The organism is Microbulbifer variabilis (assembly GCF_020524905.1).
GTDB lineage: Bacteria > Pseudomonadota > Gammaproteobacteria > Pseudomonadales > Cellvibrionaceae > Microbulbifer > Microbulbifer variabilis_A.
This window is the reverse complement of sequence record NZ_JAIVKI010000003.1, coordinates 1-57,671: the sequence shown is the minus strand read 5'-3', so window position 1 is coordinate 57,671 and position 57,671 is coordinate 1. Positions and strand designations below refer to the sequence as shown.

The following is a 57,671-nucleotide window of genomic DNA, read 5'->3' as shown; positions in this document are numbered from 1 at the left end:
AACCGATATCGTAGAGAAGGATATACGACGGCTTCGCTACGTAAAAGCCACAGATAAAACCACCTTTTCCTCTTTAGCACGGCATATGGAGATTGGTGAATACGCTGAGGAACAGTTACGACTTCTCAACGGTTATTATCCTCGTGGCGAACCTGAACCCGGCGAATGGATCAAAATAGTACAATAAAAAAATAGGGCTTAAGTTTTACTATTGTCCTTAATATTTATAATGATATTCTGCATTTCTAACACAAATTACCCAGAGAGTTAAAAAAAAGCGGCGGTATTTAAAGTAGAGTAATAACCCTTTCATTAGAGCTACTTAACAACAAGGATAAGTAAAGAATATACTGCCCCTGGAGCCTTTGTGTAAGGGATATCATTAATGTGTAGAAAAAGGTATGTTTATAGCCAGCCTCCAGGACAGCACATTATTTGCTTAAAACCAGAAAATAATTGATAGTCCTGTGAATATCACTTTTCATACTCTGATGGATAAAGCACCGAAAGTGATCATAACCATAATAATAGGAGCTATAAATGAACGGCATGATGATGCAGTCTCAACTTACCCTCACTGGTATTATGCAGCACGCCTTAAGCAATTCACCCAATAGTGAAATTGTTTCAGTTACTGAGGATAATCCTCGGTTCCGCTACACCTATAAAGAGGCTTTTAAACGCTCTGCCCAGCTTGCCCAGGCTCTATCCAGACTGGGGGCCAAACACGGTGATCGTATCGGAACCCTGGCCTGGAATGATCATCGCCACTTTGAACTCTACTACGCAACATCATGTAGCGGACTTGTTTGTCACACCATCAATCCACGTTTATTCCCTGAACAAGTTCACTATATTGTCGAACACGCCGAGGACCGTTGGCTGTTTATTGATCCTATTTTTGTTCCGCTAATTGAGAAACTAGCCGATAGGCTCGCCAGCGTAGAGGGCTTTATCGTTTTGACTGATAAAGCACATATGCCCCAAAGCACTCTGAAAAACTACTTTTGCTATGAGGAGCTCCTCAGTAATCATCCCGGCGATTTCCAGTGGCCGGAACTAGATGAGCAGAGTGCCGCCGCTCTTTGCTATACCTCAGGTACCACAGGCAACCCTAAGGGCGTGCTCTATTCTCACCGCGCGATGACATTACACACCTACGGGGTGCTCATGCCGGATGCCTTTGCCATCCGCCATAATGAAGCCATCCTTCCCGTTGTACCCATGTTTCATGTTAATGCTTGGTCTATTCCCTATGCGGCACCAGCCGTTGGCGCCAAGCTGGTGCTGCCCGGCCCTAAAATGGGTTGCGGCGAGACACTCAGCCGCCTTATGCAACAGGAGTCTGTCACTATTGCCGCAGGCGTGCCTACCGTTTGGTTGGCACTACTCAAATACCTGCGCGAAACCGGGGAAACCATCCCCAGCCTAAACCGTGTGGTCGTCGGCGGTTCTGCCTGCCCCTGGAGTATCATGGAAGAGTTTGAGGAAAAGCATGGTGTCTACACACATCATGCCTGGGGTATGACAGAGATGAGCCCTCTGGGTACCTACAATGCTCGAGTGGACGACAAATTGCCGGCAGATGAATCCAAAGCTCTGCGCCTAAAACAGGGGCGCGCAGGATTTGGAGTGGAAATGCGTATTATCGATCCCCTGGGTAGTCCCCTGCCTCACGATGGTATTGCATTTGGGGCCCTACAGGTACGAGGCCCTTGGGTTTGCGAGCGCTACTATAAAGCTGAAGAGTCTGCGCTTACTACTGATGGTTGGTTTGATACCGGAGACGTAGCCACTATAGATCCTTTTGGATACCTGACCATTACTGACCGCACCAAGGACGTGATCAAATCCGGGGGAGAATGGATTTCTTCCATAGAGCTGGAAAATTTTGCCATGACCCTTGATGGTGTTGCCGAGGCAGCAGTCATTGGCATACCTCATGAAAAATGGGCTGAGCGGCCATTATTGATAGTTGTACCAGAGACCGGCAAGAAACTCGAAACCAAGAAAATTCTGGCAACCTATCAAGGACGTTTTGCAAAATGGTGGATTCCCGATGACTGCATCATCATCTCAGATATCCCCCATACCGCTACAGGAAAAATCAGCAAGAAAGACTTGCGAAAACAATTTTCGCAACATTTATGGTCCCAAGAGGTATCAGTATAAAGTACCTGCATAAAGCCAAGTATTTTCGATAACTATACTAACCGGGCAATCAGCCCGGTTAAATTCTTAAAAAACTGTGATGATAGTTAAATGCTCGATGGTTCACACTCTTTAAAGCTTCCTTAATACTGATATATCTTTGTCATATTCTTTTGCTAGAAAGCTTCCCACACTTATCTGGGATCTCTTGCAAATGTTCAAAAGAATTCTGTCTACATTACTGATTATCGGTTCCGCCACTGCGAACATCACTTGTGCCGAAAGCAACGTGGATGTTGCCAAGCACACCATGGTAATCGCACATAGAGGTGCATCGGCTTATTTACCAGAGCACACCCTCGAAGCAAAGGCCATGGCCTATGCTATGCGACCGGATTATATCGAGCAGGATTTGGTACTTAGTAAAGATGACCACCTAATCGTAATGCATGATATCTATCTCGATAGCACAACCAATGTTGCGAAAGTATTTCCAGCACGCTCCCGTGAAGATGGGCACTACTACACTATCGATTTTACTTTGGAAGAACTAAAAAAACTCCAGGTCACTGAAACCTTTTCCATGGGAGAAGATGGACCTCAAGCAAAGTATCCAAATCGTTTCCCTTTATGGAAGTCCAGTTTCCAACTATCCACGTTCGAAGAAGAATTAGAATTAATTCAGGGATTAAATAAATCCCTTGGATATGAAATCGGCATTTATCCTGAAATTAAAAAGCCCTATTTTCACCACTGGGAGGGCAAAGATATCGCTTCAATCGTCTTACTAAAACTCAAGGAATATGGTTATAGCGATAAACAGCAAAAAATTTTCCTACAGTGCTTCGATGCTGAGGAATTACAGCGCATCAAGTTTGAATTAATGCCGGCAATGGGTATAGATCTTCCCCTAGTTCAGCTTATTGCAGCAACAAGCTGGGGAGAAAAGCTAATTGACGTTGACGGTACAATAAAAAATTATGATTACGATTGGATGCTGGAGCGCGGCGGCTTGCGTAAAATTGCCAGCTATGCCGATGGCATCGGCCCCTGGTACCCCATGTTAATGGAAGTTGAGGATGGCCGGCCAAGGGCTAATAATGTAGTTCGTCGGGCCCATCGCAGAAATCTTCAGGTTCACCCCTACACTTTCCGCGCCGAACCTGAAAATCTGCCAGAGGAATTCGAAAATTTTAACCAATTCCTCCACTTTGCCGCCTACCAACTGCAAGTCGATGGAATTTTCACTGACCAGCCCGATCAAGCTGTCAATTACCTTTCCCGCCCTCACCATGGAAAACGTGGATACTGAGTAACAAAAAAATGGCCGCTTAAGCGGCCATTTTTTTAATCGAACTTGGAGAAGTCTGCAGGACGCTTCTCCATAAAGGCAGTCGCCGCTTCTTTGAATTCCTCAGAAGTAAGACGGTCCTGGAAGTGACGTCCCTCCTCCTGAATAAACTCCAAACCCTTTTCCTGAGTTGCACGGCGCAGTAGCTGCTTAGATAACCGAACAGCGGCAGGTGCCTTAGCCGCTAGTTCAGCAGCCACCTCTCGGGCACGTACAATTGCCTGTTCAGGCTCCACTGCCGCATTGCAGATCCCAATATCTACCGCTTCTTGAGCACTAAATTTTTTGCCCAACAGCAATAGCTCCGATGCTTTTGCGTGGCCGGCAATACGTGGTAGCAGATAACTGGAACCGTACTCTGGACAGAGGCCCAGGTTGACAAACGGCATCTGGAACATAGCATCGTGCCCAGCAAATGAAAGATCACAGTGCAACAGCATGGTGGTGCCGATACCTACTGCCGGGCCATTAACAGCTGCCACTACCGGTTTGGGAAAGTTGTAGAGCGCACTCATAAACTGAAATACCGGGGACTCCTCTCCCTCTGCAGCGCCGCCGAGAAAATCTGCCAAATCGTTACCACTGGTAAAAATACCTTCAGCGCCAGTGAGGATAACTACGCGGATTTCACTATTATTGACAGCACTATTGAGCAGCTCCGCCATGGCGGTGTACATAGCCATGGTCAGTGCATTTTTGCGCTCAGGGCGATTGATGGATATTTCCAGGATACGCTCGTTGACCTGGGCCTGAATTTCCGCGCATGCGCTTTGCATAATGTTCTCCGGGTTCGAATCATTTGAGACTGATAGACAGGCGTTAGTGGCTAAAAAAACAGAGCTGCGAATAAGCACAGCACTCTTGATAGTAGTTCCTGGATACTAATAAGATCGATGCCTAAGGGTGCAACCCCCAAGAGAGCTGATCACAGTCGATAGGCGCACAATTGCACTGCAACCCCCCGAAGGGAAGCAACTTATATCTTATTAGTTAGCACAAAAGGCTTGATATCCGGATTAATAGCCGCGAGCCGCCTTTGACAGGCGATTCATATTAACCGCTGCACTCACAGAGGCGAGTTCATAAACAACCACATTCGTTGACGGGAATAGCCCGGTAGACCACTGGTCATCGGGCTATCCTTGCAGATTGCCTACTAAGGCTTTAGTGCGGAATCTCTGCGCAGAGGCTGGCACATACAGTGAACACCACCTCCCCCGGGAGTAATCATGGAAATATCCGGATCAATTACCTCCAGTCCATGGGCCCGGCACTTCTCTGCAAGGCCGGTATTGGCTTTGGGTAGCATCACTCGATCATTCCCCAGGGCCACCACATTGACTCCCAGCTCCAGCACTTGTGGGAAGGGAATATCAATAATCTCGATATTGCGACTCTTAAACCACTGCACCAACTCTGGCTCCACCGCATCGACACAGATAGCCGCAAGCTTTTCCGCCAACATCGCCACCATAACATCGATATGCAGGAAGAAAGGATCAAACTGGTAGCCTTTCACTTCCCAGCCCTCTTTCTCTACCCAGCTCTTCATCTGTGCAAAGCCCTGGGGACTGGTGCGCTCACCGGAATAGCCGCACAAAATAACGCCCGGCTCCAGCACCATAAAATCCCCACCTTCCAATGAGCCGGCAGTAATGACATCGTAGATAGGGATTTCCAGTTCAGCATACTTCTTGACGATGGGAGCCCACTCCCCCCGGCGCCAGGGGCTAAACATTTGCGTAACAATTGGCCCCCAGGGAGTCATTACTGAAGAATCACGCCCGTAGATTTGATAAGGCAGGCTGCTGTCCGCCGGGATCAGATGGGTAGTAACTCCCGCATGGCGGTAGGCATCCAGCATTTCTTTGTGTTGCGTTTCAGCCACTTTGTGGTCGAACTGCATTCCCAAACGCTCGGCGCGGCGGGCGCTGGCATTTCCTGTACGCCAGCTGAAATTATCCACCGGACCGATTAGTACATCGCGCAATACGCCGTACTCAGAGTCCATTCCCCAGTTAGTCAGTGGAACAGTACCGCCGTTGTCCTTACGGTACTTCAAGGTAAATTCACTCATGATCAATCCAAATCTGTTTATAGAACTACGGCTAGTCCTGCGGACTCGCCAGGTATTCTCGTTTCATATTGATTAGCAGGAATCATCAGCCCATTTCGGCGCTATTTAACATGGCGTGTAACAACACATTACAGCCGGCCTCGAGGTGTCCCGGTTCAGCCGACTCCGCCTCATTGTGTGAAAGCCCCCCGGCACAGGGCACGAAAATCATTGACACGGGTGCAACCCGGGAAACATAAACCGAGTCGTGCCCAGCCCCAGAAACCATCTTGCGATGACTGTAACCCAAATTTTGCACTGCACTATCTACCGCCTCGATACAGCCTTTATCGAAAGCCACCGGCGGTGAGTACCACTCTTCGCGCACATCAATGGCGACACCACTGGCTTCCTGAACCTGCTCAGCCACCCGATAGAGGGTGCGGTGCAAGTGCTCCAATCCTTCCGGTGTCGGATGACGCAAATCCAGTGCAAGTACAACTTTTTCCGGCACCGTGTTGCGGCTGCCTGGTGCTGCGCGTAAATCGCCACAAGTAATTCGGGCATCTACGGAGTAAGCCCTCACTTCCCCATAAAGCTTTTCACACAGCGATGCCATAGCCTGGACGGGGTCGCGGCGATCCTCCATCGGAGTGGGCCCCGCGTGGCAGGGGGTTCCAAAAAAGGTCACATCGTACCAACGAATCCCTTGTACTCCAGTAACAACACCAATCACCTGATCTTGCTTTTCTAAAATAGGCCCCTGCTCAATATGTGTCTCAAAGGCAGCCTTAATCGGTGCGGGTTGGACAGGTTCAGGGCCTAAATATCCGATGCGCTCCAGCTCCTGGCCAATCGTAACCCCGGATTTATCCATACGACTGTGGCCATAATCGAGGCTGAACTCTCCAGCCCAAACTCCAGATCCCACCATAGCAGGGGAGAAGCGAGCCCCTTCTTCGTTAGTCCACACCACGACTTCCAGGGGTGCCTTGGTTCGAATCCCACGTTCCTCAAGGGTACGCAACACCTCGAGACCAGCCAATACACCGTAAACCCCATCAAACTTTCCGCCGGTGGGCTGGGTGTCCAGGTGTGATCCTGTAATCACTGCGGGCAGATCATTGTCGATACCAGGGCGACGGGCGAAGATATTCCCCATGCGATCTACACGAATTTCACAGCCGATTTCTCGACACCAGCGAACAAACAGATCACGCCCTTTGCGATCCTCATCGGTTAGTGCCTGCCGGTTACAACCACCAGCTGGGGTTGCTCCTATTTCAGCCATTTTCATAAGGCTTTGCCAGAGACGCGCGCCGTCGATACGCATTTTTTGTGCGGGGTTTTCCATTCAAAGAACTCCGGGCCTAATATTGAAGATCATACTAATCGCTTTACCAAAACTTATGCTTTGATCCGGGCAGATTAAAGAGAGCATTATTTCGCCATTGATCAAAACTCGACCAGGAATACGTTTAAATGACTCTCACCTATAGCTCATACTTAAAAATTGACGAGCTGCTTGAGTGCCAGAAACCCCTTTCAGATGGCCCTGAGCACGATGAATTACTATTTATTGTGATACACCAGAGCTATGAGCTGTGGTTTAAGCAAATGTTACATGAACTGGATTTTCTGGTGCGGCTCTTCAATAACGGAGAACGTAACCGCGCCCTACATACCCTAAAACGGGTAGATGCGATCTATCGAACTCTGATTCAACAAGTCGATATCCTCGAGACCCTGACACCATTGGAGTTCTTATCATTCCGGGATCGCCTATCAAGCGCCAGTGGTTTTCAATCGTTTCAGTTCCGTGAATTGGAGTTCCTCTACGGGGCCAAAGATCCAAAAAAACTGGAGAACTATGAGCCCGATTCCCGCCACTACCAGTGCCTACTGAAGCGGTTGGAAGCTCCAACCTTATGGGATGCATTCTTGAGATTCCTGGTTCATGAAGGTTACCCGGTACCTGCGCAAGAGTTAAATAGGGACTTTCGTCAAATTGCCTTACCTTCCACCGCGATACAAAAAGTTCTGATCGATATCTATCGCAATGACCCCCTGCTGAGTGAGATCTGCGAAGCTCTGGTCGATATCGATTCTTCTTTACAACAATGGCGCTACCGGCATGTAAAAATGGTAGAACGGACGATTGGCAGCAAGGTGGGTACCGGTGGCTCCAGCGGTGTTGGATACCTGAAGAACACTCTATTCAAAGCAGTATTTCCTGATCTCTGGGCCATCCGCGCTGAGCTCTAACACTCCAAGACCCACATCCCCTGTAAAGAGGTTCCGTTTTTGACTTTCGGCAGATTGGAACAAACATAAAAAAAGCCAGCATATTGCTGGCTTTTGATTTTCCTGCAGAAGCAAGTTTACTTCGCGCTGGCTTACTTCTCGAAAGGCACCAAAGATACCTGGATAGCAGGGCTCACTTCCCTGGCGGCATCTGCGATCTGTACATAGGTGTCGGCACTGGACTTGTTGTGCGCACGTACAATCACCATGGCCTGAGGATTCTCGGCATACAGCTGTGCGATTCGAGCGCGAACAGCGCGGCTATCGATACGGTTGCCGGCCAGGGTGATCTCATCGTTAGCATTTACGACCAGCAGGATATTTTGCTTGTCCGGATCAGGCTCATTCTGTTTTGTTTGATTCGGATCAGGCACATTTACGTCCAACGCTTTTTCTTTTACAAAGGACGCCGTTACGATAAAGAAGATCAGCATGATGAACACTACGTCCAGCATGGGCGTCAGGTCGATATCCGCCTTTTCTTCTTCTACGGCCTTTCCGCGTCGTCTACTCATAAAACACCGTGCTGTTATCAAATACCAAGGGTGCCGGTTTAACCGGTCTCATCTGGTGGGCAAGATTGCCGCGAATCGCCAGGCATTGCAAGCACAACCTATAACCTAAGGAAATATCCCATATAAATCAATGAGTTACACTAAAACCCCCAGACAATCAGATCAATTTTTGATCGAAAAGTCCGACTAACGCTGTTCCAAATAACGCTGGTAATCGGGTACTTCCCGGTCAAATTCGCACTCCATTAGGGTCGACTGGATGATCATATCGGCACTACTCGAGTTACAGGCCACGGGAATATTCCAGGCCGCCGCAATCCGCAGCAGCGCCTTTACATCTGGGTCATGTGGCATAGGCTCAAAGGGATCCCAGAAGAAGACTAGTAGGTCTACCACCCCCTCACTAATACGGGCTCCCAATTGCTGATCCCCACCCAAGGGGCCGCTCAGAAGCTTCTCTACTTTGAGACCAGTGGCCTCCTCTATCTTTCCGCCGGTTGTGCCTGTAGCCAAGAGGCTGTGTTTTTCCAGTAGAGAACGGTGTCGAAGGCACCACTGAATCATAGCCCCCTTGCGATTGTCGTGGGCAACCAGAGCGATACGTTTACTCGCAGGTAGCGCCTTAGAGATAAATTCCATAAGGACCTCAATAAAATGTGATTCTTCTATATTATCCCAATCATACAGGAGCAGTTCTCTTTCTATCCGCTTCAACTGAGTATTAAGGAATTGCTTCCGACAGAAATAGGTTCACCCCGGTATAATATTGAAAACCTCGTACCTAAAATAAGGAGAGAATATGAGCGTAGGAGCCTGGGAGCCACAGGTGAGTGGCCAGCAAGAAGAAAACCATTGGGAATTCGACCGGGATCAATTGCAGAGGCTTATCAGTGTCGCCGTCTCTGATAGCAGCCTTAGCGACAAACTAAGTGAGGAAGATCTGAGAGCATCACAGCTTATTCGCCTGCCTGCTCAACAATGGTTAGAAGAAAGCCAACATTGGAATGACGAGCAGCTGTGGCAGCTCATACGCTTCTTTACTCTCGCAGAAATGGAATTGACCGGTTGGGATGCTGGAGCAGAGTCCGCAGTTATTCCCCTGGCAAAAGAGTTACGCCAGCGCAAAGCTCCACTACAAAGAGAGCAACTGCTCTGGATTCGCGAACACTCCAATAACCGCTATCTTCCCTACGGGCCGCTATAATCGATCTACATCGACAGCCATCAATTTAGTAACACGGTGGTAGAGCCACGGGACCACCCTCTATCACCAAGTTCTCACTTAATGGCCATCAACGTCTTAAAAAGAAACACCTTATTACCCTGGTGCAATTAAGAAACCTTTTAACACCCCAGCTTGTATCTCGTGATCTCTGTCACTGACAAAACTCTCTTCAAGGCAATAACAGACTAACGAAAGCCAGCCTGAGCAAGATCAAATTTGTTTTTAGAGAAAGATACTTCGCGGAGTTCAGTTAGAGAGGCTGTCCTTACTACTATTAAGAGATGAACCTTTAGGGACCAAAAAGAATCACGAAAAATCAAGTTGTCACTAGATAACAAAGAACTTCATTCAGATAAGGCTATTCACCTAGTTACGAATATCAAAATCTTTGAGAGTTTACAGCCCAGCAAATACCCACTAACTTTTTGTTACTAGGTTAGTGGCCCGATTAACTAAGGTTGAAACAAGATGAAGACAAGCCGCGTATATTTCACAAAGACTCCATCCTCAAACCCCTGACAAGACAGATCGACTGTTGACACCAACGGGAAAGTTTTTCGTAAATATCGAACTCAAACCAGCCAACATCATTTGCTCGCTCACTAAGCCGGGCAATATCCCTATAAATATAAAGGCTTTATCAATAATCGGTTCGGCGTGCACACTCATAGTGCCTTGTTAAAACTCTCCCTTTCTACAGAACTTAAGGCTTTCAAAGCTAGTCTATGGTTTCCTCTATACTTAATCCACCGTGTGAGCTTTACTCTAATCACGGCTCCTCACAAAACCCTCTCATCAATACTCTCACAGAAAGCCATGCCTCTCCGCTGGGTTTCCTACCAGAACCAGATATCTCTACTAACCAACACATAGCCTGTGACCTAAATAGAGATCCAGAAGTTTCATGAGGTGGCTCAGGGTTTCTTTAACCGCAAAAGCAATTAGAAAACCAAGGCTCTGCCGTTTTTACTCAACAACGAATGAATGGGAACTCTTATCCTCTGAATAAGTCGGCGGAGAATCTCTGCCCCAGCCAACAGACCCGGAAGTATTCATCGATAACACTCCGTTAAGTTTTGTTAACTCAAAACCCCCATCTACACGCAACTCCTCTAACCAGAGTTTGAATGTCGACGGGCCTGCATATTCATATGGATTCAATCTCTTAGGCAAAAATGCAAGCTGTCAATAAACCAGAGGAAATTACTCAACTATTCAATTGCAGTTGCTCATTTTGGTTAATGCTTTGAGGAAAAAACAAAACCACTCTCTACTATGTAAATCCGTTTCAACCACCACAGAAAACTCCCCTTTTAGGTCTTCAAATTGAAAATATATAAAAAAAAGCCAAATTTTTTACATGAAACAGCAAAATTCCTTATAAAACACTTGCATTTAGGTATACAAATAAGCTGCAATTAGCGCCGCTCACTTGGGGGGACTCACTATCAATTGTTTTCTGCCGAAAACAGACGTCTTCAACGGTGCAAATCACTGTGAAGATGGCTGAGAATAATTGATAGGAATGCCCCCATTTAACAAAACAATACTTTTACAGGGAAATTTAAATGGCTACTAAAAAAGCACCCGCAGTCGCCACTAGCGACGTAGCACAATTGGAAGCAGAGCTGCGCTCTCTTACCACCAAACTGGAAAGCACCCGTCTCAAACAAGAGAAGGACCTAACTGCTCAAGTAGAAAAGTTGGCAAACAGTGCCAAGAAAGCCGCAGAGAAAGCGAAAGCTACTCAAGAAAAAGTAAACGCCATTCGCGCTAAGAAGAAAACTCCAGCACAACAAAACCAGCTGAAGAAAGCACGCGATGCGGCCGCAGCGGCCAAAACAGCGGCTGCAGAGGCCAAGACTGCCGCCGCAGAAGCGAAACAAGAGCTGGACAGCATCAAAGCAGCAAACAAGCTTGCCGCTAAAGTAGCCACAGTTGTTGCTAAAGAAGAAGCCGCTATCGCCAAGAAACTGGCTGCTGAAGAGAAAAAGAAAGCCGCTGCAGAAGCCAAAAAAGCTGCAGCTGCGGCCAAGAAAGCAACCGCAGTAAAGAAAAAGCCCGGTCGCCCAGCTAAGGCTGACTCCACCAAGAAGAAGCCTGGCCGTCCAGCCAAGGCCGCTACTACTGAAGAGACTAAGAAAAAGCCTGGTCGCCCAAAGAAAAGCGAAGAAGCTAAAAAGCCTGGTCGTCCAGCCAAAAGCGAAGTCGCCAAGAAGAAGCCTGGCCGTCCAAAGAAAACTGAAACCGAAGCAGCAACAACTGAAGCTGCTCCTGTAAAACGCGGTCGCGGCCGCCCGCCCAAGGCAGAAACTGCTAAAAAGAAGCCCGGTCGCCCGGCCAAAAGCGAAGCAGCCAAGAAAAAGCCAGGGCGCCCCAAAAAAGTTGACGCCGCAACCCCAGCTGCAACTGAAGCTGCTCCTGTAAAGCGCGGCCGCGGTCGTCCGCCCAAGGCTAAGTAAGTCACTTAGCCAATTCAGTTGGAACTACGGCTCCAACTGAATAGACCCCGGCATTCCCCGGGGTCTGCACCTCGGCTCTATTCTCCTCCAGTAGCGAGCCTAATCTCTCGTATACAGTGGTTCTCCCTCAAATACAAAACACAATCAGCCCAGTTGGGCATATCGCTTAAAAGATTTCTTGTTATCCGCTCGTAGTGCTCTATAAAACGGTCCAGCTCAAAGGCCTGCATACCCTTGCCAGTGCGCTCGCGCAATTTTTGTTCCTGCAGTTTACGCCACACAAAAATAGACTCCATTCCTGGGGCACACAACATCACCATGGTATCTACACGCTTAAACAGCTCAATATACGGCCCTTCCAGCTGCTGATTTATAAAATTTCTCCAGAGGCCAGTAGCATCCTCAATCCTTTCCAGTGAATTAATGGGCTGCTGTGGGGTTTCCGATGCCTTAGCACCAAGGCACCAACCCTCAAGAAAGATAAAATCCACCCTGCCCTTATGTACCGGCCATCCTGAGCGAGGAACCCTGTCATCTTTGGATTTATCAAAACGCGGCAAGGGTATTTGGGATTGCTCCCCGGCGTTGCGAAGAGCATCCAGAGTTTCTATTCCCAATTGAACATCGTGAGTGCCCGGCACACCGCGTGTGTATAGGAGCGGGTGAACCTCTTGTGAGAGCTGACGACGCTGCGAACACGTCAGGTAAATATCATCCAGAGAGAAAGTACAACTGTTAAGTCCCTGCTTCGTTAAGATCCGGCAAATAAAATCTGACAGAGTTGACTTGCCAGTACCCTGGCCACCACTGATCCCCACAATCAAGGTTTGCCCTACACGGTGTCGCTCAGCAAGCCATAAAGCCAATGGTAGGTAATAGGCTTCAATCTCCCGGTAAAACTCCGAGGGAAGCCGATGCTGCTGAATAAAACTGTCAATTACTTCTCGTAAGCCTTCTCCGGCTAACTTGTGGCTAAGCTTGGTAATTTCTTCCGGCCAATGTTTAAGCATTTTGTTTCCTAACTACCGATCTAACGGTTTTCTCAACGTTTTCCCCGGCTTTTGCCCCAACTGCTGGTCAAAACCTTTAGTCACAATAAAGAAACGGGGGCATTAGCCCCCGCGAATAGTGATCACAAAAATAGTTTAACGAGGTACTAGCTAGCCCAACTGAGGATTAGTGGCTTTTTTCCCGGAAAATTTATCACGTAAGTGCCCTGGCAAAACCAATAACACCGGAGTCACGAGTAACGTCAGTACTGTGGAGAAAGACAGTCCATAGACGATGGCACTAGCCAGTTTGACCCAAAAGGAAGCAATTACACCATCCACCACAACATTTCTTCCCACCATATCGACGCTCACCCCAAGAGCTAGCGGCAACAAACCGAGAATCGTGGTCGCAGTAGTGAGAAATACCGGGCGCAATCTTTGTGTGGAAGCCTTAAGAGCCGCCTCTGCAGGGCTAAGTCCAGGCTCATTCTTACGCACAAAGTTATAGGTATCGATCAATACAATATTGTTGTTTACCACAATCCCCGCGAGAGCAACGATCCCTACCCCAGTCATGATGACACTGAAAGTACTCTGGCTAAGCAACAACCCCAACATCACCCCTATTGTCGACATAATCACCGAAGAAAGAATCAGCAGCGATTGATAAAAACTGTTGAACTGGGTCACTAGCAGGATAAACATCAAAAACAGTGAGAGCAGAAAAGCGACGCCTAAAAACTGGAAGGACTCATTCTGCTCTTCATCTGCACCGCGAAAAAGTAACTCCACACTTGGATCTACAGGGTTTTGCTCAAGCCAGGCCCGAATTTCTTTCACCTTGTCATCCGGTAGTACGCCTTCCTGAGCATCGGCTTTAACCTGCATGCGGGTAATACCATCAATCCTTTCAATCTTATCCACCTTCGGCATGGCCACCGTGTGTACAAAACTGCTGATTGGCACTGTACCGCGTGGAGTATTTACTTTTAATTGATCCAGGGCGGCTATACCGCGTGCAGTCTGTGGATAACGAATACGAATATCCACTTCTTCATCGGTGTCATCGGGGCGGTATTCCGCCACGCGCACGCCATTAGTCACCAACTGAACCGCTCGGCCCACCTCGGTTAAATCAGCCCCATACAAGGCTGCCTTGGCACGGTCTACACGCACCTCCCACTGGATACCCGGCAATGGAGCGGTATTCACAATATCCCGTAAACCGCCGAAGTCATCCTCCATCACCCGATGCAGACGCCAGGTTTCCGCCAACAATTTTTCGTAATCCTGACCGCGTAACTCAAGCACAATATCCTTACCAACTGGGGGGCCCCCTTCCATAACATTAGCCGTGACCTTGATTCCGGCAAAATTAGCCGTTCGTGCACGAATATCTTCGAAAATATCCCTACTGCGCCGCTCGCGCTCTTCGGCTGGCAGTAACTCCACCAACATATTGGCTATCTGGTCCGGAGCACGATCGGAGTTACCGGAAATTCCTCCAGAACCGATAGTCGTGTGGGCAATCCGTATTTCAGGAATACTGAGGACCGCTTTTTCCACCTGGGCAACCAGTACTTTCTTTTCTTCCATGGAAAGGTTGCCCTGAGCCCGAATCTCAACGTTGCCGTATTGCTCCTCGGTCTCGGTAAAAAATTCGACCCCAGCGCCGAAACGGCCGAAAGCAATAAAAATAGAAACCAGGAGAACAATAGTCGTGGCAAAAGCCATTGTTGGACGACGCAGAACAAACTCCAAAAGGCGGGCATAGAAGCCAGTAATTCCCGGCAAATGCGCGGACTGCCCCTCTTCTAACTGCTTTAAATAATCCCGTGTGGAAGCAGTCAGATTACTTTTACCAAATAAGGCACCCATCACCGGAGCAAAAAACAATGCATAAAGCAGCGATCCTGCTAATACCGCAAAGACTGTGACTGGCAGGTAGCGCATAAACTCTCCTACTACCCCGGGCCAGAGCATAATCGGAAGGAAAGCGGCAAGTGTGGTTGCGGTTGAGGCAACTACCGGCCAAAACATACGGCTGACCGATGCGATATAAGCGTTACGTGCACTCATACCCTCAGCCATTTTACGATCGGCAAATTCGGTTATAACAATGGAGCCATCAATCAGCATGCCGAGGGCCAGCAACATGCCGAACATCACCATAAAATTAAAGGAATAACCTAGATACCAGGTAACGATAGAACCGAATAACAGAGAGAATGGCACCCCCAGGCCCACCAAAATGCCAGAACGGAATCCCAGTGCGGCCACCACAATGATCATCACCAGCAGCATCGCGGTAAGAATATTGCCTTGCATTTCGCTGACCATATCCCGCGCAAAGTTGGACTGATCAAAAACAAACTCTACTTTTACCCCCTGAGGCAGTGCCCCCAACTCCTCTTGCACTACGGATCTGACCTGGTCGGCCACATTAACGGAGCTTGCGTCATTGCGTTTCTCGATATTAATAGCGAGACCGGGACGCCCATTGATACTGGTATAACTCACAGCATCCTTAAAAGTGCGACGAATATCGGTAACATCACCCAGAGTAACTACGCCATCCGCCGAGTTCTTTAACGGGATTTCATAGACATCCTGCGCGCTCTCAATGAGACCGGGAACCTTGACAGAAAAACGTCCGCGATCGGTATCCAATTCCCCTGCGGGAATCAGTAAGTTATTACCCAGCACAGCGTTAATCAGTTCCGCACTAGTAACCTGATAGTGCTCCAGGCGCACCGGGTCGATTGTTGCCTCGACTACCTCTTCGCGGTTGCCGTGTAGGTCTGCACTCAAGACATCGCTGATATTTTCTATTTTACGCTTGAGCAGCTGGGCACTGCTGAGCAGTACCCGCTCACTAACCTTTTCACCAGAGAGGGTAACCACAATTGTGGGGAAAGGTTGCGCCGATGCCTCCTCAACCATGGGCTCGTCCGCATCTCGGGGCAGTTCTGCTCGAGCACGCTCCACCGCATTGCGGATATCGTCCACCGCATCATCCACATCAATTGCGGAGTCAAATTCCACCACGATATAGGCCAGGGATTCACGGGCGACTGCGATCACTTCTTCAACCCCCTCGACAGCACGAATTTCCTGCTCCAGGGGGCGCACCAGTAGACGCACACCATCCTCGGGTGATATACCCTCATGAGTTACCTGTACCATCACAAACGGCGGATTCACTTCAGGGCTAGACTCAATTGTCATAGCACCGCGGGCCACAAGACCCACAAGAACAATCAACAACATCAGGCAAATAGCGCTGCGATTACGCTCAATCGCGCTCTCTAATAATTTCATCGCTAATTACCTTTTTGGTCTTCCTGTGCGGGCAGCTCCATAGTGGAGGGGATTGATTCGGGATTAATATCCACAGACTGGGATTGCGCATTCAGTGCGGGCTCAGGTGGATGCATATCAACCCGAACGATATCGCCCTGGCTAACATACTCCTGACCGACGGTAATCAAAGTAACAGGATCCGGCAAACCGCTGACCCAAACACCCCCATCCCCATCACCCACTAAAGTGACGTTGATAAAATCTACCCGATTGTTTTCATCGAGAACCCGCACGCCCAATGTGCCACTGTCATCCAATGTCAGTAATGAAGAATTTATATGGTGAGCCAATATTTCACCGGTGGGCAGAGCCAGGCGGCCACTCAAGCCCCCGCGCAACTGATTTCCGGGATTGTTCACCGCCACCTCAACCCGGTAAGCGCGGGTAACTTCTTGAGCCTGCTGGCTGATATAACGCAACTTGCCCTGAACCGGGATACCGCGCTGTAATTCCGCAGTGGCCGGACCCGCAGGAACCAGATTGCCCACTTGGTTCTCGGAGACTTCGCCAACCACCAGAATTGGATCTAAATCCAGCAGGGTCGCGCACTCCTCTCCCCGGCGAATAAAGTCCCCCAGCTCTACCGCGCGCTTGTTGACCACGCCAGCAAAAGGCGCTCGAATTTTCAAGTTATCCACCATCACCTTGGCCGAAGTGAAGTCCGCCTTCGCCTGCGCCAGGGCAACGCTCTGTTGTGCCATGGCTGTATCGGACTGTAGCCCCTTGTTTTTTAAGCGCTCGGCGCCGGCATAATCCAGCCGCGCTTTATTCAATGCGGCTTCGGCAAGAGCCAGTTTTTCCAGGCGATCTTCCGCTTCAATTTCACAAATCACCTCACCCTGTCGTACTAGGCTTCCCTCAGGTATCGGCAGTCGGGAAATGACTCCATCCAATTCTGCCCGCAGACGCACGCTGCGATTCGCTTCTGTATGGCCATTGACCAACACCCGTGTAGCGTAGGATTGAGCTTCAATTCGCTGCGCCTGAACCCGAATGGCCACCTCGGGGACAACTCCAGCTTTTTTAGTGGGATGCGCGTCTTCGCTCTCCTTCTCAGGCAATAAAAATCCACTAAACAGCCAGATAACGGCCAGCAGGGTAATGAACAGGGCGATTCGATAATTTCGGTTAGACCAGATGGATACCAGTGCACTCATAAATAGAAACCTGTCAGGCACAAATAAAGTTGCCGGCTTTAACGCTAGTCAACATTTTGAGTAGGCCAAATTTTACACAGCCCAGCCCTATTCCTAAATTGAATTCTCAGGGAAATAGATCAAGTGACACGGCTGCGGGGCTGGCGACATCAACAGATGTCTGGGCACAATGAGTATAAGAAGGGGTAGCCACTTCGCGGGCAGGGCCGGAAAATATGTCGAAATAGCAGGGGGTGACCGGCCAGGTTCATCCACAGGAAACACTAGCCGCATCATTTTAGAGGAAATTAAGATAGCATTGATTCCAAAAATCCGAGCATGTCCGACTCATCATCTATCAATTCACCGGAACCAAATTCCGCATTCCAGTCGAGAAGTATTCTCGCCAGGGCCCTGGCCTGATCGGCCAAAGCAACCAACTCCTCGCGACAATTCTTCGGCCCGGTATAGAGTTTTAATTTACGGTGGCTGTCGGCCAACTGATGGCTCGGATATTTGGAGCGGTATACCTCCAGCTTCCAGCGCAGCGAGTGCACCATATTGCGATAAAACGTCAACTTTGTCGGCAGCTGCAACAGGGAGAAATCTTCCAAATCGCCAAACAGGGTGCAATCGAGACCGAGTACTTGGGTCTCACGGCTATTGTGTGCGGCAAAAACATTGGCGCTACGGGGCTCCGCCAACAACATAGAGAGATCACCAAATAACTCCCCAGGGCGGATAGTCGCCAGAGTCCGCTCCCCCCCGTGACTGCTAGCCTCCACCTGGACCTGTAGTTCACCCCGCAACAGGAAAAAAACCCACTGATCGACATCGCCAGCGCGCAGTAACTGCTCACCCGGCTGCAAACTCAAAAGCCTGGAGCGCTTTAACAGTACGTCGTACTGCCACTCACTGGCCGCACGAATATCACGAAACAAATGAATAACGTTAAGGAGCTTATCGACAGCTTCCCGCGGATAGTCAATAAGGGGTTTAATTTCCATAGATACCGCAAAATTAGTGAAAACTTTTCCATTTTTCCGCAAAACATGGCGAATGCCGCTTTGCGAGGCCGGATTCTAAACGATATCGGTCTGCCACACCCATCGATGACTATGACAATCGTTTCCCGCCCTAGACCCGCGATACTGTGCGGGAGTGCATTCTAACCTCTCTAGACTTGAACTCCATTGCAGTTGCAGTAGAGTTAGGCGAAGTGTTGAGCACAGTGTGCTCGCTCACACTTTCAATGCGCACTCTTTCATAGGATTTGTGTGCACCGGGGAGGGACACCTCAATCTTAATAACCGGAGCTCGCGCTTCCGGACATGCAGACACCATAGAACAATGAAATCGATAAAAATTGTCTTCTCACTTTGGGTGTTAACATTTGCTGTAAATGTCTCAGCTACACCGCTCTTAAATGGCCTTGCGCTCGAACAACAATTTAATAAAGAGCTCTATATCGCCGCCATCTATTCGGAGAGTCTCTCTAGTGACTCTGCCAATCTTTACAACGCAAATACACCGCGACGTCTGGAAGTACGAGTGTTGGCCAAGAGCCTGCCCGCACGCCGCTTTCGAAACCAGTGGATGGAAAGTATCGCCATCAATAACCGTGGCGACACACTGAGCAGTCAGGCCGAGGATATGGTGACCTTCGCCAACCTTTTTAAAGGGCGTCTGTATCGCGGGGATCAATTGACCATAGACTTCGCTGCCGACAGCGGTATCACCACGGTTTCCCTCAATGGCATCAATCTGGGCGAGATAGCCAACCCGGACTTTTTCAACACCCTACTGCGCGCTTGGATCGGCCCAGTGCCCCCATCGACGGATTTCCGCGATGGCCTGCTTTCCGCAGGTGATTTACCGGCTTCCCTTCGCTCCACTTTCGAGAGTTTGAAGCCCAGCAGCGAACGCATTGCTGAGCTGCAGCTGAAGCAGATTGGGCAGGAGGAAGCCCTGGCCGCGGCACAGGCCCCTCAGAAAGAGGAAGAATTAGCCAAGCCAACATTGGTTGATGTGGATCTCGCCCCTCCCACCATGACACTGACTCCGGCAACCCCCGCGGTCTCTAAACCATTAAAGGTCGCCGAGACAGTTACTGAACAGGTGGCTGAGTCTACAGATTCACTTTCACAAGTGAAGGGAGAGCCCTTGGAACTGGAGGGTGAAAGTAATAGCAAACAAACTCAACTGGCGGCAAGCAGCCCTGAAGAGACGGCTGTTGTCGATATGGATGAGGAGTTTGAAGAGGAAGAGGAGGCGCCCCTGACCGCCGGTATGATACTCGCTCGCCAAATTTACACCTCCAATCTGCTGCGCCATACCTACCGCCATATTCGCTATCCTAAACGCGCCCAGGAGCGTGGCCAGGAGGGCAGTGTACGCTTGAATGTCGTAATCAACTCCCGCGGTGAAGTGGAGGATATTCAGGCGGTACAGGAATCCCGCTTCAGCACTCTCAACCGCGAGGCCCACGCAGCCGTAGAGAGAGCGGCCCCCTACCCCGCAGTACCGCCACAATTGGGAGAGGAGACCTTCAGCTTCTCGCTACCAATTACCTTTAATTTGCCTGACTGAACTACTCACGCTAAAGCCCCACCCCGTGGGGCTTTTTACCTATTCCTACTTATCCACTTTGTCAGCTTGGCCATGACTTGAAAGAAGCCACCATCTGCCGCAGTCATTCCGCCGCTAGACGCAGCCCTCTTGCCCAACCTCAGTGTCCCCTTTTACCATGTACGCTTGATTCAGCTGAGCAAAATTTAGCCAAAATGAAAAAACTACTATTACCTATCGCTATTGCAGGCATCCTCGCCGGCACCCAGCTATCTCTAACAGCCCAGGCCCACGACCACAGCGGTTCAGGCCATCACAAGGCCGCAGCAGAGCAGACACAACTCTCCTCTGGCATCGACCTCAGTGCCATGGATACTAGCGTGCGCCCACAGGATGACTTCTTCGCATATGTGAACGGTACCTGGCTGAAAAACACCGAGATTCCCGCAGACAAGTCCCGCTGGGGCGGCTTCTCAATCTTGCGAGACAAAAGTACCGAACAAGTTAAAACACTGATTATGGAGGCCGGCAAAGGCGCCAGCAGTGCCGATGCCAAGCAGATCGGTGATCTTTACAACAGCTTTATGAATGAAAAGCTGATTGAGAAGAAAGGCATTGCCGCCGTTTCCTCCGAGCTCGCCAAGATCGATGCGATCAAAACCCGCAAAGATCTGACTGACTTCTTCGCCTATGCCGATACCGCCGGATATGACGTACCCTTCGGTGGCGGCATTTACCAGGACCTGAAGCAGGTCGAAGAATACATCACCTTCTTATGGCAGGCTGGCCTGGGCCTGCCGGACCGCGACTACTATTTCGAAGATACCGAGAAGAGCGAGGGTCTACGTAAAGCTTATAAAGAGTACTTGGTACAAATCCAGGAGCTGGCCGAGCTCGACAATGCCGAGGAGTTCTCCAGTAAAATCTTTAAGCTGGAAGAGAGCTTGGCCAAACATCATCGCACCCGTTTGGATAACCGCGACCCCGAAAAGTATTACAACAAGAAATCTGTTGCTGAGCTGAAAAAACTGATGCCCGCGGTGGACTGGAACAGCTACCTGAAAACCGCAAAACTGGCCAAGGCCGACAGCTTTATTGTGGGCCAGCCCGAGTACCTGGAAGCCGCCAACCAGATCATCGTAGAAACTGACATAGCCACCTGGAAGCGCTACCTGAAAGTCAAGGTACTCTCTGCCATGGCGCCCTACATGCACAGTGACATTGCCCAGGCACATTTCGACTTTTACAACACCAAGCTACACGGTGTAGAGCAGATGGAGCCCCGCTGGAAGCGCGGTGTGGAGTTCGTGAATGGCGCAGTCGGTGAGCTGGTTGGTAAGCGCTACGTGGAGAAGTACTTCCCGCCGGAAGCCAAGGCACGTATGACCGTGTTGGTGGACAACCTGAAAGCCGCTTACCGTGAATCCATCGAGTCTTTGGAGTGGATGGGAGAGGAAACCCGCAAGCAGGCACTGTTCAAGCTGGAAAACTTCACCACCAAGATCGGCTACCCAGACAAGTGGCGCGACTACTCCGCCCTCAAGGTGGATGCCGACAATCTGGTGGCCAACGTGCTGGCGGCCAACCTGTTTGAAGCCAGCTACGATCGCAACAAGCTGGGCAAACCTATCGATCGCGGTGAGTGGGGCATGAGCCCACAGACGGTGAATGCCTACTACAACCCCTCAATGAACGAGATCGTTTTCCCTGCGGCGATTCTGCAACCGCCTTTCTTTGATATGAACGCCGACGACGCAGTGAATTACGGCGGTATTGGCGGTGTTATCGGCCATGAAATCGGTCATGGCTTCGACGACAAGGGAAGTAAGTTTGATGGCAAGGGCTATTTGAACAACTGGTGGACCGATTCCGATCGCAGTAACTTTGAGAACCTCACCAGCAAACTGGTTTCCCAGTATGATGCGTTCGAACCCTTAGAGGACGAACACATTAACGGCAACCTGACTCTGGGTGAAAATATCGGTGACCTGTCCGGCCTGGGCATCGCTTACAAAGCCTATAAAATGTCTCTAAACGGCAAAGAAGCCCCGGTAATTGATGGCTTTACCGGCGATCAGCGCGTTTTTATGGGCTGGGCGCAGGTATGGCGCAGTAAGATTCGCGATGAAGCTCTGAGCGGCCGTATGAAGGTAGACACCCACTCCCCCGCCGAGTACCGGGTGAAAGGTGTTCTGCCCAATATCGAAGCCTTCTACGAAGCTTTCGATGTGAAAGAAGGCGACGGCATGTACCTGCCGAAAGAGGAGCGCGTGAAGATCTGGTAAACGTTGGAAAAATCCGACTAATAATTGCCAGTTTTGAACACTACCGGCCGCCCAGGCGGCCGGTTTCCCAACTCATTTTTCCTCTATCCAGCCTCTCAACTCCCAACATACTCCCTCACTTTCGTGCCATTAATTTCGTTGCCACTACAGGCTGGACAACTCCTTGCCTCAATGGCTTAAGATGGATAGCGTGCTTTCATAAGAGATATCAACAATGGCCCATCGCACCCAGTTCCAACTGCTTGCCAGTCGCCGTTTTCTGCCGTTCTTTATTACCCAGTTTTTGGGCGCTTTTAATGATAATGTCTATAAAAATGCGCTGATCGTGATGATCGCCTTCCGCCTTGTGGAGGGCGAAGCTAATGCGCTGATCAACATCGCCGCTGGCCTGTTTATCCTGCCCTTTTTCTTGTTTTCTGCCTCCGCCGGCCAGCTGGCGGACAAATTCGATAAGAGCCGCTTAATCAGGCTGATCAAACTGGGCGAGATCGTGATTGGCGCCCTTGGCATTGGTGCCCTTTACAGTGGCAACCACCTGTTTTGTCTCGCCGTTCTTTTCTTGCTCGGGGTGCAATCTGCGTTCTTTGGCCCTGTGAAATACGCCATCCTGCCTCAGTCCCTGAAGCGCTCAGAGCTGGTTGGAGGCAATGCCCTGGTGGAGATGGGTACCTTTGTCGGTATCCTCGCCGGTACCATTGTCGGTGGCCTGCTCGCAGGGTTAACCGGGCAGGGGGAACTGGGGCTCTTCTATCTGGGCATGGTTATTATGGGAGCCGCGATATGCGGTTATCTGGCGAGCCGCTGGATTCCTCAGAACCCCGCGCCCTCGCCAAATCTCCATATCAACCCAAATCCCATCACGCAAACCCGTAGAATCTTAAGTACCACTGCCAAAACCCCCTCGATTTTCTATGCCATCATCGGCATCTCGTGGTTTTGGTTACTGGGCGCAGCCTATCTGACTCAAATTCCCAGCTTTACTAAAAACGTGCTGGGAGGGGATGAATCACTTGTCACCTTGCTGCTATGTGCTTTCACCATTGGCATTGCACTGGGCTCCATGCTGTGCGAACGCTTATCCGGCGGTCATATCGAGCTGGGCTTGGTGCCACTGGGTGCAGCCGGTCTCACCATTGCCGGCATCGCCCTATCCTTCGCCGGAAATAGTTTCCAGGAATTACAGCAGCCCACCTTAACCGCATTCTTCAACAGCGATGGCGCCCTCGCCATTCTTACCTGTATCGTAATGTTGGGTATTTTCGGCGGTCTCTACATAGTGCCCCTCTACGCTATGATGCAAGACCGCTCAGCAGCAGAGATTCGCGCTCAGATTATCTCGGTCAACAATATCCTCAATGCCTTATTTATGGTGATCTCGGCGCTGATGGGTATTTTGTTCCTGAATATACTGCAAGCCTCGATCCCACAGTTTTTCCTGATCATCGCGCTGATGAATGCTGTAGTGGCAGTCTTTGTATTTGCCAAGGTGCCAGAGTTCGCCATGCGGCTTCTTATCTGGATGCTCTCCCACACCATGTATCGGGTAAAGCACCAAGGGTTGGAGCAGATTCCCACAGAGGGACCGGCCCTGATTGTATGCAACCATGTGAGCTATGTGGATGCTCTGCTACTGGCAGGCGCCGTACGCCGGCCGATTCGCTTTATCATGTATAAGCCCATTTATGAAATCCCAGTACTGCACTTTATCTTCCGTACCGGGCGCGCTATCCCCATCTGCTCAAAGTCACAAGACCCGGTAGGTTATGAGCAGGCGTTCAGGGAGATTGAACAGGGTTTAAAAAATGGTGACCTGCTGTGCATTTTTCCCGAGGGTCAGCTCACTAAGGATGGCGAATTACAACCGTTTAAAACCGGCATAGAAAAGATCCTAACGCGCACCCCAGTCCCGGTTATACCCATGGCTCTGCGTGGACTTTGGGGCAGCTTCTTCAGCCATAAAGGCGGACAGGCCTTCACCACGCTGCCAAGGCGCTTTTGGTCCAAAATCTCTGTCGTAGCAGGCTCCCCGGTTGAGGCACCCAAAGCCCAGGCACAAGCTTTGCGCGAAGAAGTTCTAGAGCTTCGTGGAGAATTAAGATAGGAATTTAGTCACCTCATTGGGCTGGAGCAAAACCAGCCCAATAATCTAGCGCCTATTATCAATGCTTGATGTGCCAAGCCACTCAAAAAGCTAGGGAGTATTGTCGCCGTACAACTGACCTATGCTTATCCAAGTTCCCTTAAATGTAACCCCATAAAAAGTAACCCCCATCTTCATAAGGTGAGAGCTATTAGGGGCGAGGCACAAGTTTCATAATTTATCGAAGGGACCTAGTAACGAACAAGCGCTTGTAAGCGAGCAACCCCATGCAAGGAAGTGGTAATGGCTCGACAAAATCAGTTCCAATTACTGGAAAAACGCCGTTTCCTGCCACTATTCCTCACTCTTGTTAGCATTTACTTCAACAATAACCTTTTCAGAAACGCGTTATTGGTCATTCTTGCTTTTCATTTAGCAAAATCTGAAGCCAACGCCCTAATCAATCTTGCCACCGGACTTTATCTATTACCTTTTTTTCTGTTCTCAATTACCGCGGGTCAATTGGCTGACAGGTATGATAAAAGTACATTATTAAAGCTGTTTAAATTACTGGAGATACCCATTGTACTTCTTGGTGCCTTTGCAATTTTTATCAATAATAGCCCCTTAAGCTTTTTTGTTCTGTTTCTATTGGCAAGCCACGAAGCCTTTTACAGCCCTGTACGCTATGCAATTATGCCCCAACACCTGGAACGACAAGAACTCATGGGTGGCAACGGGATGACACAGATGGGGATGTTTGTCGGTGCCCTAGGTGGTTCAATTGCAGGGACATTAATCGCAGATTTTATTAAGCCTGGACAACATGGGGTCTTATATCTCACCCTAACCATGTTATTTACCGCAATATTAGGCTATTTAAGCAGTCTGGCAATTCCATTAGCACCGCCGGCAGCGCCTCATTTGAAAATTAATTGGAATCCGGCAACACAGACTCTGGAGATCCTGCGCCAATCAATAAAGTACCCTTCCGTTTTTTATTCGATCCTTGCCACTTCCTGGTTCTGGTTGATAAGTACCACCTTTTCAGCCCAGCTTCCCAGCTTTACTAAAAATACACTTGGCGCAAACGAGCTGGTAGTTACCCTAATGATCTGCTGCCTGACAATTGGCGTGGTACTGGGCTCACTAATATGTGAAAGTCTGTCTAGGAGTCGTATTACTTTTGGAGTCGTGCCACTTAGCGGTATTGGGATCACTATGGCGGGTCTGGGGTTGGGTTTTAGCGCAATGGAATTCCATACCCTATCTGGAGCCAATATAACTGAATTTCTGAAGAGCGATGGTTCCATTCCTATTCTGATTTACACCGTTCTAGTGGGGTTTTTCGGTGGCATTTTTATCGTACCGTTTTACACCATTATTCAAGACCGAGCGGAAGAGCAGGTGCGCGGACAAATTCTCGCGCTCAGCAATATGTTTTTCGCCATATTTGTCATGTTTATCTGTTTATTAAACATATACCTACTGGACGTCATAAAAATATCCATTCCGCAGCTATTTATATTCACGGCAGTTCTAAATCTCATCACCTTGATTTTTATCTGCATCAAGCTGCCTGAATTACTGGTTCATCAGATCACCTGGATCTACTCAAATGTATTGGCTAGAGTACAGAGTAAAAATTTGGAAAGGGTTCCCAAAAATGGGGCCGCATTGCTTATCTGTGCCTCTATAGATTACCGCGCCGCCCTACTTATCTACGACACTCTACTCCGCCCGGTTCGATTTATACTCCCCCAATCCTTGTATAAAAACAAAGTATTACGATTTTCACTTAACGAAGGGGGTACACCTCCAATAATTTATGGTACGAAAGAGATGACGGAGGACAATCTAGCACTTGCTGAGATAGAGAGGTCCGTACACAGTGGGGAACTATTGTGTTTAATACTCGATCAAACAGCACAGTCTAAATCATTCAGAAAATTAAAAATGCAGCTGGATGACTTTTTGCAACATCTAGCCACTCCTATTATCCCAATAATCATTCAAGGAAAAAAAACAGCGGGTAAATTAAGCGGCAAAGTATTTATGACTGCTGGAAAACCCTTTAGTAGCAATAACATTACTCATCAGGCCCTCTATCAAACCACATCAGAGACTATAAAGAATTCTAAACGTTAATAGTACTAGACTATAGACACCCTTATTGTTGGCAGAAATTTCTACTGTTAGCCCAATATTAAAAGTTCCTATTCCTACCCTATGCTATTTACCATTCACACTATTTCAAGCTAACAATTCAGTTACTGTACCCGCTTGTTGGAAGCAGCCCAACTATGGATAGGTGCCAATGGCCCAACACAACCAGTTCACGCTCCTTTTTAAGCGCCGTTTTTTACCTCTATTTCTCTCACTGACAAGCGCCACTTTCAATGACAATATTTTCAAAAACTCGCTCTTAGTAATGCTGGCATTTCGTCTATCCGAGGCAAAAGCCGACGCCTTAATCAACCTGGCAACTGGATTTTATATATTGCCGTATTTTCTTTTTTCAGTAACCGCCGGCCAGTTGGCAGACAAATATGATAAAAGCCAAATAATCAGGATTTTGAAATTAGCAGAAATCTTTATCGTTATACTCGGAGTCTATGGCCTGATTTATAACAATCAAGCTATTAACTTTATTGTGCTCTTCCTTTTGGCGACCCATACGGCCATATTCAGCCCGGTACGATATGCCATTCTGCCCCAACATCTAAAGCGCAGAGAGTTGATGGGAGGCAATGGGCTTGCTCAGATGGGCTCTTTTGCGGGCATGTTAAGCGGGACTATTATCGGTACTCTACTAGCCGGATATACCAATCCAGGTCAGCCTGGACTGAAAGAATTGGGCGCGACTATGACAGTGGTGGCTGTCTTGGGCTATCTCGTCAGTCGCCGAGTCCCCCCGGCACCAGCACCAGCACCAGATTTGCGTATCGATTGGAATCCTGTCTCGCAAGCCTGGCGCATACTGCAGCTAACCGCAAAAAATCCATCGGTTTTCTACGCAATTCTCGCCTGCTCCTGGTTCTGGCTAGTCAGTGCCACCTACCTGGTTCAGGTACCCAGCCTTACTAAGAATGTACTGGGGGCCAGCGAACCGGTCATCACCACTATCCTGTGCTGCCTGTCCATTGGTGTGGCGGCGGGTTCTCTGATGTGTGAAACACTATCCAGAGGACGTATTACATTTGGCATAGTACCCATTGGTGCCCTGGGAATCACACTGGCAGGGCTGGGCCTCGGCATTACCACCGCTCAGTTTCAAACCCTGTCCGGGGCATCCCTCAGTGAATACCTGCGCAGTGACGGCGCCTATGCCGTACTGATATACACAGCATTTCTGGGCATCTCAGGTGGCATTTTTATCGTGCCCCTTTACACCATCATGCAGGACAGGACTGACCGCACCGTACGCGCTCAGGTCCTGTCATTGAACAATGTAATGAATGCCCTTTTTACTACGGTCATTACACTGATTAATATTTTCATTCTGGATGCGGTAAAAATTGCCATTCCTCAGTTGTTTATTCTGATGGCGCTGATAAATTTCGCCGTAATGGCTTTACTATTTTACAAACTGCCAGAATTTATTGTGCACCTGCTGGTCTGGCTCTCCTCACATCTTTTTGCCCGCACCACCTATGGGCAGCTCAAGCAAATACCCCAAAAAGGCGCCGCCCTGCTAATTTGTAACGACACTGTCAGACTGGCCCCCCTGTTATTAATAGATACTCTACAAAGGCCTATTCGCTTCATTCTGCCCCAATGTTTTTATCAAGCCCCATTAATTCACTTCATTTTTAAAAACTACAATGTTGCACCCATTGTTTATGGGCCATCTAGGGATAAAGCCAAATTTTCTGCTGAAATATGCCAGGCACTTGAGGAGGGTGAATTGATGTGTCTTTTCCCCACGCAAGACCGCCGAAATAGTGCATTCATTGACATTGAAAAACAGCTAAAAATAGCCTTGAAAGATACAAGCGCCCCGATTATCCCGCTTGTCCTGCAAGGCTTGCACAATGAGGCATCAGAAAACCATGATTCCAGTAGGTTTAGTCTTATTCCCAAAGTACATATCAGTGCCGGACAGCCTATCACTGCGAAGGATATAAACGACTCAACCTTTGCTAAAAAATACTTCAATAAGAGGTAGCGGCAACTCCGATTCGCCCTCGGCTATTGCGCATCACTACAATTTCATACCCTGTAAAAACCTGTCAATTCAAAGACAAGATACTCTCACCCCCATCAAGCATCAGCGGATTCGGGTATCCATGCCAAAAATGCCTGCCATAGAGAGGGTTTTCGCTATATTCATACAGAATCAGCTTTCTATCGAAAGCTCCATTGCGATCAAATAGCTACCGCCATAGAGAGGGCAGCCCACAAGAGCGATAAAAAATGGCTCAAAACCAGTTTAAGCTGCTCGGTACACGGCGTTTCTTGCCGTTGTTTATCACACAGGTTCTAGCAGTTTTCAGTGATAACTTGTATAAAAATGCGTTAATTGTATTGCTCGTATTCCGCATGACGGAAGAAGAAGCCAATACTCTGATCAACATTGCCACCAGTCTGTATATTCTGCCGTATTTCCTCTTTTCTGCTTCTGCAGGTCAACTCGCCGATAAAATAGATAAAAGCAAGCTCATCAGAATCTATAAAATGGCCGAAATAGGCATTGGTATCGTGGGTATTGTTGCGCTTTTTACCCGACATTATGCCCTCAGTTTGGCAGTTATTTTTTGTTATGGCACCTACGCCGCACTTTTTAGTGCGGCTAAATTTTCCCTAATTCCACAACAACTAAATAGAAGTGAATTGCTCGGTGGCAATGCGTTGATTCAGATGGGATCTTTTATTGGTACATTGGCAGGAACAATCGTCGGCACTCTACTGGTCGGATTCACCCATCCAGGCCAACATGGATTGACATTTATCGCCATTATATTGATGTGTGGAGCATTCAGTGGCTATCTTGCTAGCTGTGCTATTCCCAAGGCACCGCCTCCCTCTCCAAAACTAAAAATCAATTGGAATCCGGTAGTTCACGCCATGCGTGTCATTTACTCGGCATGGCAAACGCCCTCGGTATTTTATTCAATTATCGCTATTTCCTGGTTCTGGCTTATTACCACGGCATACCTGGCGCAGATACCCAATTTTGCTCGCGATATCCTCGGAGGAAGTGAAGATGTGATCACCCTGCTATTATGTAGCCTCACAGTGGGTACTGCACTTGGATCTCTGCTGTGCAATTGGTTATCCCGAGGGCGTATTGAATCGGGACTAATACCACTGGGGGCCATTGGCATTACTTGCACCGGCATAGCACTGGGTTTTCATTCCAGCAATTTTCATACCCTCTCCAATGCAAACCTGACACAATTTTTTAACAGCCAGGGTGCTTTCTTAATCCTTCTGTACATCGCTCTCTTTGGCATTTTTGGCGGTATTTTTACTGTGCCGCTTTATGCAATGATTCAGGACCGATCCAGTGAAGAGATCCGTGCGCAGATTATCGCCATCAGCAATATGCTCAATTCGCTCTTTATCGTCGCAGCAACCCTTGTGAGCATTACTTTCCTGGACATCCTACAGATCTCCATCCCAAAATACTTTGTGATTATCGCTTTACTGAATCTGGTGGTCGTCAGCCTGATATTTACCAAACTGCCAGAATTCTTTTTGCGTGGGTTGCTATTGTTACCCGCTCGAACCCTCTATAAGGTCAACTTCAAGGGACTTGAACAAATCCCCAGTGAGGGGCCCGCCCTCATTGTCAGTAACCACATCAGCTTTTTGGATCCTATGATACTGGCGGATATCGTCGAGCGTTATATACGCTTTGTCGCTCACCCCGCTATCTATAAATCCCGCCTGCTTCGCTGCATTTTACGTATGAGCGATGCCATTCCCATAGGTTTAGATCTCGATGATCCAAACAGCCGTGAGCGCACATACAAAGCCATAGAGGAAAGCCTGGAAAATGGTGAATTACTCTGTATTTTCCCCGAAGGAAAAATCAGTGAAGACGGCGAACTTCAACCATTTCTGAAAGATATTGAGGAAATTTTGCGTCGAAAGTCTGTTCCGGTTATTCCCATAGCCTTACATGCTCCCCCCCAGACCAAAATTTCAATGCAGAAGCCCCAAAAGAAAAAGAGGCGACATTTATTTCCAGAAGTCCTGGTTATCGCAGGACAACCGGTAGAGAGTATCGATACAGACTCTGAAAGCCTGCAAAAACGAATGCGAGATCTTAAGGAAAACTAAAGAGCAGAAAAGATAGACAGGAGATAGCGCACATCCACTTGGTTAAGTGAGTGGGGCAGGTAAATGAGATAGAAAAAAGATACTTCTAGGTTGAGGGCACCCGCTGCGATGAGCAGGTGCCTTACAAGATTTAAACCGTCAACTTACGCTGTCTTAGCTGAAGCCTCGGTAGCAGCACCACCTTTTTTCATCAGCCAGAAGGCGCCAACCAGCACTAAAGCCTGCAAACCGATACCCTGCCAAGTGGAGTAGATACCCAGCCAATCAAAACTGAAATGTACCGGCAGCGGTGAAATTCCAATCCAGGCCGCCTCCTGCAACGCTGCAACCGCCTTACCTGCCAGCACAAACGATAGCGCCAACAGCACATAAGTGGTCACACTGAAGAACTTGCCGATAGGCAGGCTCACTGAGTAACGCACCAAGGCAAAGCCCAGTACCGCAAGGAAAGCGACACCAGCGCCAACGCCTGACCACAGGGTGCCGTAGTGGCCGGCAGAGGTCTGCGCTAACAGGGATTGATAGAACAGGATGGTCTCGAAAATCTCGCGATAAACCGCGATGAATGCCAGCCCCGCGATCCCCCAGAGGGCACCCGCGTTCAGGCTTCGACTAATACTGTCACGGATATACTTCTGCCACTCGTCTGCCTGGGTCTTGCTGTGCATCCAGAAGCCCACATAGAAAAGCACTACGGCGGCCAGCAAGGCGGCCACGCCCTCCATCACCTCACGACCGGCACCGCTGATGGTGATCAATGTCTGTGCTGCAATCCAGGTGACAAAGCCGGCAATAAAGGCGCCAATCCAGCCAACATGCACAAACTTGAGGGCATCGCGACGACCAGTTTTGACCAGGATGGTGGTCAGAGCAATCACCACCAGCAGCGCTTCCAGCCCTTCACGCAGAAGAATCACCAGACTCGCAATAAATAGCGCAGCACCCGACAGATTCCCCTCCTTCATCAGCAAGTCCGCTTGGGCCAGCTGTTGCAGGATTCTCTCAACCTGTGCCTGAACCTGCTGGGGATCACTATCGGCATTGAGCTGGGCGCGTAACCCCAGCAACTCGCGCTCGGTTGCTAGACGCAGTTCCTCATCCAGGGAGTCCAGAGAGTTTTCTGCCATTTCGAAACCGTCGAGGTAGGCACTAATAGCCAAGGTGCGAGCCTTGGTGAAGTCGCCCTGCTGGTAGGCAGCCAGCGATGCCTGGAGTTGAGTACGTGCCACATTGATGGGAGAGCTTTCCTCTGGCACCTTTGTGGAAAACAGAGCGCTCGGATCTGCTCGCAATGCCGCCACCGCTTGCGGGGAGATTTCTGGGCGATCATTGCGCAGTACCTGTGGGCTGTACATCACCAGATCCTGCAGGCTCGGTTTTGAATCTGCAGCAGAGGCACTCTCTCCAGCAAATGCCAGACTACCCACATAAAAAGCCAGGGACCAACGTTGCTGCTCGGTAAAATTTGTAAAGGCAGTCATAGCGGTGCCGTCGATTCCGTTGCTGATGGCATCGTAAAGACCCAACAGAGAGCGGTTCTCGGCACGTTCGCGCTCGTGGAAGTTAGTCGGCGCTGGTTCCAGGCCCGCCGCCAAGGGGCCATCGCCACGACCTTCAACACCGTGACAGGCGATACACTGGGTCTGGAAAAGCGCGCGACTCTCCTCAAAGCTGAGTAGGTCGCTCGGCAAGGATAATGCCGGGGCAATAGAGAGTAGCCCCTGACGCAATCTGGCCGTGTGAACCTGAACCTCATCGATATCAGCTTTACCTTGGATCGCCGTCTGCAAAGCCTGGGCTTCCGCACGAATTGCGCTGGCCTCGGCAGAATCTTCCAGCTTCTGCCCGCGGTCGATCAACAGTTCGGCGAACTCTTCCATTTCTGCGTATTCATCGGCATTGATAATTTCGCCCCCGGCGACTGCCGCCGAGTAATCAACGCCAATATATTCCGCCATTTGCATCAACTGGCGCAGCTCCTGTTCGGAGAGGCCCGCATTTTGGGCCTTGGCGGGGATTATCGAAATGGCCAGCAGCGCTACAAACAAGCGGACCAGATAGTGGGAAAGGCGCATGGAGAGTCCTTTTCAGTTGCTGCAAACAATATTGGTTATGGGGCGCATAATATAATTGATAATTATTCTCACAATAAAGCCCGCATTAAAACTTACTGATATCTTCCCTATAAGTTGAAAGCCTTGCATTTTAGATTGTGCGCAATTAAATTGTGCACAATATTAATAGATGGAGCGTACCATGACCGACCTTTACTCAATTCCAGTCAAGACCGCCAGCGGCGAAACCACATCCCTTGAAGACTATAAGGGCAAACTGATCCTTGTGGTCAACACTGCCAGCAAATGCGGATTCACCAAACAATATAAAGGGCTTGAAGCGCTCTACGATCAATATAAAGACCGCGGCCTGGCCGTACTTGGCTTTCCCTGCAACCAGTTCGGCAAGCAGGAACCCGGCAGCGATGATGAAATCCAGGAGTTCTGCGAACTGAACTTTGGCGTCAGCTTTCCCGTTTACGCCAAGCTGGATGTTAATGGCCCCACTGCTCACCCACTGTTTGTGGAGTTAAAGAAACGTGCACCGGGACTCCTCGGTACCGAGGGCATCAAGTGGAACTTCACTAAATTCCTGATCAGTAAGGATGGCAAGGAAGTTAAGCGCTACGCGCCAAAGGACACCCCAGAGTCCCTGCAGGAAGAAATCGAACGGATGTTGTAACCGTGATTTGTGATGACGATTCCGAGCTGGCCCTAAACCGCCAGCTCTGCTTTGCCCTCTACGCCGCCTCCAGGGCCATGACGAAAGCCTACCAACCCATGCTGCAGGATCTGGGCATCACCTACCCCCAGTACCTGGTATTGATGGTGCTGTGGGAATGGGCCAGTGAAGATGAAGAAGGCCCAGCTGAAAGCGCAGGAAACAGTAACGACAGAAGCCTCGGCGCCCTTGGGCAACGCCTGATGCTCGACTCCGGCACTCTCACCCCACTGTTAAAGCGCATGCAGCAGCACGGCTTGGTTGAGAGAAGCCGCGCACCATGGGACGAGCGTGTTACCTTAGTTGCCGCCACGAGTGCTGGACTGGCGTTAAAACCCCGGGCCAAGCAGTGGGTGCAGAAAAACTTACAAGGCTCAAACATTACCCGTGTTGAAGTGAAGCAACTCCACGGAGATCTCTGGCAGTTTCTACACAAACTGGATGACACTTCTCCCAAAGAGCCCACCAGATAGCCCCTCCCCTCGGCCCCTAATGCGTTGATTAGCCTGGGGGCAAATACCTCCAAATATAGATAGGCGCCCAAAAATAAGAGTAAAAATAGGATGAACTAACCACAAAAAGAATATTTAAGCGCAATCTTAGGATAACCATTGACCAAAAGATCAAATAACATCCATAATGTGCGAAATCCAGTCCGAAGCCGGTATCTCCACATATGAAGACTGACAACTGCACCTACAGCCACTGCCATTTCGCCCTAGCTTTCTCGCTGCGACTGCCCCTACGCGGCATATAATTTTTCTCCCCCCCACCCTGAACAGAATTCCCAACTTTATTTGGACGGCGCGTAGACAGCGGCGAAGCCCCTTGTTTAGCCTCGAAACAAATAAGGAGAAAAGACAGAAATGAGCACTACAAAAGAAAAATTAGTCATTTTTGATACCACTCTGCGCGATGGAGAGCAGAGCCCTGGCGCCTCTATGACCAAAGAGGAGAAGGTGCGTATTGCCCGCATGCTGGAACGTATGCGTGTAGACGTGATTGAGGCGGGCTTCGCCATCGCCAGCCCCGGAGATTTTGAAGCGGTGCAAGCGGTTGCCGAAGCCGTGACCGAATCCCGCATCTGCAGCCTCGCCCGTGCCGTCAACGCCGACATAGTGCGCGCCGGTGAGGCACTGAAAAAAGCCAATGCCTCCCGCATCCACACATTTATCGCCACTTCCCCGATCCATATGAAGTACAAACTACAGATGGACCCAGAGGATGTACTGCAGCAGGCGGTCAAAGCGGTGAAGACCGCGCGCCAGTTTACCGACGATGTGGAGTTCTCCCTGGAGGACGGCAGTCGCTCCGAGCCGGAGTTTATGTACCGAATCATTGAGGCGGTGATCGCCGCTGGCGCCGGCACTATCAATATCCCCGACACTGTCGGCTATGGTGAACCGGGCGAGTACGGCGCCATGTTCCGCCGGGTCATCGAGAGTGTCCCCAACTCCGACCAGGCCATCTTTTCCACTCACTGTCACAACGATCTGGGCCTGGCAGTGGCCAACTCGCTGTCCGCCGTTATGAACGGTGTACGCCAAGTGGAATGCACCATCAACGGCCTGGGCGAGCGCGCCGGCAACGCCTCACTGGAAGAAATCGTAATGGCAGTACAGACCCGCCAGGATCTCTTCCCTGTGTTTACCGGCATCGACACCAACCATATTGTGCCGACTTCGCGCATGGTTTCGTCCATTACCGGCTTCCCGGTACAACCGAACAAGGCTATCGTCGGCGCCAACGCCTTCGCTCACGAATCCGGCATCCACCAGGACGGGGTACTCAAACACCGCGAAACCTACGAGATCATGCGTGCCGAAGATGTGGGCTGGGGACAAAACCGCCTGGTGCTGGGCAAGCATTCCGGCAGGGCTGCGGTACGCGCCCGCTACGAGGAGCTGGGCATCGCCTTCACCGATAGCGACGAGTTCCAATTAGTATTCCAGCGCTTTAAGGAACTGGCCGATAAAAAGCACGAAATTTTTGACGAGGATCTCCACTCTCTGGTGGCCCTGCGCGAGGAGCCTGCGGAGCGCTTCAAGCTGCTCGACCTGGATGTGCGCACTAAAATCGGCAGCGCGCCCCAGGCCTTTATCGAGCTATCTATCGATGGTGAGTCCCACCAGACCGAGGCCCAGGGCGGCGGCCCGGTGGATGCCACTTTCAAAGCCATTGAGCATATCGTCAATAGTGGTGCCGATTTAAAACTGTATTCCGTCAACGCCGTCACCCAGGGCACAGATTCCCAGGGATCAGTCACCGTGCGGTTGGAAAAGGACGGCCGACTGGTGAATGGTGTGGGTGCCGATACCGATATTTTGATTGCCTCGGCACAAGCCTACATGGATGCGTTAAACTTGCTCGCCATCAGTGAGAGTAAGAAACAGGGCGTGTAAGTGAACGAGCTGCAGCGAGCGGAATATCTGTCGGTACTGGGCATAGCCAGCTATGTGCCGCGCTTTGTATTGCCTCTCGCTCCCGAGCCTCGTCAGGCCAAGTTGCCTCCGGCTGAGCCGGAGGCCATAGAGCAACCGCTGCCGCTTGTCACTAATCCCCTGCCGCAGTCTGCGGCACAGATTGTCGACTCCCCTGTCACCAAAGAGCGTGATACTGTCGCGGCAGAGATCAGCGCACTCACCAACGCGACAAAAGTACAGGCTCCGGAAAAGCCGGCCATCGCTACCCCAGTGACGGCACCGAGCCAGCAAGTGAAGCCCTTCGTGCTCAACTGCTGGCGTCTCGGCGAAACCCTGCTGGCGGTGGATAGCCACGAGCCCGGTGCCGCACTGCCGCTCGATGCACTGTTCGGCAATATTGTGCGTGCACTGAACTGGCACCAGCTACCGCGTCAACAGGAGCGTATGCACTGGCCCATGGTGGAAAACCGTTTCGGTCCGGCGGCAGATGCCTCAGAGGCCCGCGATACCTTTTCCAGTTGGCTGGAAGCCTCCTGCTCGCGCTACCCGGTGCAATCTATCTGGCTGATGGGGCGAGAGGCACAGGAATTCTGCACCCCGCAACCCCTTGAAAGCGATATCAATCACTGGGGCGAAGTACGTATCCTACCCATGCCGAGCCTGTCCCAGTTATTGCAACAACCGCTACGCAAGCGCGAGCTCTGGCAACTTCTGCGCAAGGCCTACCCCGCTGAGACCCGCACTCAATGATGCCCTTGGGTAACGGGCTGGTTTTACGACTTGCCGAAGAGGCAGACTGTACTGCCCTGGCAACTCTGGCACTCAGTGCCCACAGCCACCCCTGGAGTGAGACACAATATCTACAAAGCCTTAAAGCCGGACACCAGTGCTGGCTGCTCAACAGCGGCACTGAGACTGTCGCCTGCTGTGTCGTCAGCAAACTGTTTGATGAGGCGGAGATTCTCGATGTGGCCGTAGCACCACAGTGGCGCCGGCGCGGCTTGGCAGAGACTCTGTTGAAACGTCTTATCGGTGAACTGCAAGTGGATATCCAGCGATTGCTGTTGGAGGTGCGAGCCTCCAATCTCGCCGCGCAGTCACTTTACCGCAAACTGGGTTTTTCCGAGGATGGCTTGCGCAAGAATTACTATCCCGCGGATAACGGCAAGCGCGAGAACGCTGTACTCATGAGTCTCGCCCTGGCAGAACCGCAACCGTAGAATCATACGGCGGACGTTTTTAGCCCTTTTTTCTTGCTGCGCATCCCAGCGCAGTTTTCCGCAGGCGATGCTGCCGAGCCGTTTTTATATTGTCAGGCCACTCCAGGGCAGTATGAGTAAATCTGCCCACTCAACCGATTTGTTGGAAAGAGTTATAGAATGTCGCTATCAAAAAGCAGTCCCTCACTCCTAGAAGGCTCAGTTTCCGGCCATCTGCAGAGACTGGCCTTGCCCATGGTGTGGGGCATCCTCGCGGTAATGTCCTTCAATATTGTGGACACCTACTTTGTCTCGCAACTAGGTAGTGCACCCCTGGCGGCGATGAGCTTCACCTTCCCGGTGGTGATGGTCATCAACAGTTTCTCCATTGGCCTTGGCGCCGGCACCTCCTCCGCAGTGGCCCGCGCCTATGGCGCTAGGGAAGTGAGCAATGTACGCCGGCTGGTAACAGACGCCTCGGTATTGGCGTTGCTAATCTCTCTAGTCATTACCATCGTCGGCCTTCTGACTATTCGCCCCCTCTTTTCCCTGCTTGGCGCCAGCGAAGAGCTGATGCCGCTGATCGAGGACTATATGGTGCCCTGGTATATCGGCACAATTTTTGTGATCGTACCCACTATTGCTCTCTCAGCCCTGCGCGCTATCGGCAACAGTGCATTGACCGGGCGAATCATGGTGGGCGTGGCCCTGTTCAACCTGATTCTCGACCCCATTCTGATCTTCGGGTTACTGGGTTTTCCCCGGCTGGAATTACAGGGGGCGGCCATCGCTACGGTGGTCGTGCGCGCCCTCAGTTTCTTTATCGCTTTCTATTACCTGATTCGCAGGGAAAACCTGGTAGCTGCACCTCAGTGGCACTTCGGCACTCTGATCGAATCCTGGCGCAAAGTCCTCGCCGTAGGGCTGCCCGCAGTTCTCACCAATGTGATTATTCCCATGGCTGGTGGTGTGGTGGTGGCGCTGGTGGCTGTACACGGCGACGAGGCCGTGGCCGGACTCGGTGTGGCCCTACGGATCGAACCTGTAGCTCTAATTGTTTTTTATGCGCTGTCTGCCGTAGTGGGGCCCTTCATGGGGCAAAATGCCGGGGCTGGCAACATAGACCGGCTGCGGGAAACCGTCAGTGTGCTGGCGCGCTTTTGCCTAGTGCTCGGAGCGGGCCTGGCGGTACTACTGTATTTTATCGGCGAACCTGTGGTGCGCCTGTTCAGCGACTCCCCTGAGGTTATTGCCGTGGCTGTGGCCTATCTGAGCCTGGTGCCGTTCAGCTACGCCGGCTACGGTTTTGTGATGTCTGCCAATGCTGCCTTTAACGGACTGGGCCGACCACTACCCGCGACCATGATTTCTTTCCTGCGGGTACTCGGTGTCTACCTGCCTTTGGCCTGGATCGGCAACTATTTCTGGGGCATGACCGGGCTGTTTGCCGCAACCGCCGCATCCAACCTGTTACTCGGCACCCTGTCCTGGTGGTGGCTGCGTCACGATACCCACCAGCGCAGTGTGGAAGTCAACCCGACAGAGCCTCTGTCCGCCAGTTAATTCAACCTGTAAAAATCTTCAATCGGCAGCCTTACACCATACCCCGATTATGGAATGAGGCTGCCCCTTTCCTCATTTTTCAGAGCTCGATCTCACTCTACGGCACGATATAAGGAAACATCCGCCGCAAGAACCAACTTGCATATTGCTTCCCATTTTGCACGTTAGTTTCAGCCCTAGCTGGGCCCAGCGTCCGGTTAAGCCTACTAACCCCCAATCAAGGATGGTGACTTATGCAAGAAGAGGAAAGCCTATTATTTCGGCGACAGCTGTGGCGCGACGCAATCCTGTTTGCCCTTCTCTCGATCCTAGTCTCAACAAGCCTGGTAGGTTGTGACCAGGACGACCCCGATCCTCCCCCGGGCGATGATTCCGGAGAGGGTGATGGCGATGATGGAGGAAATGGTGGTGGCAGCGGCCCTTGGATTCTGAACACCACGGGTGCCCGCGCTCCCTATATCTACGAAACCAACAGCAACGAACAGGTTTTGGTGAATGTTCAGACTGCGGAATCGGTCACGGTAGATGGCAAGGATTACACCCTGGTAAGCGCAACCGGCATCCCGGATTACGAAACAGAAATCACCGACAACCTATACGATTGGCTGATCAATCGGCCCAAGTCCGCCACGGACTTTGTCAGCGGCAGCCCCATTGTACAGATCGGCGATATTGTCAGCTTTGGCCAGGATATCGGCTACAGCAGCAACTCTCAGAGTTGTGCCACGGGTGCTGGATACGGCTACTGGCCCCCCGGCCCCATGTGCCCGGAGAACGTCTCCCATCAGGGCTATTTTCCCTTGGCACCGGAGGTGTCCGATGAAAGTTGTGAAAGTGGGCTTGGGGCACAGGGCTACTGGGTCAACGGCACTTCCATTTACCAGTGGAGCGATGGCCAGGTATTGGATGGCACCTGGCACACCTTGGCGCCGGTGGCAGAAGTGTACGACGTGGATATCTGTGGCGGCCATGCAGCCCGTGGCGATTATCACCACCACTTCTACAGCGACTGCCTGGCGGATCTGGTTGGTGACTCAGGCGATGGTCACTCCCCTATTTACGGCTTCACTGCCGATGGCTACCCCATCCACGGCCCCTGGGAGGCTGATGGAGAACTGGCCATTAGCAGCTGGGCCATTCGCAATTACGACGATCCTGACGCACCCAGTGGTTGTGGCATAGCCGGGGAGCGTACCTGCTTACTAGTCGACGAGTACGATCTTACCAAGGGTACTGAAGCACTGGACAACAGTGGCCCCAGCACCAGCGATACTTTCACCTCTTTATCGGGAAATATCTTTATTACCGAGTCCGGTTTTTTCTATGAGGATTATTACTGGGATAGTGACCTGACCGCCCTGGGCGGTGCCTATCTGGATCAGTACAACGGCCACAGCGATAGTGAACGCGGTTATCACTATCACCTCACCGTGACTCAGAGTGAGGACGGACAGCTTACCCCAGCCTTTCCCTACACCTTCGGGCCGCGCTTTTACGGCAAACTGGATAGCCAGACCATTGTCAGTGTCTGCTCCGACGAAGTCGGCGGCGGTATACCGCCGGGGCCACCGCCAAGGTAAACCTGAGTATTTCAAGGTTTGTAGTTATCTGTAGGCGCTGGTGCGGTTTAACCGTGCTGTGGGATTTCCCTGCGGTGCGGTTAGCAAGCTCACCCCCACAGCTGTAACGCCCTCTCATGGCTCGTCCCAGCAGAAAACTTTGCAAAATTTAACATTGCCAATCCCCCACCAGAAAGCCACACCAATTTTTTTTCAACGCGCTAAAAAATTGGCATAGAGAAAATGAATGACTTCCCAAGGTCCATTAGGGAGAAACGGTTTTTCAGGCATAGCCCCTTTCACGCAAAGGTCCGTTTAAAGGCAATTGTGAAAATTTTTTTCCTCGTGAAAACCAGCTCCGCAGGCTCCGTTATTGTCCATATTTTGTCCTCTTTTCTTCAGTACTTTCAGGTGACTTCTCCTTTGATGCCAGGGTTATCCATGAAAATAATAGAAACACTCCATCCAGACGGGCGCTCACTTTTATCTTATGCCCTCGCTCTCACACTGCTCACCGGCGTTCTGCAGGGCTGCGGTGGTGGGGGGAGTTCGTCCTCCGACACAGAAACCAGTAGCGAGAGCAGCGACACTTCGACCGACAGTGATAGCGGGGATGACAACAGCGAGGACGAAGATACTGGAGGGGATGACGGCAGTGCAGAGGATACCGGTGTCTGGATCGTCAATACCACCGGCGAACGCGCCCCCTTTATTTACGAGAACAACAGCAATGAGCAGGTCCTGGTCAATGTGCAGAGTGTCGAATCGGTTACGGTAAGCGGTAAGGAATACACCCGGGTATCTGCAAGCGGAATCCCCGATTACGAAATTCTGATCACCGAAAATATCCTCAACGCCCTGCTGGCCCGCCCCAAAATCAATAGCGATTTCCTCAACGGCAGCCCCAATGTTCAAGAGGGAGACTTTATTAGTTTTGGTCAGGATATCGGCTATCGCAGCAACGCCTCTTGCGGTGCAGAAGCCGGCTATGGCTTCTGGCCCCCCGGCCCTGTCTGCCCGGAGAATGTCTCACATCAGGGTTATATCCCCAAATCCCCAGAAGCCGCGACAGAGGACTGCGAGACCAGCCTCGGTGTGCAGGGCTACTGGGTTAACGGTACCTCCATTTATCAGTGGAGCGATGGCCAGTCCGTCAACAATACCTGGCACACGCTCGCTCCCCTGGCCGAGGTCTACGATGTGGATGTCTGTGGTGGCCACGCCGCCAACGGCGACTACCACCACCATTTCTACAGCGACTGTTTGGCAAACCTGGTGGGGGATGTGGGTGATGCCCACTCGCCAATTTATGGCTATACCGCCGACGGCTTCGCAATTTACGGCCCCTGGGAAGGCGACGGCCAATTGGCAATGAGCAGTTGGGCGGTACGCGACTACGACGATCCCAGCTCCGAAACTGGATGTGGCATCGCCGGTGAGCGCTCATGCCTGTTGGTCGACGAATACGACACCAGCAAGGGTACTACGAGCACCAACAACACCGGTCCATCCACCAGCGGCAGTTACACCTCTCTATCCAGTAACGAGTTTGATACTACCGCCGGCTTCTTTTACGAGGACTATTACTGGGACCCTGAACTGACCGCCCAGGGCGGTGCCTACCTGGACCAGTACAACGGCCACACCGATGAAGAGCGCGGCTACCACTACCACTTGACCGTCACCCTGAGCGATGACGCTCAATTGGTGCCGGCTTTCCCTTTCACTTTTGGACCACGCTTTTACGGAAAACTGGATGACCAAACCATTGTTAGCCGGTGCTCTTCGACGATTGGGCGATGACACTGAGCATTACTTGAGGTGAATTTCCCATGAAGATAATCGGGTATTTTCTTGCCGGGTTCCTGGCCTGGACCGTTGTGGCTGAGGTTGCTGCCCAGCCCAGCCCAAATTCGGGGCGCAATAACGACCAACGCTCGGTAAGGGAAATACCTGTTCGCGGCCCCGTCACCAGAGGAACCCAAAACAATACTGATAGCGATAACACAGAAACCAGCGACACAGAAATCAGTGATACATCCTCCACTGAGAGTGGTGATGACTCAGCGGAAACACTGGACGAAACAACAAACAATTCCATTGAAAACAACACTGAAATTGGTGAGGAACCGGAAGATTCGAGCGACACTCCTACGGACAGCGAGAATTCAGAGGGAAATGCCCAGGACTCAGCCGATAGCGAATCAACCTGGGTTTTAAATTCCAGCGGCGAGCGCGCTCCCTTTATTTACGAAAGTAGCAGCAACGAGCAGGTGTTGGTGAATGTTCAGAGCGTAGAGTCTGTAAGCCTGAATGGAAGGGAATATTCCCATATCTCCGCCACCGGTATCCCCAACTACCAAATTGAAATCACCCAGGAAATTCTCGACAGCCTGCTCAACCGCCCGAAAGCCTACAGCGATTTTCTCAGCGGCAGCCCCATAATACAGGTAGGTGATGTCATCAGATTCGGTGAGGATATTGGCTACCGCAGTAATTCTTCCTGTGGCTCCGATGCTGGTTATGGGTTTTGGCCGCCGGGACCGGTATGTCCGGAAAATGTTGCCCATGAGGGCTTTATCCCCAACTCCCCGCAAGCCGCTACTGAAGACTGTGAAGCTGGACTCGGTGTGCAGGGCTACTGGGTTAACGGCACGTCTATTTATCAGTGGAGCGATGGCCAGTCCGTCAACAACACCTGGCATACCCTGGCGCCCTTCGCCGAAGTCTATGATGTGGATATCTGTGGTGGTCACGCGGCCAATGGCGACTACCACCACCACTTCTACAGCAGCTGCCTAGCGGAGCTGGTAGGCGATGATGGCAATGGCCACTCACCGGTTTACGGATACACCGCCGACGGTTACGCCATTTATGGCCCATGGGAAGATACTGGCGTGCTGGCACAAAGCAGCTGGGCCATTCGTGACTATGACAATCCCAATTCCGCCAGTGGCTGCGGCGAGACTGGTGCACGTACCTGCCTGCTGGTCGATGAATACGATATCGACCAGGGTGTAGTCAGCACCAACAGCAGCGGCCCCTCCACCGACGGAAGCTACTCCTCCCTATCCGGCAATGAATTTACCACCAGCGCCGGCTTCTTTTACGAGGATTACTATTGGGATGCCAGCCTGACCGCCCGTGGCGGTGCCTACCTGGACCAGTATAACGGCCATAGCGACAGTGAACGCGGCTACCACTATCACTTGACGGTGAGCGAAGACAGCAATGGCAAACTGATACCAGCTTTCCCATTTACCTTCGGTCCCCGCTTCTACGGAAAGCTGGATGCCCAGACCATCGTCAACCGGTGTTCAACCACTGTTGGCCAATAACCGAGACGCACCCCAGGAGAGAGCAGTTTATGAAAATACACAGGTTTTTTGCTGCCGGGTCCCTGTCCTGGCTGATGGCGGCGAGCAGCCCCACACTGGCAGCTCAACCCAATCCTCATGCTGGCCACAACGGTGATCAACATCCGGTCATAGAAATCCCCGTGCATATGGCCGCACCGAGAATTGAACTGGATATCAGCAGGGATCGCATGTCCGGTTTTAATTTACATATTGCTTATGACCGCTTTGAGCTGGAGTCGCCCCGCTATGCCAGCGATAAGCCTCAACGCTTCCTAGAGGGGCACGCACACCTCTATATCAACGGTGAAAAAATACAGCGTCTCTACGGTGCCGACGTTCACCTGCCGGAAAAACTGTTGAAGCCCGGCTTCAACCAAATCACTGTGACTCTCAATGCCCATGACCACAGCACCTGGAGTCGCGGCGGCAAGCGGGTTTTGGCAACCCTGTTTATCCAACGCGACCAGGACAACTTTGTTCTGCACCGTTTTTCCACATCACCTATTGCCTCAGGTGGGGACGGTGAAGAGAGCAAAGCATCGCTCGGTGTAGCGCACAATAGCCAATGAGCAACTGGTGATTGCCCCGCTCTTTTTTGCCAAACTATCGCAAAGAGAGTTCAGCATAGGCGGTACACAGAATTACTGTTGAAAGCAGGCGCAAGGATTTATTTATTTGTGAGTTTCGGGAGCAGTACACCCTTTGCTCTGCACTATCAGTAAGCTGGAACATAGATTGCCCACCCATTTACAGTAGGTGTACGCTTGGGTAATCACCCGCACGGGCAATGCCCGAAGTGGCGGAACGGGAGAGTCCGCTGTACTGACTGTCCGCAGGAAGGACTACACAAAAGATGTCATTAAATATTCGCAACAAACTCAGCCTGGCCTTTTTACTGACTACAGCGATTACAGTCGGCGGTATGTTTGTATTTTTCCAGTGGAGTTTCAGCCACGGCTTCCAGGCTTATATGCGCGCACAGGAACTGCGCGATGTAGAGGGATTGGTTCAGGCACTGGAGCGCTTTTATAGCCGCAAGGGCAGCTGGCAATCACTGGAAGCCGATGGCTCGGAATGGGTGGATCTCCACCGGCAAACCATCTTTCGGCAAATGGGGCGCTTTCCCACACCCCCACCGCCGGGAGCCGGTCCAGGGCGCCCCCCCATGGGTAACCAGCTGGGCCCGCGCCTGAGTCTGTTCGATAGTGAAAAGCAGCTGGTCATCGGGCGTCCAGCCCCAGCGAAGGATTTACTCTATCAGCCCATTCAAGTGGAAGGGAAAACTGTCGGGTACCTCACTATCAATCCCCCACCCGCTCTTTCCAATAATTACGAGCAGGGATTTATTCGGGAACTTTCCCGCACTTTTGCGCTGATTTCCATCGCCACGTTCATTCTTGCCCTGGCCATCGCCCTGCCCCTAGCCTGGCAGCTTGTTCGTCCCATACGTCGCCTGGCCGAGGCCACCCATCGCCTCACATCGGGAGATTACAAAACCCGCATTGATATCGAGAGACGCGATGAACTGGGCCAACTGAGCGCAGACTTCAATCGTTTAGCAGCAACTCTCGAGGCCAATGAACATGCGCGCAATCGCTGGATGGCGGATATTTCCCATGAACTACGCACACCACTGGCGGTACTCAAGGGGCAAATTGAAGCCCTGCAGGATGGTGTGCGCACCGCCACACCGGAAAACCTCAATATTTTGCACGATAAGATTCGCCAGCTTAGCCGTTTGATCAACGATCTCTATGAGCTGTCTCTATCTGATGCCGGCGCCTTGAACTATTGCAAATCCGACCTCCCCCTTGGGCCGCTGCTTACCAGGGTGGTAGAGGATTTTCAAAGTGCCTTTGCCCAGAAAAATATCGACCTGCAATTGCAGTGTGAGCTGGCCGAAAATAAATTCATTTACGCCGATGAGGCGCGCCTGCAACAGCTGTTTGGCAACCTCCTTACCAACAGCTTGCGCTATACCGACAGCGGCGGCCAGTTAAAAATCTGTGCCCGCGCGGAAGCGCAAACAGCTATTATCACCTTTGCCGACTCCTCTCCGGGGGTCACCAGTGCGGATATCCCCCACCTTTTTGACCGCCTCTATCGCACCGACGCCTCACGCAGTCGGGAAACTGGTGGTGCGGGACTGGGGCTGTCGATTTGCCAGAATATTGTTAAAGCCCACGAGGGTAGTATTTCCGCCGGCCCGTCCCGCCTGGGTGGCCTGGAAATTAGTATTTTTCTCCCTCTCACCGAGAGGATTAAATGGTAGGAATAATGGCTGCAAGGATTTTAATTGTCGAAGATGAAACAGAACTGGCCAACCTGCTGCTGGATTATCTTGAAGCAGCCGGTTACCAGGCCGACATACTCACTAATGGCAATGAAGTCATCCCCCATGTCGACGCCCAACCTCCGGACCTGATTTTGCTGGACCTGATGTTACCGGGGAAAAGCGGCCTGGAAATTTGCACAGCAATCCGCCGCTATAGCAACGTGCCCATCATTATGCTGACCGCCAGAATTGAAGAAGTGGACCGCTTGCGCGGTTTAGAAGTTGGGGCGGATGACTATGTGTGCAAACCCTATAGTCCCAGGGAAATTGTGGCCCGGGTCAAAGCCGTTTTACGTCGCACTCACAGTTCAGAACAGCAGAGATACGGGGAAATTCAACTGAGGTGTAGAACCGGCCAGCTCCTAATCGGAGGGCAGGATGTAGGCTTAACCGCGCTGGAATTTCACCTTTTCGAACTTCTCTATAGTGAGCCCGGCCGTATTTTTTCCCGCGATCAGATTATGGACCGCATTTATTCGGACTACCGGGTAATCAGCGATCGAACCATCGACAGTCACATTAAAAAAGTGCGCAAGAAAATTGCGGCCTTGCTGCCGGATAAGGAGTTAATCCATTCGGTCTATGGCGCAGGGTATAAATTTGAAGTGCAGTAATTATTACCATGCAAATGCACGGCTTTCACTACTTCGAAAAAAGCTGGGAGCCAGGCTCCCAGCGATAGCATTACAAAGCCTCGGTGGCCGCTTGTAACCAGGAAGCGGTTTTTTCACTTACCAGCGGTGTAACGACCTCCCGTACACGCTGGTGATAGCGGTTCAACCAATCCCGCTCCTGCGAGGAAAGGAGTGCTGTATCGATCAGGTCACGGTCAATCGGCACCAGGGTTAATTCCTCAAACTGTAAAAATCCAGGGTAATCCGCACTCTCTTTTACAAACACCAGATTTTCAATACGGATACCGTATTGACCGGTGAGATAAAAACCAGGCTCATTGGAGAGGATCATGCCCGGTTGCAGCGGGGTATTGGTGATCACTTTACCGATACGCTGCGGTCCCTCATGCACACTGAGAAAACTACCGACACCATGACCTGTTCCATGGGCATAGTCCAAACCCACATCCCATAGGGATCTGCGCGCAATCGCATCGATCTGCTCTCCACAGGTACCCTGCGGAAAGCGTAGAGTGGCAATAGCAATATGCCCCTTCAGCACTCGGGTAAAGTGCTCTCGTGCAAGTGCGGGAATTTCGCCCAAGGCCACCGTGCGGGTGACATCGGTGGTGCCATCGGGATATTGGGCACCGGAATCACACAGGTAAATCCCCTCTGCTGGCATTTTTAAGCTCGACTCAGGGCTCACCCGGTAGTGCACTATGGCACCATTGGGACCGTAGCCGGAAATTGTCTCGAAGCTGTTGCCGCGGAAGCCTTCCCGCTCCTCGCGCTTGCTATACAGCAACTTCACTGCCGCTAGTTCATCCAGGCCTTTTTCCACCGCAGTGGGCAGCTCGGCCAGGAGCTCGCACAGTGCTGCGCCATCGCGCTCATGCGCCGCTCTGGAACCCGCCAGCTCCACGGCATTTTTGCACGCCTTGGCCTGCGTCACAGGGTCTCGCTCTAACAGCAACTGTAAATCCAGGGCGCGCAGCTGCTGCAGGGTCCAACAGTTACTGTTAGAGGGATCTACCCAGATCCTATTCACATGGCGGCGGCGCAGACCTTCAAACAACTGGCCCTTCTCAGTCACCACCATCACTTCCCGCTCTAGATGTTCCAAGAGCCCTTCACCGACCGCCTGCTCAGCCAGATACAAAATTGCGCTGCCATCCCTAAAAAGCACCCCGCTGGAAAGCGCCACTGGTAAATGGGGGATATCGTCACCACGAATATTGAACAGCCAGGCGCAGATCTCAGGGGTTGGCAACCACAAAGCATCCACACGCTTTTCCGCCAGAAGCGTAGCGATGCGCTGGCGCTTGTCACTGGAGTGCTCCCCGGTAAAAACATAGGGGTGGGGACAGGCAAGACTACAGGGAGAAGCCGGCCGATCCTGCCAAATCGTATCAATTGGGTTCTGCTCCAGGGGCTTCAGGGCAATATCACGCTCATCCAGATATTCTCCCAACAGTGCCAACCCCGGCTCGGTGTGTAGGCGAGGATCAAAACCCAGCGACTGCCCCGCGCTCAATTGATCACCCACCCACTTGGCGATGACCTGATTATTCAGGTCCTCCAAAGCGATAGGTAAATCCCCCAATTGCTGTTGACCCTGCAGGGTATAGCGGCCATCCACAAACAGGGCCGCTTTATCCAGTCCAATCACCGCCATGCCCGCTGATCCAGTAAAACCCGTGATCCAGGCCAAACGCTCATCTGCCGCAGGCACATACTCGTTTTGATACTCATCGGCCCGGGGAACCAGGAAAGCCTCCACACCCTGTCGCCGCAATTCTTCCCGTAATAGCTGTAATCGTTCCTGACTCATACTTCCCCCATGGTTTTCCAGCACCCAAGCCACCTATGCAGACCGAATGACTAGCTGCTGCTCTTTGTGATGACCTTGACTCGACTGAAAAGTCGAATTGATTCAAAAAGATGTTCTGGAGTGCCAGCCGCGCTGGCAGCTCCGCCCATTGACACTACCGAAATGGTTTAGATGCCCCAATTTTAGAGACCAATTTCGCAGTATACCCCACCCTTGTAGCAGTGCCGGCGTGTATAATGCAGACCTGTTTTTCTTCCGAATATCGAGTGATCGAACCTTAAAATATGGGCCAGAGTTCTTCCCTGGCGGGCTTTGCCGGCCGCCGCACCTTCGCAATTATTTCCCACCCCTATAAATCCCCCACCGTCACAGCCTGACAACCTACGACAAAAAATTAATAAATCCCGCATAAAACCTTATTTTTAAGCCTTAGACCTGCGACAGCTTAAGTCATCCAAAACCAACCCCAGCCGCAAAAAATGTGTACATAGGCGTGTACACAAATCGCCTTTTTGTTAGCCTTAAAAAATATGTACACATGGAGGTTGTTATGGCGTTGTCGGATGCCTGGCTGAAGGCTAATTCAGGAAAGAAGATAGAGAAGCGTTTTGAAAAGGCTGATCGGGATGGCCTTAGTGTGCGTGTCACGCCTCAGGGAAAAATCACTTTTCAGCTCCGCTACCGCTACGACAGCAAGCCGGCCCGCGTGGATCTCGGCTCCTACCCTTTAATGACTCTGAAGAACGCCAGGAGTGAAGGCCAGCGCCTGAAAGGAAAGCTGGAACAGGGCTATGACCCCAGGGTGGTAAAACAACTTGAAAAGCAGGCGATCCTAAGCGCAGATTCTTTAGAGGAGCTTTTCTTGCAGTGGTATCACTCCTACTGCAAGGAGAACAAAAAGGGGCACCATGAAATCCTGCGCTCTTTTCAGTTGTATGTGTTCCCAGCCGTTGGCCACCTACCCGCCGAAGAAGTCACTTTGCACGAGTGGCTGGCCCTATTGGAGAAACGGGCACAGGCCACCCCCGGCATTGCCGATCGCATCCTGACCAATGCCAAACAAATGCTGAAGTGGGGTGTGCGGCGCAGGCTCATTACTAGCAACCCGATTGCCAATATCAATGCAACGGAAGACCTGCGCATCAAGAAAGGCATCGGCACCCGCTCTCTGAGCCGGGATGAAATCGGCATGATGTGGCAGGCTCTGGAGCACTCGCGCATGGCGGCGAAGAATAAGATTTTCCTCAAGCTGTGCCTGTTTTATGGCTGCCGCAATGGTGAACTGCGCGTAAGCGAGAAAGAGCACTTCGATTTTGAAAAGCGCATTTGGACGGTGCCACCCGCCAACCACAAGATGGGCAAGTCGACCAAGAAGCCCCTATTGCGCCCCATCATCCCTGAGATTGAGCCCCTGCTGAAAGAGGCTTTTCTGCTGAGCGGCGAAAGCAAACACCTGTTCAACAATAGCGGCAGCGATAAACCCATGGGCCAGGGCGCGCCGCTGGCACTGCCTTACAACCTGATGCAGTGGCTACGACGGCACAGAGACTACGAAATGAAACACTGGTCGGTGCACGACTTACGCAAGACAGCCAGGACAAATTTCTCCGAACTGACTGAGCCCCATATTGCTGAAATTATGCTGGGGCATAAATTGCCAGGCCAGTGGCAAGTCTATGACCACTATGACTACTTGAAAGAGCAGAGGGAAGCCTATACAAGGTGGTGGTTGAAACTCACAAACTTCACGAACTCAGCTTCAGAAATATTAGGTGCGTAAGGGACAGCCAATGGAATCTAGGTCAGCGAGCAGCTTTGCGGAATTTGTACACGAAGTGGAATCATTATGTGAATTCGAAGGAACCATGTTATTCCGTGGACAAGCCACTAAAGGGAAGCTATTACCAAGTATTGCAAGAGATACCCCTTCTCATGACTCTACAACTGAAGAAAAAGAACTGATAAAAGAACTTAGAAGAATGGGGGCATCTATTCTCCCTAGAACTGACATGGATGACTGGGAGCTGTTGGTAGTAGCTCAACACTTTGGCATGAAAACTAGGCTGTTAGATTGGACTAGCAATCCTTTAGCGGCACTCTACTTTGCTTGCAGTGACAGAAAAAAAGGAGATGTATTCGTTTATGTGCTGAGCGCTGATCAGTTCTTAAGCGAAAATCAAAAAGGACCATTTGAACCAGGAAAAACTCAGGTAATTCGTCCTAACCTCAATAACCCCCGCATCATCGCACAACATGGGTGGTTTACTGCACACAAATACTCAGAAAAAACTAAAAAATTTGTACCTTTAGAACAAAACAGAGAAATAAAAAAATCTGTAATAGAAATATGTATCCCAAAATCCGCCAGGGAATTGCTCCTAGAATCTTTGGATCGACACGGGGTCAGCAGCCGAACTTTGTTCCCAGATCTTGAGGGACTTTGCAAATATCTCAATTGGAAACATGAAAGCACACAAAAAGGAAACTTACTCGCGCTACCTCAAGTCAGCACTCTCGGCAAATCCCCCCACCGAGTGGTATAGGCAGGCGAGGTAAATGCCTGCCGCATCTTCCATTTCTTCTGGATACCCTCAGCCCCCAGGAACAAAGTCCCGCGACCAAACTTGTTATTGATCCGGTCCATCGCTTGCATGGTCTGCCCTGCCCTGAGCGATTGCCCTGGGGTAAACAAATCACCCTGCCCCAGTGCGCAGGGGATTATCTCGATTAACCCAACGCCTGCTTTCATAAAGCGGCAGCCTGGGCGATATAAATCCGCAATGGCCTCTCTTACCAGCCGCACGATTACCCGCGTGTCATCGGTGGGGTATGGGGTCTGTACTACGGCACTGCGGCTATAGTAGTTGGGTTCGTGGGGTGAAGTGTGCAGGAATAGGTGAATCGACTTAACAAGCGATTTCTGTGCGCGCAGTTTCTCTGCGGCCCTGCTGGCATAGAGGGTGGCGGCTTGCAGTATCGGTGCTAGGTCGGTGAGCTTTTCACCGAAGGAACGGGTGCAATAGATCTGCTTCTTCGCCGGGGGCTCTTCCTCCAAACCCAGGCAGGGAATCCCGTTCAATTCCTCAATAGTGCGCTCAATATTCACATTGATACGGCGGCGCAGGATTTTCGGGTTGGCCTGCGCCAGGTCGTAGGCGGTCTCTATGCCGAAATCCGCCAGGCGCTTGGTGAGGCGACGACCTATACCCCACACGTCATTCACAGCGGTGCGGCGCTGCATCCACTGCCATTTCTCCGGCGTATCCAACGCACAAACACCATCGCACTTGGGGATTTTCTTGGCTGCGCGGTTGGCGAGCTTGGCCAGCGTTTTACTGGGGGCGATACCCACACCCACGGGCATACGGATATTACGCCAGAGCGTGTTGCGGATTTTGCGGCCGTAGTCCAGCCAATCCTCCTGCAAACCGTGCAGGTCCAAAAACATCTCGTCGATGCTGTAGACCTCCACGTTGGGGCCAAACTCGCGCAGGGTGGTCATTACCCGGTGAGAGATATCGCCATACAGTGGATAATTGCTGGAGAAGATCGCCACCCGATGGGCGCGCAGCAGGTGCTGAACCTTGAAGAAGGGCTCCAAGTCGCCAATGCCTAATAGCTTCGCCTCTTTGGAGCGCGCCACCACAAAGCCGTCGTTATTGGAGAGCACCACCACCGGGCGCCCGCGCAAGTCCGGCCGGAATATCTGCTCGCAGCTGGCATAGCAGCTGTTGCAATCCACCAGTACCAGCATTCAGCGCGGCCGGTGGTAACGCACCGAAGCTTTCACCACCCCCTCCACAATCAACTCCTGCCCCTCCCAAATAGGGATCGGGGCGTAATCATCATTGGCAGAGAGCAGCCGCCCCTGCTGCTGGTCCAGCACTTTGCAGGTGAGCTGGCCATCCAGGGCCACCACAACCACATCCCCATGGGCAGGGGTTAGCGAGCGATCGACAATCAACAGATCCTTGTCGAAGATGCCGAGCCCCATCATGGAATCCCCATTCGCCCGCGCCATAAAGGTTGCCGCAGGCTTGGTGATCAGGTGTTCATCCAGGCTAAGAGCCGCCTCCTTGTGGTCATCGGCGGGAGAAGGAAAGCCACAGGCAACGCCATGGCTGTAGAGCGAGGAAAGCTTCATACTGGAAACCCTAAATACTGTATATACATACAGTTTATTGCTACAGGACTCCAACCGGCAAGGGGAATGGATGACTATGAGGCCGATACTACTCGCGGCACCGGCCCCAACAGCCGACTAGGCCGCCTCCCCCTTTGTCAGGTTTCCAGCAACGGCCTTTTCCTCAACAGCGAAGATAACGCCTTTGAGCGTATCCCCCACCTCCTTGCCAATCAGCTGCAGCAAGGTGGTGCGCGCCGTCTGATTGGGACAGCCCGCAACCCATTCCAGGCCGGCACATAGATTAGTGACGTGGTGAAGCTGTTGAATATGAGCAGTCATTGGCATGTTCTACCTCCGTGTAGGAACTTCAAAAACCTCAACGCCGCAGGAGCCTCCGAGCGGCGATGGCCTGTCGCAGTGAATCCCTTCAGTGATTTGTGCGGGCTTTTGGCGACAAACACCCCAACGCTACTATCAAAATCACACTCAATAAATAAAGATTCTGGATTATTTCTAATTTAGAAATGCAAAATGCGGTTTTATTTCGAAAATCGAAAATTTGTTATTACGGGAGTACCTAATACGGCTAGATGTTTGAGGCCGGGACACTGGGCAAACGCCTGCGCAACGCACGGAAATTGAAGGGGAAGACGATTGCACAGTTAGCCAACCAGCTGGGGCTAACGCCATCTCAGATTTCGAAAATGGAAACAGGCAGTCAGAAGCTGCCGGCGGAGCTGCTGCCGGCTTGGTGTGAGGCGGTGGGGATTACTTTGGCAGAGGTATACGGGGCCGAGAATCTGCACCACTTCGCGCAGATTCCCTTTCCGCCGCTGATTGCGCAGCTTTATTCGAAGCTACCGCAAGAGTTTCGTAGGCATATCCATCGGATGATTGAGAGCACCTACCAGTTATGGAAGAGCCGACGTTAAATTAGACCTCATTGCCTTTCGGAAGATTATCGGCGGCATATCCTATTGCCGCGCGTATTTTGGTTTCGTCCAGGTTGGGAAAGTCTTCGATGATTTCGCTAGTGGTCATGCCAGCGCTGAGCATCTGCAAAATATCCACTACGGCTATCCTGGTCCCTGTCACACAGGCTTTCCCTCCCCTTATTTGCGGATCAACCTCAATGTACGGCTGGTATTCCACACTGCACCTCCTTTAGCTATTTCACTTAAACAGTGAAAATTTGGGCAATCCATACCATCAACTGCAAGCCTAGCCAGAAACCAGAATTAGTCTTCATTCTTAATTGGCAACTTGCCAAATTCGGGGTATCGCTCCCTCAGAATAGCTTCCTGCTCTTCTTTTGTCTGAATAACATCCTCAACGTTACAAACACCAATTTGATTTATGGTGATTTCATTATTGTATTTTTCGATGAGCTGCCTGGCCTTTAATCGGTTCTCTTCTGATGCTTGTCGGCGACCTGAGAAATCCTCGCGAATCATCTGAAAATTTTCTTCCAGCGAGAGCTTGTCATCCATCATGTAACCGAGACTAGAGTGCACCAATATATTGACATCCTGGGCAGAGAAATCGGGCACGCCCTCCATTGTGGGATCAATGGTAGGGTCAGATATTATTGACTCAGCAATATCGTCAGGAAGAACAAAGTACTGGTCATCATCAGCTTTGATTAACATGGCAAGACCTCCAAAGGTTTCGCAAGTTCTTGCTCAAAAATTCGGTATTGATCTGTTTCTGAAATTTTTACATCGCTCATAAACCACCCAATACCACCATCGGTATGAAGAGCAATAAAATGCGGGAGTTTGTGTTTGAGATGTTTATAAATCTCCCTCGCACCGTGTCCATATGCACGATTTTTTATATGAATTGCATTGGCTTTACGCCTACCCAGATCATCAGTCAAAAGATAAAAGCCTACAATAGAAATACTAGGCAAATCCGGTAGGATCATTTCTGTCGCTCGGGTTCCAATGGCCCTGGCCAAAGATAGTCCATTGGTTTTGCCCATCACTGAAGAATCCATACTTCCACTAGCATTTGTAAACTTGATTCCAACTGCTTTTCCGGTAATGCCAGCCACATCATGATAGCTAACCTGGATAGTGTAATTGGAACCTCCTACTGTTATTACAGAGGTCTTTTCATGGGTCTGCCTTAATAAGTAATGTCCAGCCATACTACCTAGTGAATCCTTTCTGTGGGTTTGATTTTTAACCACCATATATCAATGGTAACTAATGCTTCCGATCAGCTTGAGTAACAATATCGATACCCAATAGAGCCCTTATCCATACCACAATGTAACCTTGAGGTACAGATTAAGCACTTCATAGGTTCCCACAACGACCGGCACACTTGGCGATAGCAAAATTAAAATAATTTAATTATTCACATCAACCCATACCTCTTCGCAATGAGCTGAAACTGTTGGGCATAAATAGCGCGAGCGGGTTGGTAGGGGGGCAACCATTCATCGGGGCCTTTGTCGCCCTTGCTTTGATTGTGGCCGTCATCCACCAGCCAGAGGTTGGCCGGGTCTTCGGCGAAGGCCCGACGCTGCTCTCGAGTCCAGTTGGCACCGCCGTGCTTATGGGCCCAGGCGAGCGGGACTATATGCTCCACATCCAGATCCGAAGCCTTTTGGAAAAACTGGCCGCTATAGGGGTCCATCCATAAGCCCGAAACGACGGTGCAAGCCCTTTCATTGCTAAAGGTCACCGGAGCCAGAGAGAGGCGAATCAGTAGCTCCTGGCGCGTGCTCTGGCAGTCACCATCGACATCAGACCAGCCGGAGAGCCACTGCCGGCGATCGTAAGCCTCGGGCACAGCTTCGTAGCAGCCGCTTAGAAAAACTATCATGCCAAATATAAGGAGTAAGCGCATATTAACACTCTATTCCGAAAGCATCGGCTGGATTTTGCTTCCAATCATATTAAGTGTCAAAATGTTAAAAACCTAAACACTACAAATCGTCGCTTTATGGAAACAAATAATATATTTATCGACACCCAAGCATTTCAAAAACACAACTTCAAATTTGAATGCCCTGAACTATCCCATATACGCGAGCTCGGCAAAGATAAGCAGATCAATATTTACATTTCCGAAGTCATCAAAGAGGAAGTAACCGGAAAAATAAAAGCCAAGATATCCAAGGCCCGAGACACGCATAAAGAGTTAATGAGAGAACTTAATTTTTTAGATGAAAGTTTACCTGAAATATTCAAAAATTCTCAGAATCTTCTCTGCAGCGAAGATATAGAAAAAATCGCTATAGCTAGATGGGAAAGATACATATCAGAGTCAAACATACAAATTTTAGACCCAAATAGCATCTGTAACCGAGAGTTGATTGATCTTTACTTCAAAGGTGAGAAATCCTTCAACCCTGGCAAGAAAAAGCATGAATTTCCTGACGCCATATCCCTGCTAAGCCTTAAGAATATTCTAGACCAAAAAAAACAAAAAGCATACGTAATAAGTGAAGACAATGACCTGAAAGGTTATTGTAACTCAAATACAACTTGCTTAAGCCTGGATCAGATTTCGGCATTTCTAAATATATATAACAAAGATAAGAAATCAACAAGCCACGTCGAACACCTACTAGCATTACATGAAAATAGAATTATAGAAACAATCAAAGAAGCATTTGAATACTGCGGTTTCGAATATGAAGGAAACTACCACGACAACCATGTAGAAGATGTCTCAGTGACCAACATTGAGATCCAGGAGATGGATATAATTAAAATTGGAGATGGTTTTGCTGAAATCTCTATAGAAGCAGAGATAGCATGCACGGCAGAAATTAGTGGCCCAAATCATGACAGTGCCATCTATGATTCAGAAACTAAAGAAACAATATTCATTGATTACTTCCAAACTGTCATGCCATTCTCAAATAATTACAACGTAACCTTGAATATATCATTCAGCAATTCAAATGAAATAATCACTAATTTCTCTGAAGTATTATTTGATGGTAGAAAGGACATCCTGTTGCCAGTTGAAGATTATTAAATACTATTTTGGTATCAATGATTTCATAACCTTCTTAGCTCTCAACCAGGACTACTATCATCATCCGCATAAACCCGTTCATCGTAGTTAACCGCGGTCATACCCACCCGCTCGGTGCCGCTGGGTTTAATATCGGTGATGAGTGCCGGGTGGCTCCAGCGCTCGGCCTGGCCGAACATATACAGCGGCGGTTCCATGCTGCCATCTAGTGTGGGCGTAAAATCCAGATTGGAATCTATCGTTACGATATTGGCGCTGTCGGTTCGCGTAGCCGTATAGAGGCCGGACAGGGTGCCATCTGGTTTACGCAGGGCGAGGTAGTGCCTACCTATGCCCCACTCCAGCTCCGCATCCAGGGTGATTTCTTGCCCGCTGACTCCCAATACCCTGCCCGTCTGCGAGTATCCGGGGATATCGTCGGCAAGGGCGCAGTAGCTCAGATAGCGGCTGTTGAGGCCGTCCATTTCCGTCTTAAAGCTGTAGCGGATGCGGCGGTAGCGCTGTGTGCGCCTTTGCCGCATGCCGAAGCGCCAGGCTTTGGTTTTATCGGTGATACCAAATGCCCGGACCTTTTTCGGCGCTTGCCCGAGATCTCCCGGTAAGGTGCAGAGCACTGTGGCCGGTTTCCAGGTTTGCGGGTCGAAGTATTCCACCTCAATGCCGTCCGGCTCGTCGGGGTCAAATAGTTTTATATCCCTCTCCAGCTCGCCGACCATATTGTCTGGTTGGTACATATGTTCGAACGCCGTGCGTGGGCCGTCGCGTACCGGAATGATTTGGCCATAGTCCAGGGTGGGCTCGGCATAGCCCACCGCTAACACTTTTTTCAGGGCTTCAAACAGGGTGGTTTTGTTGTCGAATACCGCCGAGAAGGTATCGCCGCGCGTGCTCCACAGGGTATGGAGTTCCTCCATTTCCTCCAGGCCGATCTGGTAGTCGGTATGGCCGACGCTCTTGATCACATAGGCAAAGAATGGGGCTATATCCTGGGTGGGTTGAGGCGCGGACCAGCTGCCATTTTCATAGACGGGAAGTTTGCGGGTTGCGATGAGATTGAATTTATTCTCTGCACTGCCGGCCAGGGCATTGGTGCCACGGATTTTAACCGC

General features: G+C 50.7%; 47 protein-coding genes (1 of these 47 running past the window's edge). 29 read left to right on the top strand and 18 right to left on the bottom strand.

Going from position 1 to position 57,671, the window contains the following annotated elements; all coding sequences use genetic code 11:
* The 3 genes from LC073_RS05460 to glpQ form a co-directional block, all read left to right on the top strand.
* On the top strand, positions 1-187 hold the 3' portion of the coding sequence (locus tag LC073_RS05460) for a M48 family metalloprotease (protein ID WP_226644520.1). The gene continues 1,274 nt to the left of window position 1, outside the view; 187 of the gene's 1,461 nt are visible here — the last part of the coding sequence; the start codon falls outside the window, past its left edge; the stop codon is at positions 185-187.
* Positions 188-540: 353 nt separating this feature from the next.
* Positions 541-2,172, top strand: coding sequence for a long-chain-fatty-acid--CoA ligase (locus LC073_RS05455; RefSeq protein WP_226644518.1), 1,632 nt, complete (start codon positions 541-543; stop codon positions 2,170-2,172).
* A 193-nt stretch (positions 2,173-2,365) separates the two neighbouring features.
* Entirely contained in the window at positions 2,366-3,463 is a 1,098-nt protein-coding gene (gene glpQ, locus LC073_RS05450) for a glycerophosphodiester phosphodiesterase (protein WP_226644515.1), read from the top strand.
* Positions 3,464-3,498: 35 nt separating this feature from the next.
* Here glpQ and LC073_RS05445 read toward each other — a convergent pair whose 3' ends face one another.
* The 3 genes from LC073_RS05445 to LC073_RS05435 all read right to left on the bottom strand — a co-directional run bounded on the left by LC073_RS05445 (position 3,499) and on the right by LC073_RS05435 (position 6,912).
* A complete protein-coding gene (locus LC073_RS05445; protein WP_226644512.1) occupies positions 3,499-4,278 on the bottom strand; it encodes an enoyl-CoA hydratase in 780 nt (259 codons plus the stop codon).
* Positions 4,279-4,658: 380 nt separating this feature from the next.
* Positions 4,659-5,579, bottom strand: a complete 921-nt coding sequence (locus LC073_RS05440; RefSeq protein WP_226644509.1) for a dimethylarginine dimethylaminohydrolase family protein — start codon at positions 5,577-5,579, stop codon at positions 4,659-4,661.
* 85 nt (positions 5,580-5,664) lie between these two features.
* On the bottom strand, positions 5,665-6,912 hold the full coding sequence (locus LC073_RS05435; RefSeq protein WP_226644506.1) for a Zn-dependent hydrolase: 1,248 nt from the start codon (positions 6,910-6,912) through the stop codon (positions 5,665-5,667).
* A 128-nt stretch (positions 6,913-7,040) separates the two neighbouring features.
* On the opposite strand from LC073_RS05435, the gene LC073_RS05430 reads away from it, so the two are divergent.
* The gene (locus LC073_RS05430) at positions 7,041-7,823 is read left to right on the top strand and encodes a tryptophan 2,3-dioxygenase (protein WP_226644503.1); all 783 of its coding nucleotides are present in this window, start codon (positions 7,041-7,043) and stop codon (positions 7,821-7,823) included.
* A 131-nt stretch (positions 7,824-7,954) separates the two neighbouring features.
* On the opposite strand, the gene LC073_RS05425 is transcribed toward LC073_RS05430, so the two are convergent.
* Entirely contained in the window at positions 7,955-8,377 is a 423-nt protein-coding gene (locus tag LC073_RS05425; RefSeq protein WP_226644501.1) for an ExbD/TolR family protein, read from the bottom strand.
* 186 nt (positions 8,378-8,563) lie between these two features.
* A complete protein-coding gene (locus LC073_RS05420; RefSeq protein ID WP_226644498.1) occupies positions 8,564-9,016 on the bottom strand; it encodes a methylglyoxal synthase in 453 nt (150 codons plus the stop codon).
* Between the two features lie 160 nt (positions 9,017-9,176).
* On the opposite strand from LC073_RS05420, the gene LC073_RS05415 reads away from it, so the two are divergent.
* Together LC073_RS05415 and LC073_RS05410 are read left to right on the top strand one after the other, a co-directional pair.
* Positions 9,177-9,581, top strand: a complete 405-nt coding sequence (locus LC073_RS05415) for a hypothetical protein (RefSeq protein ID WP_226644495.1) — start codon at positions 9,177-9,179, stop codon at positions 9,579-9,581.
* A 1,589-nt stretch (positions 9,582-11,170) separates the two neighbouring features.
* Positions 11,171-12,064: a hypothetical protein gene (locus LC073_RS05410; RefSeq protein WP_226644494.1), complete on the top strand. Its 894-nt coding sequence runs from the start codon at positions 11,171-11,173 to the stop codon at positions 12,062-12,064.
* Between the two features lie 77 nt (positions 12,065-12,141).
* Here the strand turns inward: LC073_RS05410 and LC073_RS05405 are convergent, their stop codons facing one another.
* The 4 genes from LC073_RS05405 to LC073_RS05390 form a co-directional block, all read right to left on the bottom strand.
* Positions 12,142-13,074: a phosphoribulokinase gene (locus LC073_RS05405; RefSeq protein ID WP_226644490.1), complete on the bottom strand. Its 933-nt coding sequence runs from the start codon at positions 13,072-13,074 to the stop codon at positions 12,142-12,144.
* Between the two features lie 150 nt (positions 13,075-13,224).
* On the bottom strand, positions 13,225-16,377 hold the full coding sequence (locus LC073_RS05400; protein WP_226644488.1) for an efflux RND transporter permease subunit: 3,153 nt from the start codon (positions 16,375-16,377) through the stop codon (positions 13,225-13,227).
* 2 nt (positions 16,378-16,379) lie between these two features.
* On the bottom strand, positions 16,380-17,576 hold the full coding sequence (locus LC073_RS05395; protein ID WP_226644485.1) for an efflux RND transporter periplasmic adaptor subunit: 1,197 nt from the start codon (positions 17,574-17,576) through the stop codon (positions 16,380-16,382).
* A 287-nt stretch (positions 17,577-17,863) separates the two neighbouring features.
* Positions 17,864-18,562, bottom strand: coding sequence for a cyclic nucleotide-binding domain-containing protein (locus LC073_RS05390; RefSeq protein WP_226644483.1), 699 nt, complete (start codon positions 18,560-18,562; stop codon positions 17,864-17,866).
* Positions 18,563-18,905: 343 nt separating this feature from the next.
* Here LC073_RS05390 and LC073_RS05385 point away from each other — a divergent pair, with 343 nt between their 5' ends.
* From LC073_RS05385 to LC073_RS05360, 6 genes are all read left to right on the top strand, one after another.
* Positions 18,906-20,144 carry a TonB family protein gene (locus tag LC073_RS05385; protein WP_226644480.1) on the top strand — a complete coding sequence of 413 codons (1,239 nt, stop codon included), beginning with the start codon at positions 18,906-18,908 and terminating at the stop codon, positions 20,142-20,144.
* 194 nt (positions 20,145-20,338) lie between these two features.
* Positions 20,339-22,408: a M13 family metallopeptidase gene (locus tag LC073_RS05380; protein WP_226644478.1), complete on the top strand. Its 2,070-nt coding sequence runs from the start codon at positions 20,339-20,341 to the stop codon at positions 22,406-22,408.
* A gap of 214 nt (positions 22,409-22,622) precedes the next feature.
* Entirely contained in the window at positions 22,623-24,509 is a 1,887-nt protein-coding gene (locus tag LC073_RS05375; protein WP_226644476.1) for an MFS transporter, read from the top strand.
* Between the two features lie 282 nt (positions 24,510-24,791).
* On the top strand, positions 24,792-26,636 hold the full coding sequence (locus LC073_RS05370; RefSeq protein WP_226644474.1) for an MFS transporter: 1,845 nt from the start codon (positions 24,792-24,794) through the stop codon (positions 26,634-26,636).
* Between the two features lie 169 nt (positions 26,637-26,805).
* Positions 26,806-28,656, top strand: a complete 1,851-nt coding sequence (locus LC073_RS05365; protein WP_226644473.1) for an MFS transporter — start codon at positions 26,806-26,808, stop codon at positions 28,654-28,656.
* A gap of 248 nt (positions 28,657-28,904) precedes the next feature.
* A complete protein-coding gene (locus LC073_RS05360) occupies positions 28,905-30,776 on the top strand; it encodes an MFS transporter (RefSeq protein ID WP_226644471.1) in 1,872 nt (623 codons plus the stop codon).
* 143 nt (positions 30,777-30,919) lie between these two features.
* On the opposite strand, the gene LC073_RS05355 is transcribed toward LC073_RS05360, so the two are convergent.
* Positions 30,920-32,851 carry a cytochrome c/FTR1 family iron permease gene (locus tag LC073_RS05355; RefSeq protein ID WP_226644469.1) on the bottom strand — a complete coding sequence of 644 codons (1,932 nt, stop codon included), beginning with the start codon at positions 32,849-32,851 and terminating at the stop codon, positions 30,920-30,922.
* A 181-nt stretch (positions 32,852-33,032) separates the two neighbouring features.
* Here LC073_RS05355 and LC073_RS05350 point away from each other — a divergent pair, with 181 nt between their 5' ends.
* The 12 genes from LC073_RS05350 to LC073_RS05295 all read left to right on the top strand — a co-directional run bounded on the left by LC073_RS05350 (position 33,033) and on the right by LC073_RS05295 (position 46,603).
* Positions 33,033-33,512 (top strand): glutathione peroxidase, encoded by a 480-nt coding sequence (locus tag LC073_RS05350; RefSeq protein WP_226644467.1) that lies wholly within the window; start codon positions 33,033-33,035, stop codon positions 33,510-33,512.
* Between the two features lie 2 nt (positions 33,513-33,514).
* Positions 33,515-34,024: a MarR family winged helix-turn-helix transcriptional regulator gene (locus tag LC073_RS21800; protein ID WP_319004706.1), complete on the top strand. Its 510-nt coding sequence runs from the start codon at positions 33,515-33,517 to the stop codon at positions 34,022-34,024.
* A 393-nt stretch (positions 34,025-34,417) separates the two neighbouring features.
* Positions 34,418-35,953: a 2-isopropylmalate synthase gene (locus LC073_RS05340; RefSeq protein ID WP_226644464.1), complete on the top strand. Its 1,536-nt coding sequence runs from the start codon at positions 34,418-34,420 to the stop codon at positions 35,951-35,953.
* Complete coding sequence (locus tag LC073_RS05335; RefSeq protein WP_226644463.1) at positions 35,954-36,724, top strand: uracil-DNA glycosylase family protein; 771 nt, start codon at positions 35,954-35,956, stop codon at positions 36,722-36,724. It begins immediately after the preceding gene.
* Positions 36,721-37,194, top strand: coding sequence for a ribosomal protein S18-alanine N-acetyltransferase (gene rimI / locus LC073_RS05330; RefSeq protein WP_226644460.1), 474 nt, complete (start codon positions 36,721-36,723; stop codon positions 37,192-37,194). The genes LC073_RS05335 and rimI overlap by 4 nt, the downstream gene beginning before the upstream one ends.
* A gap of 159 nt (positions 37,195-37,353) precedes the next feature.
* Entirely contained in the window at positions 37,354-38,736 is a 1,383-nt protein-coding gene (locus LC073_RS05325) for an MATE family efflux transporter (RefSeq protein WP_226644458.1), read from the top strand.
* Positions 38,737-38,969: 233 nt separating this feature from the next.
* On the top strand, positions 38,970-40,316 hold the full coding sequence (locus LC073_RS05320; protein ID WP_226644457.1) for a YHYH protein: 1,347 nt from the start codon (positions 38,970-38,972) through the stop codon (positions 40,314-40,316).
* A 420-nt stretch (positions 40,317-40,736) separates the two neighbouring features.
* On the top strand, positions 40,737-42,098 hold the full coding sequence (locus LC073_RS05315) for a YHYH protein (protein WP_226644456.1): 1,362 nt from the start codon (positions 40,737-40,739) through the stop codon (positions 42,096-42,098).
* Positions 42,099-42,127: 29 nt separating this feature from the next.
* On the top strand, positions 42,128-43,633 hold the full coding sequence (locus LC073_RS05310) for a YHYH protein (protein WP_226644455.1): 1,506 nt from the start codon (positions 42,128-42,130) through the stop codon (positions 43,631-43,633).
* 29 nt (positions 43,634-43,662) lie between these two features.
* Entirely contained in the window at positions 43,663-44,223 is a 561-nt protein-coding gene (locus LC073_RS05305) for a hypothetical protein (protein WP_226644452.1), read from the top strand.
* Between the two features lie 284 nt (positions 44,224-44,507).
* Positions 44,508-45,926 carry an ATP-binding protein gene (locus tag LC073_RS05300; RefSeq protein ID WP_226644442.1) on the top strand — a complete coding sequence of 473 codons (1,419 nt, stop codon included), beginning with the start codon at positions 44,508-44,510 and terminating at the stop codon, positions 45,924-45,926.
* Positions 45,927-45,931: 5 nt separating this feature from the next.
* Positions 45,932-46,603, top strand: coding sequence for a response regulator (locus LC073_RS05295; protein ID WP_226644440.1), 672 nt, complete (start codon positions 45,932-45,934; stop codon positions 46,601-46,603).
* A 70-nt stretch (positions 46,604-46,673) separates the two neighbouring features.
* On the opposite strand, the gene LC073_RS05290 is transcribed toward LC073_RS05295, so the two are convergent.
* Positions 46,674-48,437 (bottom strand): aminopeptidase P family protein, encoded by a 1,764-nt coding sequence (locus LC073_RS05290; protein ID WP_226644437.1) that lies wholly within the window; start codon positions 48,435-48,437, stop codon positions 46,674-46,676.
* A 550-nt stretch (positions 48,438-48,987) separates the two neighbouring features.
* On the opposite strand from LC073_RS05290, the gene LC073_RS05285 reads away from it, so the two are divergent.
* Both LC073_RS05285 and LC073_RS05280 read left to right on the top strand, forming a co-directional pair.
* Positions 48,988-50,217 (top strand): tyrosine-type recombinase/integrase, encoded by a 1,230-nt coding sequence (locus tag LC073_RS05285; RefSeq protein ID WP_226644435.1) that lies wholly within the window; start codon positions 48,988-48,990, stop codon positions 50,215-50,217.
* Positions 50,218-50,227: 10 nt separating this feature from the next.
* The gene (locus LC073_RS05280; protein ID WP_226644433.1) at positions 50,228-50,980 is read left to right on the top strand and encodes an FRG domain-containing protein; all 753 of its coding nucleotides are present in this window, start codon (positions 50,228-50,230) and stop codon (positions 50,978-50,980) included.
* Here LC073_RS05280 and LC073_RS05275 read toward each other — a convergent pair.
* Both LC073_RS05275 and LC073_RS05270 read right to left on the bottom strand, forming a co-directional pair.
* Positions 50,938-52,191, bottom strand: coding sequence for a Y-family DNA polymerase (locus tag LC073_RS05275; protein WP_226644429.1), 1,254 nt, complete (start codon positions 52,189-52,191; stop codon positions 50,938-50,940). The two genes, LC073_RS05280 and LC073_RS05275, sit on opposite strands and share 43 nt — an antisense overlap.
* Complete coding sequence (locus tag LC073_RS05270) at positions 52,192-52,581, bottom strand: LexA family protein (protein ID WP_226644428.1); 390 nt, start codon at positions 52,579-52,581, stop codon at positions 52,192-52,194.
* 66 nt (positions 52,582-52,647) lie between these two features.
* Here LC073_RS05270 and LC073_RS05265 point away from each other — a divergent pair, with 66 nt between their 5' ends.
* Entirely contained in the window at positions 52,648-52,863 is a 216-nt protein-coding gene (locus tag LC073_RS05265) for a hypothetical protein (protein WP_226644427.1), read from the top strand.
* A gap of 290 nt (positions 52,864-53,153) precedes the next feature.
* The gene (locus tag LC073_RS05260) at positions 53,154-53,495 is read left to right on the top strand and encodes a helix-turn-helix domain-containing protein (protein ID WP_226644420.1); all 342 of its coding nucleotides are present in this window, start codon (positions 53,154-53,156) and stop codon (positions 53,493-53,495) included.
* Position 53,496: 1 nt separating this feature from the next.
* Here the strand turns inward: LC073_RS05260 and LC073_RS05255 are convergent, their stop codons facing one another.
* The 4 genes from LC073_RS05255 to LC073_RS05240 all read right to left on the bottom strand — a co-directional run bounded on the left by LC073_RS05255 (position 53,497) and on the right by LC073_RS05240 (position 55,422).
* Positions 53,497-53,715, bottom strand: coding sequence for a DUF433 domain-containing protein (locus LC073_RS05255; protein ID WP_226644417.1), 219 nt, complete (start codon positions 53,713-53,715; stop codon positions 53,497-53,499).
* Positions 53,716-53,801: 86 nt separating this feature from the next.
* The gene (locus tag LC073_RS05250) at positions 53,802-54,212 is read right to left on the bottom strand and encodes a hypothetical protein (protein WP_226644414.1); all 411 of its coding nucleotides are present in this window, start codon (positions 54,210-54,212) and stop codon (positions 53,802-53,804) included.
* Positions 54,206-54,715 (bottom strand): hypothetical protein, encoded by a 510-nt coding sequence (locus LC073_RS05245; RefSeq protein WP_226644411.1) that lies wholly within the window; start codon positions 54,713-54,715, stop codon positions 54,206-54,208. Before LC073_RS05245 ends, LC073_RS05250 begins: the two co-directional genes overlap by 7 nt.
* A 212-nt stretch (positions 54,716-54,927) precedes the next feature.
* Positions 54,928-55,422, bottom strand: coding sequence for an HNH endonuclease family protein (locus LC073_RS05240; RefSeq protein WP_226644408.1), 495 nt, complete (start codon positions 55,420-55,422; stop codon positions 54,928-54,930).
* 96 nt (positions 55,423-55,518) lie between these two features.
* On the opposite strand from LC073_RS05240, the gene LC073_RS05235 reads away from it, so the two are divergent.
* Complete coding sequence (locus tag LC073_RS05235; protein WP_226644404.1) at positions 55,519-56,562, top strand: PIN domain-containing protein; 1,044 nt, start codon at positions 55,519-55,521, stop codon at positions 56,560-56,562.
* Positions 56,563-56,603: 41 nt separating this feature from the next.
* Here LC073_RS05235 and LC073_RS05230 read toward each other — a convergent pair.
* On the bottom strand, positions 56,604-57,671 hold a 1,068-nt coding region (locus LC073_RS05230), incomplete at its 5' end, for a host specificity factor TipJ family phage tail protein (RefSeq protein ID WP_226644400.1).

Coding starts and splice junctions, on each gene's coding strand:
- LC073_RS05415 (WP_226644495.1), top strand. CDS start 9,177: ATGAGCGTAGGAGCCTGGGAGCCACAGGTGAGTGGCCAGCAAGAAGAA.
- rimI (WP_226644460.1), top strand. CDS start 36,721: ATGATGCCCTTGGGTAACGGGCTGGTTTTACGACTTGCCGAAGAGGCA.
- LC073_RS05400 (WP_226644488.1), bottom strand. CDS start 16,377: ATGAAATTATTAGAGAGCGCGATTGAGCGTAATCGCAGCGCTATTTGC.
- LC073_RS05410 (WP_226644494.1), top strand. CDS start 11,171: ATGGCTACTAAAAAAGCACCCGCAGTCGCCACTAGCGACGTAGCACAA.
- LC073_RS05420 (WP_226644498.1), bottom strand. CDS start 9,016: ATGGAATTTATCTCTAAGGCGCTACCTGCGAGTAAACGTATCGCTCTG.
- LC073_RS05440 (WP_226644509.1), bottom strand. CDS start 5,579: ATGAGTGAATTTACCTTGAAGTACCGTAAGGACAACGGCGGTACTGTT.
- LC073_RS05350 (WP_226644467.1), top strand. CDS start 33,033: ATGACCGACCTTTACTCAATTCCAGTCAAGACCGCCAGCGGCGAAACC.
- LC073_RS05325 (WP_226644458.1), top strand. CDS start 37,354: ATGTCGCTATCAAAAAGCAGTCCCTCACTCCTAGAAGGCTCAGTTTCC.
- LC073_RS05270 (WP_226644428.1), bottom strand. CDS start 52,581: ATGAAGCTTTCCTCGCTCTACAGCCATGGCGTTGCCTGTGGCTTTCCT.
- LC073_RS05300 (WP_226644442.1), top strand. CDS start 44,508: ATGTCATTAAATATTCGCAACAAACTCAGCCTGGCCTTTTTACTGACT.
- glpQ (WP_226644515.1), top strand. CDS start 2,366: ATGTTCAAAAGAATTCTGTCTACATTACTGATTATCGGTTCCGCCACT.
- LC073_RS05285 (WP_226644435.1), top strand. CDS start 48,988: ATGGCGTTGTCGGATGCCTGGCTGAAGGCTAATTCAGGAAAGAAGATA.
- LC073_RS05360 (WP_226644471.1), top strand. CDS start 28,905: ATGGCTCAAAACCAGTTTAAGCTGCTCGGTACACGGCGTTTCTTGCCG.
- LC073_RS05405 (WP_226644490.1), bottom strand. CDS start 13,074: ATGCTTAAACATTGGCCGGAAGAAATTACCAAGCTTAGCCACAAGTTA.
- LC073_RS05265 (WP_226644427.1), top strand. CDS start 52,648: ATGGATGACTATGAGGCCGATACTACTCGCGGCACCGGCCCCAACAGC.
- LC073_RS05390 (WP_226644483.1), bottom strand. CDS start 18,562: ATGGAAATTAAACCCCTTATTGACTATCCGCGGGAAGCTGTCGATAAG.
- LC073_RS05375 (WP_226644476.1), top strand. CDS start 22,623: ATGGCCCATCGCACCCAGTTCCAACTGCTTGCCAGTCGCCGTTTTCTG.
- LC073_RS05355 (WP_226644469.1), bottom strand. CDS start 32,851: ATGCGCCTTTCCCACTATCTGGTCCGCTTGTTTGTAGCGCTGCTGGCC.
- LC073_RS05315 (WP_226644456.1), top strand. CDS start 40,737: ATGAAAATAATAGAAACACTCCATCCAGACGGGCGCTCACTTTTATCT.
- LC073_RS05365 (WP_226644473.1), top strand. CDS start 26,806: ATGGCCCAACACAACCAGTTCACGCTCCTTTTTAAGCGCCGTTTTTTA.
- LC073_RS05280 (WP_226644433.1), top strand. CDS start 50,228: ATGGAATCTAGGTCAGCGAGCAGCTTTGCGGAATTTGTACACGAAGTG.
- LC073_RS05380 (WP_226644478.1), top strand. CDS start 20,339: ATGAAAAAACTACTATTACCTATCGCTATTGCAGGCATCCTCGCCGGC.
- LC073_RS05340 (WP_226644464.1), top strand. CDS start 34,418: ATGAGCACTACAAAAGAAAAATTAGTCATTTTTGATACCACTCTGCGC.
- LC073_RS05290 (WP_226644437.1), bottom strand. CDS start 48,437: ATGAGTCAGGAACGATTACAGCTATTACGGGAAGAATTGCGGCGACAG.
- LC073_RS05240 (WP_226644408.1), bottom strand. CDS start 55,422: ATGCGCTTACTCCTTATATTTGGCATGATAGTTTTTCTAAGCGGCTGC.
- LC073_RS05295 (WP_226644440.1), top strand. CDS start 45,932: ATGGCTGCAAGGATTTTAATTGTCGAAGATGAAACAGAACTGGCCAAC.
- LC073_RS05425 (WP_226644501.1), bottom strand. CDS start 8,377: ATGAGTAGACGACGCGGAAAGGCCGTAGAAGAAGAAAAGGCGGATATC.
- LC073_RS05275 (WP_226644429.1), bottom strand. CDS start 52,191: ATGCTGGTACTGGTGGATTGCAACAGCTGCTATGCCAGCTGCGAGCAG.
- LC073_RS05385 (WP_226644480.1), top strand. CDS start 18,906: ATGAAATCGATAAAAATTGTCTTCTCACTTTGGGTGTTAACATTTGCT.
- LC073_RS05455 (WP_226644518.1), top strand. CDS start 541: ATGAACGGCATGATGATGCAGTCTCAACTTACCCTCACTGGTATTATG.
- LC073_RS05435 (WP_226644506.1), bottom strand. CDS start 6,912: ATGGAAAACCCCGCACAAAAAATGCGTATCGACGGCGCGCGTCTCTGG.
- LC073_RS05445 (WP_226644512.1), bottom strand. CDS start 4,278: ATGCAAAGCGCATGCGCGGAAATTCAGGCCCAGGTCAACGAGCGTATC.
- LC073_RS05235 (WP_226644404.1), top strand. CDS start 55,519: ATGGAAACAAATAATATATTTATCGACACCCAAGCATTTCAAAAACAC.
- LC073_RS05395 (WP_226644485.1), bottom strand. CDS start 17,576: ATGAGTGCACTGGTATCCATCTGGTCTAACCGAAATTATCGAATCGCC.
- LC073_RS05245 (WP_226644411.1), bottom strand. CDS start 54,715: ATGGCTGGACATTACTTATTAAGGCAGACCCATGAAAAGACCTCTGTA.
- LC073_RS05250 (WP_226644414.1), bottom strand. CDS start 54,212: ATGTTAATCAAAGCTGATGATGACCAGTACTTTGTTCTTCCTGACGAT.
- LC073_RS05310 (WP_226644455.1), top strand. CDS start 42,128: ATGAAGATAATCGGGTATTTTCTTGCCGGGTTCCTGGCCTGGACCGTT.
- LC073_RS05305 (WP_226644452.1), top strand. CDS start 43,663: ATGAAAATACACAGGTTTTTTGCTGCCGGGTCCCTGTCCTGGCTGATG.
- LC073_RS05260 (WP_226644420.1), top strand. CDS start 53,154: ATGTTTGAGGCCGGGACACTGGGCAAACGCCTGCGCAACGCACGGAAA.
- LC073_RS05320 (WP_226644457.1), top strand. CDS start 38,970: ATGCAAGAAGAGGAAAGCCTATTATTTCGGCGACAGCTGTGGCGCGAC.
- LC073_RS05370 (WP_226644474.1), top strand. CDS start 24,792: ATGGCTCGACAAAATCAGTTCCAATTACTGGAAAAACGCCGTTTCCTG.
- LC073_RS05430 (WP_226644503.1), top strand. CDS start 7,041: ATGACTCTCACCTATAGCTCATACTTAAAAATTGACGAGCTGCTTGAG.